At 58.4% G+C, this 45,214-nt stretch carries 39 protein-coding genes; 18 read left to right on the forward strand and 21 right to left on the reverse strand.

Annotation, left to right across the window (positions count from 1 at the left end):
* Positions 1-186: 186 nt before the first annotated feature.
* The 6 genes from VC35_RS25145 to VC35_RS25170 form a co-directional block, all read right to left on the reverse strand.
* A complete protein-coding gene (locus tag VC35_RS25145) occupies positions 187-936 on the reverse strand; it encodes an AraC family transcriptional regulator (RefSeq protein ID WP_046043277.1) in 750 nt (249 codons plus the stop codon).
* A 74-nt stretch (positions 937-1,010) separates the two neighbouring features.
* On the reverse strand, positions 1,011-2,267 hold the full coding sequence (locus tag VC35_RS25150; protein ID WP_046043278.1) for an NAD(P)/FAD-dependent oxidoreductase: 1,257 nt from the start codon (positions 2,265-2,267) through the stop codon (positions 1,011-1,013).
* Positions 2,264-2,500, reverse strand: coding sequence for a 2Fe-2S iron-sulfur cluster-binding protein (locus VC35_RS25155; RefSeq protein WP_046043279.1), 237 nt, complete (start codon positions 2,498-2,500; stop codon positions 2,264-2,266). Before VC35_RS25155 ends, VC35_RS25150 begins: the two co-directional genes overlap by 4 nt.
* Positions 2,493-3,608, reverse strand: a complete 1,116-nt coding sequence (locus VC35_RS25160; RefSeq protein ID WP_046043280.1) for an NAD(P)/FAD-dependent oxidoreductase — start codon at positions 3,606-3,608, stop codon at positions 2,493-2,495. Before VC35_RS25160 ends, VC35_RS25155 begins: the two co-directional genes overlap by 8 nt.
* Entirely contained in the window at positions 3,605-4,537 is a 933-nt protein-coding gene (locus VC35_RS25165; RefSeq protein ID WP_046043282.1) for a 4-hydroxyproline epimerase, read from the reverse strand. The genes VC35_RS25160 and VC35_RS25165 overlap by 4 nt, the downstream gene beginning before the upstream one ends.
* 114 nt (positions 4,538-4,651) lie before the next feature.
* Positions 4,652-5,323 carry a GntR family transcriptional regulator gene (locus VC35_RS25170; protein ID WP_033051988.1) on the reverse strand — a complete coding sequence of 224 codons (672 nt, stop codon included), beginning with the start codon at positions 5,321-5,323 and terminating at the stop codon, positions 4,652-4,654.
* An 872-nt stretch (positions 5,324-6,195) separates the two neighbouring features.
* Between VC35_RS25170 and VC35_RS25175 the strand changes: the two genes are divergently transcribed.
* Both VC35_RS25175 and VC35_RS25180 read left to right on the forward strand, forming a co-directional pair.
* On the forward strand, positions 6,196-6,513 hold the full coding sequence (locus tag VC35_RS25175) for a helix-turn-helix domain-containing protein (RefSeq protein WP_046043284.1): 318 nt from the start codon (positions 6,196-6,198) through the stop codon (positions 6,511-6,513).
* Positions 6,506-7,792: a type II toxin-antitoxin system HipA family toxin gene (locus VC35_RS25180; RefSeq protein WP_046043285.1), complete on the forward strand. Its 1,287-nt coding sequence runs from the start codon at positions 6,506-6,508 to the stop codon at positions 7,790-7,792. The genes VC35_RS25175 and VC35_RS25180 overlap by 8 nt, the downstream gene beginning before the upstream one ends.
* A 104-nt stretch (positions 7,793-7,896) precedes the next feature.
* Here the strand turns inward: VC35_RS25180 and VC35_RS25185 are convergent, their stop codons facing one another.
* From VC35_RS25185 to VC35_RS25220, 8 genes are all read right to left on the reverse strand, one after another.
* A complete protein-coding gene (locus VC35_RS25185; protein WP_046043286.1) occupies positions 7,897-8,595 on the reverse strand; it encodes a GTPase in 699 nt (232 codons plus the stop codon).
* Between the two features lie 957 nt (positions 8,596-9,552).
* Positions 9,553-9,951, reverse strand: a complete 399-nt coding sequence (locus tag VC35_RS25190) for a hypothetical protein (protein WP_046043287.1) — start codon at positions 9,949-9,951, stop codon at positions 9,553-9,555.
* Positions 9,938-10,819: an alpha/beta fold hydrolase gene (locus VC35_RS25195; protein ID WP_046043288.1), complete on the reverse strand. Its 882-nt coding sequence runs from the start codon at positions 10,817-10,819 to the stop codon at positions 9,938-9,940. Before VC35_RS25195 ends, VC35_RS25190 begins: the two co-directional genes overlap by 14 nt.
* 52 nt (positions 10,820-10,871) lie before the next feature.
* Positions 10,872-12,137 (reverse strand): NADH:flavin oxidoreductase/NADH oxidase family protein, encoded by a 1,266-nt coding sequence (locus tag VC35_RS25200; protein ID WP_046043289.1) that lies wholly within the window; start codon positions 12,135-12,137, stop codon positions 10,872-10,874.
* A 24-nt stretch (positions 12,138-12,161) separates the two neighbouring features.
* Positions 12,162-13,814, reverse strand: coding sequence for a GMC oxidoreductase (locus tag VC35_RS25205; protein ID WP_046043290.1), 1,653 nt, complete (start codon positions 13,812-13,814; stop codon positions 12,162-12,164).
* A gap of 197 nt (positions 13,815-14,011) precedes the next feature.
* A complete protein-coding gene (locus VC35_RS25210; protein WP_080925387.1) occupies positions 14,012-15,382 on the reverse strand; it encodes an outer membrane protein transport protein in 1,371 nt (456 codons plus the stop codon).
* Between the two features lie 371 nt (positions 15,383-15,753).
* A complete protein-coding gene (locus VC35_RS25215) occupies positions 15,754-16,413 on the reverse strand; it encodes a winged helix-turn-helix transcriptional regulator (protein ID WP_046043291.1) in 660 nt (219 codons plus the stop codon).
* A 223-nt stretch (positions 16,414-16,636) separates the two neighbouring features.
* Positions 16,637-17,485, reverse strand: coding sequence for an SDR family oxidoreductase (locus VC35_RS25220; protein WP_080925388.1), 849 nt, complete (start codon positions 17,483-17,485; stop codon positions 16,637-16,639).
* A 196-nt stretch (positions 17,486-17,681) separates the two neighbouring features.
* Here VC35_RS25220 and VC35_RS25225 point away from each other — a divergent pair, with 196 nt between their 5' ends.
* From VC35_RS25225 to VC35_RS25240, 4 genes are read left to right on the forward strand one after another with little or no spacing between them, the layout of a single operon-like run.
* Positions 17,682-18,656 (forward strand): enoyl-CoA hydratase/isomerase family protein, encoded by a 975-nt coding sequence (locus VC35_RS25225; RefSeq protein WP_046043292.1) that lies wholly within the window; start codon positions 17,682-17,684, stop codon positions 18,654-18,656.
* Positions 18,653-19,579, forward strand: coding sequence for an alpha/beta hydrolase (locus VC35_RS25230; RefSeq protein WP_046043294.1), 927 nt, complete (start codon positions 18,653-18,655; stop codon positions 19,577-19,579). Before VC35_RS25225 ends, VC35_RS25230 begins: the two co-directional genes overlap by 4 nt.
* Before the next feature lie 38 nt (positions 19,580-19,617).
* Entirely contained in the window at positions 19,618-21,078 is a 1,461-nt protein-coding gene (locus VC35_RS25235) for a class I adenylate-forming enzyme family protein (RefSeq protein ID WP_046043295.1), read from the forward strand.
* Positions 21,079-21,138: 60 nt separating this feature from the next.
* Positions 21,139-22,845 carry an FAD-dependent oxidoreductase gene (locus tag VC35_RS25240; RefSeq protein WP_080925389.1) on the forward strand — a complete coding sequence of 569 codons (1,707 nt, stop codon included), beginning with the start codon at positions 21,139-21,141 and terminating at the stop codon, positions 22,843-22,845.
* 153 nt (positions 22,846-22,998) lie between these two features.
* Here VC35_RS25240 and VC35_RS25245 read toward each other — a convergent pair whose 3' ends face one another.
* Positions 22,999-23,682, reverse strand: a complete 684-nt coding sequence (locus tag VC35_RS25245; RefSeq protein WP_046043296.1) for a TetR/AcrR family transcriptional regulator — start codon at positions 23,680-23,682, stop codon at positions 22,999-23,001.
* Between the two features lie 84 nt (positions 23,683-23,766).
* Between VC35_RS25245 and VC35_RS25250 the strand changes: the two genes are divergently transcribed.
* The 3 genes from VC35_RS25250 to VC35_RS25260 are packed head-to-tail and all read left to right on the forward strand — an operon-like array spanning position 23,767 to position 26,143.
* Positions 23,767-24,222: a DUF2147 domain-containing protein gene (locus VC35_RS25250; RefSeq protein ID WP_046043297.1), complete on the forward strand. Its 456-nt coding sequence runs from the start codon at positions 23,767-23,769 to the stop codon at positions 24,220-24,222.
* Between the two features lie 9 nt (positions 24,223-24,231).
* The gene (locus tag VC35_RS25255) at positions 24,232-25,233 is read left to right on the forward strand and encodes an NADP-dependent oxidoreductase (RefSeq protein ID WP_046043299.1); all 1,002 of its coding nucleotides are present in this window, start codon (positions 24,232-24,234) and stop codon (positions 25,231-25,233) included.
* Between the two features lie 13 nt (positions 25,234-25,246).
* Positions 25,247-26,143, forward strand: a complete 897-nt coding sequence (locus VC35_RS25260; protein ID WP_046043301.1) for an alpha/beta fold hydrolase — start codon at positions 25,247-25,249, stop codon at positions 26,141-26,143.
* A gap of 36 nt (positions 26,144-26,179) precedes the next feature.
* Here VC35_RS25260 and VC35_RS25265 read toward each other — a convergent pair whose 3' ends face one another.
* On the reverse strand, positions 26,180-26,758 hold the full coding sequence (locus VC35_RS25265; RefSeq protein WP_046043302.1) for a TetR/AcrR family transcriptional regulator: 579 nt from the start codon (positions 26,756-26,758) through the stop codon (positions 26,180-26,182).
* A gap of 221 nt (positions 26,759-26,979) precedes the next feature.
* Between VC35_RS25265 and VC35_RS25270 the strand changes: the two genes are divergently transcribed.
* From VC35_RS25270 to acuI, 4 genes are all read left to right on the forward strand, one after another.
* Positions 26,980-28,074: an alkene reductase gene (locus VC35_RS25270; RefSeq protein ID WP_046043359.1), complete on the forward strand. Its 1,095-nt coding sequence runs from the start codon at positions 26,980-26,982 to the stop codon at positions 28,072-28,074.
* A gap of 69 nt (positions 28,075-28,143) precedes the next feature.
* Entirely contained in the window at positions 28,144-28,932 is a 789-nt protein-coding gene (locus VC35_RS25275; protein ID WP_046043303.1) for an SDR family NAD(P)-dependent oxidoreductase, read from the forward strand.
* A 113-nt stretch (positions 28,933-29,045) separates the two neighbouring features.
* On the forward strand, positions 29,046-29,942 hold the full coding sequence (locus VC35_RS25280; RefSeq protein WP_046043305.1) for an alpha/beta fold hydrolase: 897 nt from the start codon (positions 29,046-29,048) through the stop codon (positions 29,940-29,942).
* 69 nt (positions 29,943-30,011) lie between these two features.
* Positions 30,012-30,998 carry an acrylyl-CoA reductase (NADPH) gene (gene acuI / locus VC35_RS25285; protein WP_046043361.1) on the forward strand — a complete coding sequence of 329 codons (987 nt, stop codon included), beginning with the start codon at positions 30,012-30,014 and terminating at the stop codon, positions 30,996-30,998.
* 66 nt (positions 30,999-31,064) lie between these two features.
* On the opposite strand, the gene VC35_RS25290 is transcribed toward acuI, so the two are convergent.
* The 3 genes from VC35_RS25290 to VC35_RS25300 all read right to left on the reverse strand — a co-directional run bounded on the left by VC35_RS25290 (position 31,065) and on the right by VC35_RS25300 (position 33,301).
* Positions 31,065-31,682 carry a Fic/DOC family protein gene (locus VC35_RS25290; RefSeq protein ID WP_046043306.1) on the reverse strand — a complete coding sequence of 206 codons (618 nt, stop codon included), beginning with the start codon at positions 31,680-31,682 and terminating at the stop codon, positions 31,065-31,067.
* Complete coding sequence (locus VC35_RS29665) at positions 31,679-31,849, reverse strand: YhfG family protein (protein ID WP_185754855.1); 171 nt, start codon at positions 31,847-31,849, stop codon at positions 31,679-31,681. Before VC35_RS29665 ends, VC35_RS25290 begins: the two co-directional genes overlap by 4 nt.
* A 537-nt stretch (positions 31,850-32,386) precedes the next feature.
* Entirely contained in the window at positions 32,387-33,301 is a 915-nt protein-coding gene (locus tag VC35_RS25300; RefSeq protein WP_046043308.1) for a LysR family transcriptional regulator, read from the reverse strand.
* Between the two features lie 270 nt (positions 33,302-33,571).
* Between VC35_RS25300 and VC35_RS25305 the strand changes: the two genes are divergently transcribed.
* The 4 genes from VC35_RS25305 to pgm all read left to right on the forward strand — a co-directional run bounded on the left by VC35_RS25305 (position 33,572) and on the right by pgm (position 39,837).
* Positions 33,572-34,594 (forward strand): zinc-dependent alcohol dehydrogenase family protein, encoded by a 1,023-nt coding sequence (locus VC35_RS25305; protein WP_046043310.1) that lies wholly within the window; start codon positions 33,572-33,574, stop codon positions 34,592-34,594.
* 551 nt (positions 34,595-35,145) lie between these two features.
* Positions 35,146-36,636, forward strand: a complete 1,491-nt coding sequence (locus VC35_RS25310) for a hypothetical protein (RefSeq protein WP_046043311.1) — start codon at positions 35,146-35,148, stop codon at positions 36,634-36,636.
* Between the two features lie 40 nt (positions 36,637-36,676).
* On the forward strand, positions 36,677-38,077 hold the full coding sequence (locus VC35_RS25315) for an aminotransferase-like domain-containing protein (RefSeq protein WP_046043312.1): 1,401 nt from the start codon (positions 36,677-36,679) through the stop codon (positions 38,075-38,077).
* Between the two features lie 113 nt (positions 38,078-38,190).
* Entirely contained in the window at positions 38,191-39,837 is a 1,647-nt protein-coding gene (gene pgm / locus VC35_RS25320; RefSeq protein ID WP_046043313.1) for a phosphoglucomutase (alpha-D-glucose-1,6-bisphosphate-dependent), read from the forward strand.
* 235 nt (positions 39,838-40,072) lie between these two features.
* Here the strand turns inward: pgm and VC35_RS25325 are convergent, their stop codons facing one another.
* The gene (locus VC35_RS25325; RefSeq protein ID WP_046043314.1) at positions 40,073-40,768 is read right to left on the reverse strand and encodes a pirin family protein; all 696 of its coding nucleotides are present in this window, start codon (positions 40,766-40,768) and stop codon (positions 40,073-40,075) included.
* A gap of 279 nt (positions 40,769-41,047) precedes the next feature.
* Here VC35_RS25325 and VC35_RS25330 point away from each other — a divergent pair, with 279 nt between their 5' ends.
* Positions 41,048-43,522, forward strand: a complete 2,475-nt coding sequence (locus VC35_RS25330; protein WP_046043315.1) for a UvrD-helicase domain-containing protein — start codon at positions 41,048-41,050, stop codon at positions 43,520-43,522.
* 226 nt (positions 43,523-43,748) lie between these two features.
* Here the strand turns inward: VC35_RS25330 and VC35_RS25335 are convergent, their stop codons facing one another.
* Positions 43,749-44,981, reverse strand: coding sequence for a delta-60 repeat domain-containing protein (locus tag VC35_RS25335; protein WP_046043316.1), 1,233 nt, complete (start codon positions 44,979-44,981; stop codon positions 43,749-43,751).
* Between the last annotated feature and the right edge of the window lie 233 nt (positions 44,982-45,214).

Genomic DNA, 45,214 nt, shown 5'->3' on the forward strand with positions numbered 1-45,214 from the left:
CCGGCCATGGATGGCCGATGGCGGCGGGCCCACGGAGCAGGACCGGAGCGAGGGCATGCCGAGCCTAGGCGAGGCACCGAATGTCAGGGGCAAGAGCCCTTGGTTACTTGGGGCTTTTCCAAGTGACCCGCCGTAAGGGCGGAACCCTAAGCGGCCGTTACCGCAGCAACGGATATGCCCCCAAACCTAACGCTGGTTATCGCGATACTGACTCGGCGACAAACTGGTCAGCGCCCGAAACTGCCGGCTGAAGGCACTGTGGTCGGTGTAACCACAGCGCAAGGCAATCTCGGTAATCGGCAACCCGGTGTGCAGTAACAACCGCGAACCTTCTTCCAGGCGTGCCTTGTGAATCATTTGCCGTGGGGTGAGCTGGAATACCCGTTTGCAGTGCCGCTCCAATTGCGCCACGGAATAGCCTGCGATGGCGGTCAGTTCGGCGAGGCTGATGGAGCGGGCGAAGTGGCGGCGGATATGGGCATCCACGGCGGCGAGTTTCTGGAACGCCGGATGGTTCGACTGCGGCGATTGCAGGTCGCGGGAGATACCGGCCAGGCCCACGATTCGACCCTGTTCATCCTTCAAGGCGAGTTTGTGGGTCAGGCACCAGATCGGCTGATTGCCATAATACAAATGCAGCTCCAGCTGATCGGCCAGTTCGCGACCGCTGGACAGCACTCGCCGATCCTGCTCGGTGTACAGCGGACCGAAGCGTTCCGGGAAGACCATTTCGGCGGTGCGCCCCAGCAGCTCGTCCCTGTGTTTGAAACCACAACGCCGGGCCAGGGTCTGGTTGACGAAGGCGTAGCGGGCCTCGCAGTCCTTGATGAAAAACACCACGTCCGACAGGGTATCGAGCAACGGCGCGATGGGCTGAAGGCTGTTCAGCAGCGTTGGCAGATCGCAAGGTTTAAAGGTGGTGAGCGAGGGATACATGGCGCTGGGGGTCTGAGGGTGACCCCCGGGATCATAGAGACTCGGCAGCGTGGCCGAAACCCCTGGCGTGGTCATCACGCTGGCGGGGTATCGTCCAGGGACATCAAGGTTTCGATCCGCGCCGGGCTGAAGGGTGGGCGCGGTGCTGAGGGCTGCCAACCAAACAAATGCTGCACTGCACCGCCACACACCCGGCCCTGGCAGGCGCCCATGCCGCAGCGACTGGCGAGTTTGGCTTCGCGCCAGTCAGAGTGACCGGTCAATGCCGCGTAGGGCACGTCTTCGCAGCGGCAAACCAGGGTGTCGGGTTGGGCCAGGGACTTGAGTCGCGGGTCGAGGGCGAACGCGCTGTTCAGCGCCTTGGCGAAACCCTGCCAGCGCGCCCGGCGCGGCCACAATTGCCTGGCGGCTTCCAGATTGCCGACCGCTGCGTGGCCGGCAATCGCACCTTCCACCAAGGCCAGCTCACTGCCGCCGAACCCTGTGCATTCGCCCGCCGCATAATGATCGGCGCGGTTGCTGGCCTGCCAGGCATCCACCGCGATGGCTTGATCTTCGATGGCGCAACCCAGTGCCTGACCCAACTGGATATTCGGAATCAACCCGAATCCACAGGCCAGCCGATCACATTCCAACTCAACGATGTTGCCTTGTTGTTGCAGGCGCACGCCTTCCACTCGGTCGGTGCCAAGCGCCGCCAATATGTGGGTGGCGGTGCGGTAGTGGTGGTCGAACAGACTGAACGATTGCAGCCATTTGCCGGGCCAGCGCGGCAGTTGCGCGGCGAAACCGGCGACGGCATTGCGGCTGGCTTGTTCGGCGATGCGTTGCACTTGCGCGCCATGCTGTTTGGCGGTGGCGGCACTGGCGAGTAAAAGCGGGCCGCTGCCGGCGATCACCACGCGCTCGTTCTGCACCGGCACCCCGGCCTTGATAAGCGCCTGCAAACCACCCGCACCGGTGACACCCGGCAGGGTCCAGCCGGGGAAGGGCAGCAGCAGTTCACGGGCGCCGGTGCACAGAATCAGTTTGTCGTAGCTGATCAACCAGCCATGGTCGTCATCTTCCACCAGCAGTTGTTTCGCGCCGGGGGCGGCGATCACCCGAGTACCGGCGTGATGGCGGATGTTGTTGCACGACGCCAGACGCTCGCGCAGGCGCCGGGCCTGACCGGGCACGTTGGCTTGAGGTCCGTCGCGCCAGATTTGCCCGCCCGCCAGCGGGTTGTCGTCGAGCATGACAATGCGGGCGCCGCTGGGGGCGGCGGCAAGGGCGGCGCTCAACCCGGCAGGGCCAGCGCCAATGATCAACAGATCAGCGTATACATTCATGGGCGAGTCTCCACCTGCATGCCGTCACGGCACAGGGTCTGGCAAGCCAGGCGACGCCGGCCATCGATGGTCACCCGGCATTCCTGACAAATGCCCATGCCGCACAGCGGCGCACGGCGCTGACCGCTGACTGAGGTGCGCGTGCAGCCGTCACTGGCCAACGCCAGGGCAGCGGCGACGCTGGTGCCTTCGGCGACTTCCAGGGCGTGGCCGTCCAGCAACAATTCAGGCATAGACCGGTTCTCCGAGAAAACGCTGGGGCAGATAAGGTTGTGCGGCCAGTGACGGGGTTTCGTTGAACAGTTGCGCCACCAGTAAATCGGCGGTGCCGGGGGCGGTGGTTACGCCCAGTCCTTCGTGACCGACAGCCAGCCACAAGCCTTGACGTTGTGGATGTTGGCCCACCAGCGGCAAGCCGTCGGGGCTGGCGGCGCGCAAACCGGTCCAGGCACGGATGCCATTGAGCCGGGCCAGCCCCGGCATGTACTCGGCGGCACGCTTGAGCATTTTCGCGAGCATCCAGCCTTCGACCTGCGGGTCGGTGGTGCCGAATTGTCGCGAGGCGCCGATGAACAGTTGCCCGGTGGGGCGCGGCTGGATATTGCAGGCGGTCGACGGCCCCGTGGCGTTGTGGGCACTGGTGACGTAACCCAGTTCCACCAGCGTATGGGTGACGCTGCCGGGGTAGCGGTCAGTGATCAGCAAGTGGCCTTTTTTCGGCTCGATGGGCAATTCCGGGCACAGCTCGTTGGCTTGAATACCGTTGGCCAACACCACGGCATCGGCACTCAACCAGTGACCATTATCGAGGCAGACGCGGTTGCCATCGACCGCACTGACCCGTGCCCGGCGCTGGCGGATGTTGGGTGTTTCGAGCATCCATCTGGCCGTCGCCGGGGCGTATAGAATGCCGTCGCCATTGATCAGCAAGCCGCCTTCCAGTCCTTCGCTCAGTTCCGGTTCGCGCTGGCGCAGGGCACTGGCGCCGATCAGTTCGCAAGCCACGCCCTGGGCTTGCAGGTTCAGGAATTTGCTGTGGGCCACCGCCATCTCTTCGGCATTCGCCGCCAGCCACAGCGTGCCGTTGCAGCGGTAGGCACAGCTGTCGGGCAGGTCCGCGCCCAGTTCGCGCCAGCGCTGCAACGAATATTGACTCAGGGCCAGTTCGGCGGGGTTGTCGTCGAGTACCAGCAAGTGGCCCATGCCGGCGGCCGTGGCGCCGTGCAGGCCGGCGTCCAGCACCAGCACCTGCAAGCCGCGACGGGCCAGCGCCTGGGCACAGGCGGCGCCGATAATGCCGGCGCCGATCACGATCACATCGGCCACCTGGCCCTCGTTCATGGACGAATGCCCCAGGCGAAGGGGTCGTCCTGTTGGATGATCAGGCTCGCCTCGGCACTGATGAACGCGCGACCACGAATGGTCGGCACGATGCGCTCACCCTGCAGTTCGTAGGAACCCTCGAACTCGCTGCCGATGACGCTGGCCTGGCGCCAGATCTGCCCCGGTTGCAACTTGTCGTCGGCGGCCAGGCATGCCAGTTTGGCACTGGTGCCGGTGCCGCAGGGCGAACGGTCATAGGCTTTGCCGGGGCAGAGCACGAAGTTGCGGCTGTCGGCGTGATCGTCATCGGCGAACAACTCGACGTGATCGATCAAGCCGCCGTCTTCACCGCGAATGCCTTGGGCTTCCAGTGCTTGCTGCACGGCGAAAGTGTAAGCGGTCAGCGCTTCGAGGTTGTCGCCGGCCACCCGCAGGCCATGCTCGGCGATCAGGAAAAACCAGTTGCCGCCCCAAGCGATATCACCGACCACTTGGCCGATGCCCGGCACCTGCACCGCCAGCGCCTTGCGATAACGGTAGGCCGGCACGTTGCGCACGCTCACCGAATGGTCTTCGTGCAGGGTTGCCTGTACCGTGCCCACCGGCGTTTCGATGCTGTGCACGCCGGGGCCGATCTTGCCCAGGTGCGCCAACGACGCCACCAGGCCGATGGTGCCGTGGCCGCACATGCCCAGATAACCGGTGTTGTTGAAGAAAATCACCCCGGCACAGGCGCCAGGATCCACCGGCGTGCAGAGCAGGGCGCCCACCAGTACGTCACTGCCCCGTGGTTCCAGCATACAGGCGGCGCGCCATTGATCATGCTGTTCGCCTAATAGCTTGCGCCGTTCGGCCATGCTGCCAGTGCCCAAATCAGGAAAGCCGGCGGTCACCAGGCGGGTCGGTTCGCCGCCGGTGTGGGAGTCGATCACAGAGATGCGCTTCATGGGAGGGCCACGTCCATTCGGTTGAGTGAACGCTAGAGTGGCCCGTGCGGCGGGGTGTCGGCTTGATGGATTTAGTCTGTGTCGATGACGAAATCGGCACAGCATCCGCAGTTGTCAGTGGGTGTGGGGCAGGTGCTCGAACAGGGTCGTGCAGACGCCGGCAATGTGCTCGTCCAGAAGCTTCACCGCCAGGTCCACATCCCCGGCGCGGCAGGCCGCCAGGATCTCGCGGTGTTCGTGATCGGCCCGTTCCTTACCGGCCGACAAGCTCATCTGCATGCGTAGATAACGCTCCAGCTTGTCGTTGACCGAACGGATCAGACTCACCAGAAACGGTCGCTGCGCCGGCTCGTACAGGCAGGAATGCAGCTCCCAGTTGAGCTCGGCCCAGCGCCCCACGTCGTCCTCGCCGATGAACTCCTGACAGATGCGCTCGGCACGGGCGAAGGTCTCTTCGGTCATGTTCGGAATGGCCAGGCGCAGAATCTTGTCCTCCAGCAACATCCGCACTTCGAACATCTGCGCCAGTTCCGCATCGGAAACCCGCGTGACCATCGCCCCGCGATTGCGCTGGAACATCACCAACCCTTCGGCCTCCAGCCGCTTGAGGGCTTCGCGCACCGGGATCTTGCTGACATTGAACTGGCGGGCGATGTCGTCCTGGCGAATCGGCTCATCCTCGGCAAAATGCCCGGCGACAATCGCATCCCGCAGATGGCGGGTGATGATTTCCGAAGTCGAAGGCGTGTTACCAAGGTCGGGGGCGTTGAGTTTGGGTAGGTTCACGGCGGCGGTCATTTGGAGTGAGATAGCGCTAGGGTATACGAAATTCTTTTGCTGATCTTCCCCGGTTAGACGTCGATGCACCCGATGTCGGTCATGCAACCCGCTACAACAAAACGGGCGCCTGTAAAGGCGCTCGTTTTCATTCAGGCCTGCGCCGCCCTCTCAGAGGCTATCCGGATCCCCGAAGAACATTTTGACTGGGCTCTAGGACCGTAGTTTCAGGTCGAGAAAGTTTTAGCTTGCCCCCATTTTTGCCCCCAATCCTCACTTGGTGGGCGAGTGATCGAGAAGGGTGAATCCTGCCATAGTTCCAGCGTGGCGCCGGGTGGCTTTTGGTGTGATTTTCACGTTGGGGTTAAAGGCTGCCACACGTCATTGAGGCACGCCTGGCTCCCGCCGCCCTAATAATTGCCTGCTACAGACGATCCCTGCGTGCGCGCCAGCAGGAGTACAGCTTGACGAGCCTCGAAGCCCTGTAAAAGCCGATTGGATCGAAGACTGGATGGATAACATCAATCATCCCTCGGATCGCCTTCTGTCCTCGCGCCCATTCTTCACCCGTTCTATCAGCATGCTCAGCCGCAGGAGCGTAACTTTCTGCTCAGCTATTTGGTTTTACCATGCTCTACCGACTGGATTCGGGTGGAAGCCAGGTCTTCACTAACAATACGATTCTGAACGGCCGCCAATAGTTAGCTCCGCCCGGGGCGGCCTTCCCTTGGCTTGATGATAGGTAAGTCCAGTGAATTGTGGCTAAATCCAGAAAAAAAGCAATAAGGCACAAAATTTGGGAGTTACGCAACTTGTTAGGACTTGGCGTTAATTCTATAATTTTGGGAACTAACTGGCACAGAATGGGCTGGGTACACACTATGTTGGATTTAAGCTTCAGCAAGCCGAGTGAGGTCGTCAAGCGCCTCTGCGATCGCTTGCGCACAGAGCGCTTGGCGCTGGACATGACACAAGCCGACTTGGCCGGGCGTGCCGGCATCGGCACCAACACCGTGTCCAACCTTGAAGCCGGGCGCAATGTCGGGTTCGAGAACGTGGTCCGGGTGGCGATGGCCCTTGGCCGAACCAAGGAACTCGAAGGCCTGTTCCTGCCAAAGCTGGAAAGCATCGAGGATATTCGGCGCTACGAAAACAGCGCCAATCGTCTCCGTACAAAGAGGAAGTCCGGCAATGCTTGAGCAGGTGAACGTCTTCTACGAGGGCTGGGGTGAGCGATGGCAATGGGGCACGCTGGTCTCCACGACCGCCCTGACCGGTCGCCCGCTGATCGTGTTCGAGTACAGCAATGAAGCCAGGCAAAGGGGCTTGGAACTGTCCTCCTACACGCTGCCGTTGGAGGGGGCTCAGTTGCGCCGAGATTTTCCAGACCACCAACTGTACTTGCCAGGGCCTGTTTACGACTCGTTGCCGGATGGGTGGGGCATGTTGCTGATGGACCGTATGTTCAGGCGCCGCGGGCTCACCACGGCGCGCATCGGCTCACTGGAACGGCTGGCCTACATCGGTAGCAATGCGATGGGTGCCATGACGTTTGAGCCCGTGGCACCCGAAGGTCAGGAATCTGAAGTCCACATCCCGCTGGAACAGCTTGCCGCCGAAGTGCAGGAAGTGCTCCATGGAGACGGTGGCGAGTTCCTGCAGACGTTGCTGCTGGTGGGCGGCTCGCCTCAAGGTGCAAGGCCTAAGGCCCTCGTCTATCGCGATCCCGAAACTGGCGGGTTTACCACTGCCGTCACGCCGGGCTTTGAAGCATGGTTGATTAAGTTCCCGGCCAAAGAAGAACATGCCGAGGTGTGCGCTATCGAAATGGTCTACGCCGAGTGCCTGCGCATGTGCGGTATCGAGACCCCTGACACGCAGTACTTCAGTCTGCCTAATGGGTTGGCAGCGTTTGCCAGTAAGCGATTTGACCGCCGGGATGGTCTGCGTGTACCCATGCAAAGCCTCGCGGCCTTTACGGGGGCAAATTACCGGTCTCCGGGGGTGTTGGACTACGTCAACTTCTTGCGGGCAACACAGATGTGTACCAACGACGTGCGAGGGATGGCGGTGGCCTTCGAACGTGCCGTCTTCAATGTTGCGTTCAACAACAGAGATGATCATCCCAAGAACTTTGCCTACATCATGTCGCAAGACGGTCAGTGGAGACTGTCGCCGGCTTACGACGTGACCTTCTGCGAGGGGCCAAGTGGGTATCACCAGATGGATGTGATGGGGGAAGCCCTGTCGATTTCCCGCACGCAAATGCTTCGACTTGCCGAGGAAGCCGAGGTGCCCCCGGACGCTGCAGGAAGAGTGATTGACGGCATTTGTGATGTAGCGAGCCGGTTTGCAACCATCGCCGAGAATCTATACCCACGCGCTATTACTCAAGACACTTTGCGCACGGTCCAAGATTGCATCGACCAGAACGTGGCTCGGCTACACCACGTTCACGCGGGCAGCGGTCGTCGGTGAAGATCGGGAGGAGCTTACGGGACTCAACCCTCAGCAATTGCAACCGATCATTCGTCGACTCGAGGGCCTCGGTCTGATCGAAGGATCAAATTTGACTTCTCGCGCTAACCCCCTCCTGAAAGCCAAACGGTTGCTTCATGGGCAAACAAAATGTCTTTGGCTCGATGGTCAATATAGGTGGTACTCATTTTGCGCTGGGCGATCTGCTGGTCGAGGAAACGCTCCAGGGCGTCACGGCGGTGATCGTCGCGTTCGGCGCGCTGTTTGCTCAGGCCTGGCTCAAGCAGCGCCGGATGCGCCTGCAGGTGCTCGCGCAAAGGGTCAAAGCCGCTCAGTTCGAGCAGCTTGGTGCTGCCCTTGCGCACACCGTTGCGCAGGGTGGTAAACGAGGTTGCGAAGGTGGCCGGCACGGTCCCGAACAGCGACTGCAAGATCTTGCCTATGGCCTGCTCGCTCACTTCCCTCTGTGTGGCGCTTTCGGCATGAGTCAGCAGCACCACTAGGTGGCGCTCCAGATCCGGGCGACGGCGCTTGAGTTCGCACAAGAAGGTCGTTTCGATTTGTTCGAGCGTGGCAGTACACAAGTTGTGCACGAACAAAATCACATCGGCATTGGCCAGGCCCAACCACGCGAGTCGGTCATCCTCATCGCAGGCGTCGATCCCCGGGGTATCCAGATAGAAGCGTCCTTCATGCTCCAACGCCAGTAATCGCGTGGTTGCCCGTATCGCCTTGGTTTCAAAGACTTCCGTTTCGACATGCCCGGTCAGGCCGTTGAGCAGTGCGCTCTTGCCAGCATTCATCAGTCCTCATACGGCAATCCGCGACGCCAGGCCAAGGCTTTTCGCCTCTTCCAGCTCCGTGCGCAGGCGGCAGAAGTCAGGGTGTTGCTGGGTAAGCTGGATCAGCAAGTCGTCGTCCGACACCTTTCGCTCCATGTATTGGATCCCGTTTGCTGCATAGCATGGCGATGAGGCGGCTAAGTAGCAACTGGCTACTAGTCGGCCAAGCGCAGGCTCTGCATGGGGCAATCATGCCACTGGTACCCGAATAGCCCAGAAGCGAATGGAGTGTACGTGCTCCATACGATGCACGAAGGATTACGGTGTCACGTCTGTTAGAGGACTGGTCAAGCCTCCAGCATCCTAGGGGTGAGCTGCCGACTTTCTGGCAGCGCTTTGAAAAGCGTCGGAGTGAGGTCTGAATTCAGCTTGGCAAGCTACACCTGCGATCCTAATTGCACAGGAGGTATCACTCGGTTGCTCACGCACTTGGGCAGAGGAGAGCATCTTCGACCTACCTTCATTCCGCGGTGTTTGGGAACAGCAGCGGGTGAGTTTTTGAGAGGGGGACTGTTGGACCTCAGGCTGGGGGCATCGTTTTCAAACCATCCAAAGCATGCCCTCAGATATGCCCCCGAGTGTAGCAATCCACTGGAAGTGGATGGATCTCCATAGTCTATGAAAAGGCAGAAATGATCAGCTGAACAGCCTGCCCGGCGACGCCTAGAGACTCTCAGGGTCGCCAAAGAACATTTTGACTTGGCTCTATGGCGGTGGTTTAAGGCCGAAAAAACTTAGCGATGCCCCCACTTTTGCCCCCACTCGGACCCAGAACACGAGCGACCGAAACGGGGGGGCTGACTGAGCCCGAAAACTCTTGAGTAGTCACTAAGATCACGGCGAGAAAGTCAGATCTGACAGGCACCCATAAAAAAGCGGGTGACTGTCAGATCCAGCAGGGCTCACTGCATCAAATTCCTAGCGCGTCGAAGGGTAAAATGCTGATGTTTTTTTACCGGGCGGCAAGTATTCAGTTAATCCCTGGAACCACATCACTTCAACAAAGTCACCGCGGATAACCAAGTCCTCTTTACGCAATCCTGTCAGAAATGCATCTTTACTATCTTTGGCAGACAGAATGGCGAATCCCTTTGCTGCATCTCTGAACGACAGGGTGAATTTTGGCTTTTCAGTCAAACCGGTAGAGGATTTTATCTTGCCGTTTTTAAGGGTGAAGTAGCGACCCACTCCGTCATGCGTTTGGATTTGAAAGACCAGCTCCTTGCCTTTAACGTATTTTGCACAGTCAGGACTTTTTTTGATTGTTCTCTGTAATAGCTTGGTCAACGCCCATAACAAAAATTTAAACTTCAGCATGGTGAGCTTGCTCCGCAAGGGGGGACTCGTTGAGGAATTGAATGGCGTGTTTGAGAAAACGCTCAGGGTATTGGAATTGAGCACCATGACCGGCATCCGGGTACAAGAACAGTTGGGCGTTCGGGATGTTCTGAGCCATGTACCAGGAATTGACCGTTGGAACCATAACGTCATTCATACCGTTCAGAATGAGCGTCGGCTGTTTGATCTCGCGCAGATGATTGAAAGGATCGTTCGGGTCCAGCTTTGGCAAATAGTACATATTCGCTTCGATCTGGGCCTGTATCACTTCAGGAGAGCTGGGTGGGTCCTGGTCGACACGCTGATGGCGGCGCTCCCAGAAATCACGTCCGGCCTGCTGCGCCGCCGCGGATCGACCGAAGAACAGAAACAGAAAGTCTTCGAGGGTCGGAACGGGGCGCGGTGCAGCTTCCAGCACTCCAGGGTCTGAATCCGGATTACCGCCACGAGGTCCAGTGCCGAGCAGCATGAGCTTGCGCACGAGGTCGGGATGGCGTCGTGTCAGGTCCTGGGCTTGAAAACCACCGAGTGAGAAACCTAAAACATCGACCTTGGACAGGCCTAGTGCGCGGATCACCGCAGCAGCGTCGTCGGCCATATGTTCGATCCGGTTACGCGGTTTGCCGGAAGAAGAGGCAATTCCACGACCGTTGTAGAGGATGACCTCGCGCCCCGCAGCCAAGCCATCCGTCATGAGTGGATCCCAATGATCCATACCGCCGCGGAAATGTTGAAGAAAGAACAGAGGGGGCTGGCCTGTCGTATTGTTGCCCCAGCGGCGATAGGCAAATTTATCCCCGTCGACTTCCACGAAGCGAGTGGGGGCGGTGAAATGGGTGTCGGTCATTGGCGTCTTCCAGAGTGGTTATTGTGGCGATCGATGCGAGCGAGCCTCGGGCTCAGGCCCGTGCGCGCATGCGCCGCGTACAGAACGTGCCCCAGCCGCTTTTCATCACTGATTTTGAAAACGCCCACAACCCACTTTCGTTGGGGCGCGGATCACCGCCATTGGCGATTCGTTTGAGCTGCAGCGTGTACCAGAAGATTTCCATGACGCCCATCTGATCGATTTGCTTGATGCCTGTGGTGATCGGCCGTACACGTTGCGAACTGTCCCGCCCTTGCAGTAGGGCCGCCGGTGCCTCGGGATCAATGGCCAATAAGCGCGCGAGGCCAATGACATCGAGCGCTTCGCAACGCAGCGCAGCGTTCATGGCGGCGGCACTGCGAAAACCGCCAGTGACCATCAAAGGCACCTTGATCGAGGCGCGCACCTTTTCAGCAAACTCAAGAAAGTAAGCCTCACGTGCTACGGTGGACGCTTTTTTCGTCTCCTGGAGCCCGCCGCTCATGGCTGGAGCCTCATAGGTGCCCCCCGAAATCTCAATCAGGTCGATGCCAGCTTCGGCAAGTGCATGAATCGTCGCCATCGATTCCTCTTCGGTGAAGCCTCCGCGCTGGAAATCTGCTGAGTTGAGCTTGATGCCGACGGGAAATTCGGCACCGACCTGGCGGCGAATCTCGGCGTAAACAGCCAACACGAAACGTCGACGTTTTTCCGGGCTGCCACCCCATTCATCCGTACGCCGATTGTGGTGTGGCGAGAGGAACTGATTGATCAGATAACCGTGTGCGCCGTGGATTTGCACGCCGCTGAAGCCGGCCTCCTTGCAGATGGCCGCGCTGCGTCCAAAGCGCCTGATGATGTCTTCGATCTCGGCCGTGGTGGCTTCGCGTGGGGTCTCGAAGAGCGCGGCCATGTCCTCGCGAAAGGGGACGGCCGATGGCGCGAGGTTGCTGGCATTCAAGCCTTTGGTCGACTGCTTGCCGGGGTGATTGAGCTGCACCCAGATCGCCGCTCCCTGCTCGGTTGCCGCACGGGCCCACTGGCGGAGCACAGGCAGGTCCGCTTCATCTTCGATTACCACGTTGCCTGGTTCACCGAGCGCACGCCGGTCGATCATCACATTTCCGGTGATGAGCAAACCAATGCCGGAGGCGGACCAGCGCCGGTACAACTCGACCAGTTTTAACGTCGGGTGATTGTTGTAGGTACCCAACGTTTCGCTCATGGACGCCTTGGCGAGGCGGTTGCGAAAAACGCTGCCGTTCGGGAGTTGTAAAGGCTGGTTCAGCAGATTTTCTTCAGGCGAGGCGGCGGTCATGGTGAGTTCTCAATAAGGGCTGTTTCATGATTGAAGGGTGTGCAGCGGGATGGAGTCCGATACCCGCCGGGATTGAGTGTTTTTCAATGGGATGTACGACATGGCATGCTCGGTCAGCGCGGTAATCGTCAGGCTTGGATTAACCCCGAGATTGGCGCTGAGCATCGAGCCGTCGCAAACCAGCAAGTTCTGATAGCCGAAGACCCGGTTCTGTACGTCCATCACGCCGCGCTCCGGCGAGTCCGCCATCGCACAGCCGCCCATGCAGTGGGCCGTGGTCGGGATGTTGAACAAGATCTCGGACAGAAAGGTGGTGGGTATGCCACCGAGCGCTTTTGCGCCCTTTTCGGCAAACGCGTTCGCCTCTGGAATGAAGGTCGGGATGGGACCACCCTCGCTGGCGAGCTGTTTTGCGAATGGCCAAAACCAGCGACGCTTGAGCCGCATGTCGAGAGACGCATCCACTGCCTGCATCACCAGCAACAACATGGTCTGACGGGCGAAACCGGCGGGGTTGTGCACGAGCAATGCTTGCAGCGGATGTTTGAGCAGCGTCCACAGCCAGGTCAATATTCGCCTCCACCCCGGGCGTCCGCCGCACAGCAAGGTCATCATGAGGCCAATGGCGTCCGAGCCTTCCGGGTAGCGCACGACTCCGATATGTGTGCGCTCATCGAGATAGATGCTGCCACCCCCCGCCAGTCCCGGCGACATGCTCTTGTCCGCGGCCGGGAAGCGTACGCCAATAAGGGATTCGGCATTGGTGCGCACACGTTTTCCGAGGTCGTCGCTGATGCGCGGCAGCGACCCTTTTTGCTTGAGCCGGAACAACAATTCCATTGTGCCCAACGACGACGCGGCGAAGACCACGCCGCGGCAGCGAAAGCTGCGGCGCTGCTTATCGAACCAGGTGGTCGAGCACTCAGTGAGGACTTCATAGCCGTCACTGCCGTCCTCCTTGCCGTTGATCGGCCGCACGTCCACCACCCTGGTTTCGGCAAAAACCTGGGCGCCACGTTTTTCTGCGAGATAAAGGTAATTCTTGTCGAGTGTGTTCTTGGCGTTGTGCTTGCAACCCATCATGCAGCCACCGCAACCGGTGCAAGTCCCGCGCGCCGGGCCTTCACCATTGAAGTAGGGATCCGGGTAGCTCTTGCCGCCTGCTTCTCCGTCGGGAGCGAAGAAGGCCCCTACGCGGGGGGCGTGAAACGTATGGCCCACGCCTTGCAAATCTGCCATTTTCTTGAGGCGTAGATCAGCCTCGCCCATGATCTTGCTCTCGGTCACGCCCAGCATCTTCTCCGCTGTGGCGTAGTACTGCGGCATGATTCGTTTCCAGTCCGCCAGGCCGGCCCAGGAACCCTCATTCCATACGCTATCGCGCGGTGTCAGCAAGGCGTTGGCATAGGTGATGGATCCGCCACCGACTGCGTTGCCGCTGACGATCATCACGTGACGGAACAGGCGCATGTTGTAGAAACCGAACATCTTCAGCCCGGGTCGCCACATCCAGCGCCGCGCGTCCCAGTTGGATTTTGGAAAGTCCTCGGCCGTCCAGCGTCGGCCCATCTCCATTACGCCAACGCGGTAGCCCTTTTCTGTCAGCCGGAAGGCGGACACGCTGCCACCGAATCCGGAGCCGATCACGATGTAGTCGAAATCGAAAGATGGATTCATTGCGTGCTGCTCAGGCAAGCACTGCGTAGAGGCGTGAAAAAACTGGTCATGCCGGTCTCCTTATTTTTGTAATGGTGCTGCGGGCACTGGTTGCAGGAGTGATTCTTTCAGGATGACTATACCATTCGTATATTCTCATAGCTATACGAAAGGTATAGTATTATTGGACTGTAGACGTAGACGCAGGAAGGGGCAAATCAGAAACGATAGGTTATCTGTGTACCTATAATGTGCGCGCTGTTGTCGTATTTTGCGCTGTAGCCGGGCTGTACGCCGGTTGTATTTGCCTGGCTGACGGAGGTGGTTGATTCCCATAGATAGCCGTAAGCCAAATCGATGGTCAGGTCGGTGTTGGGAGAGAACCCTATACCCAGCGTCACAGCTTTTCGGTCGCCCACGGGGAGTCGGACGTTTCGATCGGCGTTGCGGGCAGGTGATGGATCGTAGGCGAAGCCGCTGCGCAACAGCCATTGCGGGGAAAGTTGGTAAGAGGCCCCAATAGCCATCGACCAGGTGTCATGTAATTTAAAGTCATCTCCGAAGCTGTTAAATCCCAATTGCTGGCCCAACGGCGGTACTCCACTATTAACGGCTTCGATCCTCTGAACGCGGCTCCATCGGGTCCAGGTCGCGCCCAGGTAGCCAGTCCAGCGCTCGTCAAAGTGATGGGTAAACGATGTGTCCAGCGACTCTGGCAACGTGATGTCTATTTTATTGCTGTATTTGCCATCGAGACCGAAAGCACTTGGCGAGTTGCTCACCTGCGTATGGCCGTTGACGTGAAAATCAAGTTTTGAATGATAGGTGATGCCCCACGTGGTGGAATCATTCAGGTCGATCATCAGGCCGAAATTATAGCCAACGGCGTTATCGTTACCCTTGATAGTGATCTTCGTGTCGGTGCCCCCATTGAGCTGCCCTGTGGCCAAGTAGGTTTGCATATTGTTTTCGATACGGTTCAATGTCAGCCCGCCTCCGACAGAGACATGATCACTGATGCGATAAGCAACGGCGGAGTTCAGGGCTTTAACTTGAACCTTGCTATAGGAGCCATGGTAGCGTCCCTGGAACGAACTTTCGTAATCGTTCACAAGACCATAGAGCGCGTACATGCCCAAGCCGAAAGTGAAGCGTTCGTCAATCGGTATGGATAAATAGCCAAAAGGGATTGTCGTCAGGGGTACGGAATCTCCTTTGTTGGTGCCTGGCGCATCGCCATGAGCATTTTTAATATCGCTATTGACTTTGAACAAGGCGAATCCTCCGCTCACTTCCCTGCGCTTTAGCTTGCTCAGGCCGGCCGGATTCCCATAGACAGTACTCGCATCCAGGGCCGCGGACGAGCGCCCGGCATAAGCAGTTCCGGCACTGCTGACGCTTTGCTCGTTAATAGATAATCCATTGGCTAAAGATAAAGTTGCCTGCCCACAGATAGCCAATGACAGAGTGAATATGAACAACGCTTTGCTTGACTTGAGTATCGGGGTGGACCCTGTCTCAGGATGACGTTTCAAACGCAGCACTGATCTCTGGGAAGGGCGAAGTGCAGAAAGATATTCATGGTTCATCTGGCGGTACCTGTTGTTGTTGTTGTTGTTGTCGGGATGAATAGAAATCGTGGGCGGCCGTATACATCAACAGTGCCGGCCGGGCTGGAGTAGGGAGTGTTAATTGGATCTTGCAGACTCGTAGTTGTTTTTTAGTTGCAAAGCCCTCTCTGGAATATCACAGGCTCAGACGATTGCCCTATTTATATATCTTGGGGTTGCAAGTTGCGTTGATGGAAAGAAGAGCCTTGCCTGGCAGGCAAGTACCCTCGGGCCAGACGCGGTTACAAGGCTGCAAGCAACTCGCTGATAAAGAGGCAATGACGGATGCCGGGCGGGCAAGTCCCCCTCGATCCGCATGGCGCGAGGGGAAGGGGGAAAGGCCGGCAGTCCTAGGGCTTGTATTCGAGTACTTTGCACACTCGTGTGAAGGCTGGCCGATCCCCTTGCAACAGCTTTGCATGACCTTCGCGAAGGGCGCGAGTTGGCGTGATCTGGCGCAGGACTAATGCAATGAAGGTTTCCATGTCGCATTGTATTTTGACGTCGATGGGCTCTTCGCTCGGCCCGGAGCGTGCCAACAGGTTCCCGTCGTTGACTCGAATATGGAAGACTTCCGCCCCCACCTGGAACTCGTACAACTCCTGCAAACCGGCGCTCGCTGCCGAATCGTTCGAGCCTGTCAGGCACAGGGCTATGAGCTCCGCACGAGCACTGGACGGATCGATGCGTTCGTCGATCGGCAGGCTCAACCCCCAGAATCCCAGCGCGATCACCGGCTTGCGTAGTTGCTCGCCCAAGTCCGTCAGCTCGTAAGCGGGCGTGGCGGAAGGTGTGTGCAGGGTGACTTGTTGAATGACGCCGTTCTGCACCAGCATGGCCAGGCGTTCGGACAGTCGGTTTGTACCCATTGCAGGCAGGATCGCGAGCAGATCCTTGAAACGCTTCGGACCTAACAGGAGTTCGCGAATCAAGAGCAGCGTCCAGCGATCTCCGAGTACGTCGAGCGACCGGGCTAAGGGGCAGAGTTGACCGTAGGTTTTGTTTGTCATGGCGCATTGTACAAAATTCCGCTCAGTTGAAATACAGTGAAAAGCCACTGCTGCCTCAAGTCGAAGGAATTGGGCGATGTTCCAGGCCCTTGGACGGCTGATCTCACGGTCGCTTTCATGTATCGCTCACTGAACAGGTTGAGTCATTCTTATTGATTTCACTATACCGTTCGCTTTGTGGTTGCGCTATATAAAAAGTATAGTTGTGTCGTGAGCCTGTCCGTTATCGCGCAATGCGTTGGACGACCCAGCGGGTCAGAGCCGCAGGCGCGAGACGTGTAGCGAACGACAGGAATCCGGCTTGCATGCCGACTGTCCAGTGGGTCTTGTGGATTCGTCGTTTCGACGTCGCGCAAGCCCACACGGTCGATGCGACGTCGTGCGACGTGAGCCGGATACCCAGCGATCTGGCGCTGGGGATACGACCGTAGTCATCAGCCATTGCGGTCTTTACGAAGCTCGGCCAGATATCGCTCACGCGAATGCCGAACTTTCCCCATTCGAGGTCGAGTCCTTCGGTGAATCCGCGCACGGCGAACTTGCTCGCCGAGTAGGTTGCAAGTTCAGGCTGTCCGTAGATTGCGGTGGCAGAGGCCATATTGATGACATGAGAGCAGGGCGTGCCTCGCAGGTACCGGAAGGCGCTGTGACAGCCGGTGATCATTCCCTGAACGTTCACGTCAAGCATTGCCTGGTGTCTGGTCAACGGTACAGCTTCAAATTGCCCGGCGGCGAGAATCCCGGCGTTATTGAGCAACACGTCAAGCCGCTGGCCGCTATGTGCCCAGAAATCCACAAGCGCTTGCTTCCAGGCTTGGGGATCGCTCACGTCGAGCGCACCGCAGACGGCGTTGCCCTCTCCCAGGGTCGCGGCGACCGCGGCGACACCCTCTGAATCGATATCGTATAGCCCCACGAACCAACCGCGCCGCGCAAACAACTCAGCGCAGGCGCGACCGATTCCCGAAGCCGCGCCTGTGACGAAGATGGCTGGTCTCCATTCAGGAAGAAGGGATTCAGTCGGGTTTCTGGCTGTTTGATTGCTCTGTACCACAGTGATGTGCGGTTTCATTTCAGAGGTTCCCTTCAGAAGCTGAGCATTGAGGTTTTGTGTACAGGTCAGTGCATATTGCGAGAGTAATATAACGGTGTTATGTTTTGCAATAACAGTGTTATCTGTCTCTCTGGCTGATCTGATGACTGGTCAGGAGGTGGAAATACTGATGGGAGCGCTTGCTCTCTACGTTTGTCACCGGAGGATCCAATAGATGACGAAGATGCATACACCGCCCGAGTACCTTGATATGGAGTCCCGTGGCTCTGTGTTGATTGCGCGGCTGGATGGAGGTCCACACGGGCTGATGGGGTTGGACATGGCCAATGAGCTTGCGGCGCTATTGGACAAGCTGGAGTCCGATACCGCGGTAACAGCGGTGGTGCTCACCGGAACTCATCCTGAGCGTTTCATCGGTCATGCAGACGTTCGTTGGCTGCAGGAAGGTGGAAAGAGTATCCCGTCGGTCGGGCGCAGTACGGCCTCGGCGATCGCGCGAACCGCCAAGACCGTTCGCGGTATTGCGCCATTGGCGTCAGCTGCGTCTCTGACACCGCTGGATGGCGGGATGCAACTCGACAAGCTGCACGACACTTTTTTACGGATGAACCGCAGTGGCGTCATTTTCGTCGCCGCGCTGAATGGATCTGCGCTGGGACTTGGCAGCGAGCTCGCGCTAGCGTGTGACGTCCGCCTGATGGCGGATGGCGATTTCTTCATCGGGCAGCCCGAGGTGCTTCTTGGAATCCTTCCCGGTGGCGGAGGCACTCAGCGATTACCTCGACTGGTCGGCGCCCATCGCGCGCTGATGCTGATGCTTGAAGGTCGGCCGGTGTCGCCACAGAAGGCGCTCGAAATAGGATACATCGACGAAGTGGTTGCTTCAGATGCGCTGCTTGATCGTGCCGTCAAGCTGGCCGGGCATCTGGGTTCCCGACCCAAAGGGGCGATTGAGGCAGTCAAGCGAGCCGTGTACTTCGGCGGGTCAGCCACCCTCGACGAGGGGCTGCATATGGAGCGTACTGAATTCATCAAGATCTCGCCGACCGAGACTGCGCAATCGCTCATGGTTGAATACCTTGAGCGCACCGATCGGGACGGCAACGTGCCGTTCTACAACCCGGCCATTTTCGAGCAAACCCTTGAGCAAGGCTCCTTGCCCCTGCAAAACGGGGGAGGGAGGAAATGAATCAAATGTCACCGCTTACCTACCCGTTCACTCGCCAGGATGTTCGCTTTGACTCGGGCGAAACCTATTGTTCAGCCTGGCTCTACCTGCCGGTCGGCGTAGAGAAACCGCCGATTGTAGTGCTCGGACACGGACTTGGTGCGGTTCGCGAGATGCGCCTCGACGCCTTTTCCGAGCGATTCGCTGCTGCGGGAATCGCTACATTGGCCTTCACCTACCGTTATTTCGGAGACAGCGGTGGTCGGCCCAGACAATTGATGTCTGTGAAGCGGCAACTGGCTGATTGGGATGCCGCGCTGGACTTCGTCAAAGGTTGCGCAGATGTCGATGGGCGGCGGGTTGCCGTATGGGGAAGCTCGTTTGGGGGAGGGCATGCAATCACGGTGGCCAGCCGACACCCCGAGTTACTGGCGGCTATCAGCCAGTGCCCCTTTACCGACGGTCTTGCTTCAGCTGCCGCGCTGGGTGTGAAGGGTTCGCTGCAGGTAACGCCGGTGCTCCTGCGTGATTTTGCAGCCAGGCTACTGGGTCGCCCGCCCGTGATGGTGCCAATCGCTGCCGTTCCCGGTCAGCCAGCCTTGATGAATGCGCATGATGCCCTGCCGGGTTATCTGGCCTTGGTGCCGAAGGGGATGGTGTTCGTCAATCACGTCGCCGCACGGGTGCTCCCGGAAATCATGGCTTATCGACCCGGACGCTCCGCCTCCAAGGTGAAGCTCCCCATCCTGTTTTGCGTCAGCACCACTGACACCGTCACGCCACCGGAACAGACGATCGCCTTGGTGCGCAAGGCGCCGCATGGAGAAACCAAACTCTACGCGGCGGGGCATTTCGAGTTCTATATGGGCGACGCGTTCGAAGAACTGGTGAAGGATCAGACTCAATTTCTGACGAAACATCTACTCGGCTCTTCAGCCAATTGATTCAAGCGTTTCCGTCACTTTCAGAGAGAACAACAATAATGTGCTTTTCCAAACTTTCAGATTTGCGCGCGGTGACAGAGCCTGATGGTCTGTGCATCGCTGACGACAGCAGCAACCTGACTAACCGGCAGTTCCATTCCAGAGTCCTCGCGGCAGCGGGAGTATTCGCGGACAGGGGGGTGGGCGTTGGAGACGTCGTTGCTATCATGTTGCCCAACCAGGTGGAGTTTGTGGTGGCGATGTTCGCCGCCTGGCGTCTGGGGGCGGCGGTCACGCCGATCAATCCTGGGCTGACCAGCAAGGAAGCCACTCATCAACTGGTTGATTCGGGGGCGAAGCTGCTCATCAACGCCAGCGGCGAAGTCATAGTCCCGAATCTGCAGTCTCTGCCTGTCGCCACTCTGGAAATGGGGGCGTCCTACACCGGTGTACCCTTTGAAGAGCCTGGCGCACTGGCATTGTTGATCTACACCAGTGGCACTACCGGCCTGCCGAAGGGCGTGATGCTCGATCACGCCAATATTGAAGCCATGTCGGAAATGGGACGAAACTCACTCAAGGTCACGGCAGCAGACCACTGTTTATTGATACTGCCACTCTTTCACGTAAACGGCATTGTGGTGAGCACTCTTGTCCCGCTATCAAGCGGTGGTCGGGTTTCGATTCGCAAGCGTTTCAACGTCGACACGTTTTTTGAGGATGTCGAGTGGCTTCGACCCACGTACTTCTCTGCAGTGCCAACCATCTACGCAATGCTTAACGCGTTACCTCGTGAGGTAAAACCTTATACCTCCAGTCTTCGGTATGGCATCTGCGGCGCGGCGCCTGCATCGGCGCAACTACTGAAAAAATTTGAAGCTCGCTTCGGTTTTCCGCTGCTTGAGGGATATGGCCTGTCCGAAGGCACGTGCGCTTCGACCATCAACCCCTTCGACGGCCTACGCAAGGTCGGTACGGTCGGGCTGCCCTTCATCGGGCAACGCATTGCAATCGCCGACCCGAGCGGTGTGCATTTGCCGCAGGGCGCCACTGGCGAGGTACTGGTTCAAGGTCCTAACGTCATGCGCGGTTACCTTGGGAAGCCCGAGGAAACAGCGAAGACCATCGTCGATGGCTGGCTGCACACTGGCGACATTGGCCGGATCGACGAAGACGGTTATCTGGCCATCGTCGGGCGCCTTAAAGAGATGATCATTCGCGGAGGCGAGAACATCTATCCGAAGGAGATCGAGGATGTGTTGTTCGAATTTTCGGGGGTTCTTGAAGCAGCAGTGATTGGTGTCCCTCACGAGACCCTTGGCGAAATTGTTGTTGCCTACGTCGCGTTTCGTACGGGATTCGCCGGTACCCAGGAGGGCTTGAATGAGCACTGCACTGACCGGCTGACGCGTTATAAACGACCTTCCACGATCAACATCATCGACAGCCTGCCAAAGAATGCCGTGGGCAAAGTCGACAAGTTGAGACTGCGCAAGATGTGGACCGAACCTGTCGATTGACAGGTAATTACCTGATGGACTTTAGGCGAAAAGCAACCGGCACGTAGAAGGGGACACATCATGAAAAACGCAGACTTCGACTGGCTGGTGATCGGATCGGGATTTGGCGGCAGCGTCTCGGCGCTGCGCCTCGTGGAGAAAGGCTATCGCGTCGGGGTACTTGAGCGCGGCCGTCGCTATCGCGACGAAGACCTTCCCAACTCGGCCTGGCAGTTCAACAAGTATCTGTGGGCACCCGCATTGGGTTTGAAGGGCATCATGCGCATGTCGCTGTTTCGCCATGTCTTTTTTCCCAGCCAGTCGGGTGTCGGTGGCGGTAGCACCGTGTATGGCGGTGTGTTGTACCGCGCCAAGCCAGAGTTCTTCAAAAACGTGCAGTGGCGCGCGCTCGGTCACTGGGACAGGCTATTGCAGCCTCACTACGATACGGCCGAGCGCATGCTTGGGGTAAAGACGGTGCCATTCGACTCGACGAACCAGCAATTGGCCCGGGAGATGGCGCAACACTTCGCAACCGAAGACACATTCACCCGAGCACCCACCGGAGTGTTCTTTGGCGAACCGGGCAAAACCGTCAAGGACCCCTATTTCGGTGGGGAAGGGCCTGACCGTACCGGGTGTATACGTTGCGGCGCCTGTATGGTGGGATGCCGCGTCGGTGCCGTGAACTCGCTGGTGAAAAACTACCTGTGGTTCGCAGAGAAACGCGGCGTGCAGATATTGGCAGAGCGCGAGGTTGTTGATGTGAACCCAATCGGGGCAGCCGATGGCAGTGACGGCTACCGTGTGACCACCCAGCGCCCTGGCGCCTGGTTCGCCCGTGATCGCCATACTTACACCACCCGCGGAGTGATCTTCGCCGGCGGGGCTCTCGGTACCAACGAATTACTGGCCAACTGCAAACACGGCGGCTCGTTGCCCCGGGTCAGCGATCGTCTTGGTGAACTGGTGCGCACCAACAGCGAATCGGTTCTGAACGTGCGCCTGCCCGAGGACCGCAAAACCTGGAACGATGTCACCGCCAGCAGCAGTGTGCACGTCGATCAGGATACCCACATCGAGTTTCTCACCTATGGTCGCAACGCGGACTTCCTGAGCTTGCTTTGCACGCTATTGGTCGGGAAGGGTAACCGCGTGACGCGGCCGTTGAAGTGGCTGGGGAATATCGTGTTGCACCCGGTGCGATGGCTCAAGTCAATGTGGCCAAGGGGCTGGAGCCGACACATGGTGATGCTGCTGGTGATGCAGACATTGGACAATGCGATTGCACTGCGTCCCAGGAAGCGTTGGCTGGGCCGCGGCTATCGCCTCGTCACCGAGCAGAACCGCAAAAAGCCAAATCCGACGTATATCGAGATGGGTAATCAGGCCGCTCAGTGGTTGGCCAGGCACACGGGCGGTATCGCCCAGAGCAACGTACTGGAAGCGCTGGGCAACATTCCGACAACAGCCCATGTGCTGGGAGGCGCCGTGATCGGCGCCGATGCCCAACGCGGCGTGATTGATCAGAACCTGCACGTTTTTGGTTACCAGAACATGTTGGTGTGTGACGGCGCTGCGATGCCTGCAAATCCCGGGGTTAATCCTGCGTTGACCATCACGGCACTTGCCGAGTACGCAATGGCGCAGATTCCACAGGCCCGCAATAACGAAGGTGTTCATGAGCGAGGTGAAGCGGTCGCTACGAAACCGTCCAGTGGCGTGCCCGGCCAACCTGATAATCAGCGCGTGGCCTCGATACAGATCCCTATCCTGTTGCACATATGAGCACTGAGCCGCAAAGCATACGAGCATCTGTCATGACCGGTCCCTTCTCTGCATGAGCGAACCGGTTGACCCAACCTCTGAACATGCCGAGTGGCTGCGTACTTGAACTGAAATACTGTTCGCACCGCGTGACTGCATGGTTGCGCGGTTTTTTCAAGGTTCTAGCGCAGTTGCCGACCCGGCAATGACGCCAGCAGTGGAAGATTCCACTTTTTCGCGCTTCGCTCCCAAGCCGACAACAATGTTGTTACACGTCGCTACCAGGATCTGCGAAGCAGGATTTTCCATACCTGAGAAGTGGCCAGCGAGTTCGAGCATGATGAATCCATGCGCGGCACTCCACAGCTGTGGCGCGATGAGAGCAGGATCGATTTTGCGAACGCATTTGGCATCAACCAAGCGAGCGCACGCGTCGATCAGAATCGCGTATGTCGCCTTGAAGGCTTCCGATTGCCCATTTGCAATCGATGTCATGGTACCTCGTGAGGGGCTATATCTGCCGTCAATCGAAAGACCAAACATCAAGTCGTACAGATGGGGATTGCTTCGTGCAAGGTCTCGGCAAGCCAGGAGCATCGCACATAAGTCGGTTATCGGATCATCCGTGATTGGCACACGCTTGAAGACTGCAGCCAACCGCTTGAATCCCTCGTCAGCGACTGCTTGTAGAAGTTCCGGCACTCCGCCGAAGTGTGTGTAAACCCCCATCGTCGACAGGCCGGCTTCGCTCGCTACCGAACGGGCCTTGACTTCGGACGGGCCGCTGGTCGCAAGCACACGGATGGTTGCCTCGACGAGGCGGGTGGGGGCATTAGGGAGTGAGTTATCAGTGGTCATGTTGCAATACTGCCATAACGGCGTTATGTTTATCAAATAACAGCGTTATAGATCTGCAAGCGCTCAATCATGAGGATTCAGACAATGCGTACGCTCAAAACAGGTGTCTTTGGACTCACCCTGGCAGCAGCAATCATGTCATCGGCACTGTGGGCAGACGACAATTCGCCGGTTGGCCTGTGGCAAAACATCGACGATGTCAGTGGCAAGCCGAGGGCGTTGATTCGAATCACCGAATCCAATGGCACTCTGAAGGGCATTATCGAAAAAGCGTTTCCCGCTCTCAAAGAAAATCAGAGTCCGAGGTGCGAGAAATGTGAAGGCGTGAACAAGAATGTGCCGATTGTAGGCCTGACCGTTCTGACCGGTTTGCGAAAGGATGGCGAAGAGTACACCGGTGGCCAAATCCTAGATCCGGATAACGGCAAGGTCTATAGCAGTAAAGTCTACCTGACCGACAACGGCAAAAAGCTCGGCGTGCGCGGCTACATTGGCGTGCCGGTATTAGGGCGCTCACAAACCTGGGTACGCCAGGAATAAGGAAGCACGATGAAAGCATTCATTATCGAACGCTATGGAAAAAAGGCTGCGTTACGGGCGACCGAAATACCAGAACCTGAATTGGGCAAGGATGATGTTTTTGTCCAGATCCATGCGGCGGGTGTAAATCCTCTGGATTTAAAAATCCGAGACGGTGAGTTCAAAATGATTTTGCCGTATCGCATGCCGCTTATTCTGGGTAATGATTTGGCTGGGGTCGTCGTACGGGTCGGCTCAGGCGTGCAGCAATTCAAGGCCGGTGATGAGGTCTATGCACGGCCCGATGACAATCGAATCGGTGCATTCGCCGAATTCATTGCGATCGATCAAGGCTCGCTGGCGATCAAGCCGAAAGGTCTCACCATGGAAGAAGCGGCTTCGATCCCTCTGGTTGGTTTGACCGCGTGGCAGGCGCTGGTCGAAAAAGCGAACCTGAAGAAAGGTCAAAAGGTGCTTATCCATGCGGGCTCCGGTGGCGTGGGAACACTGGCCATTCAGCTGGCCAAACACCTGGGGGCGACCGTCGCGACGACCACAAGCACGGCGAATGTCGAATGGGTGAAGCGTCTCGGTGCGGATATCGTGATCGATTACCGCAAAGACGATTTCGAAAAGATCCTGCACGACTACGATGTGGTCTTGAACAGCCTCGGCACAGAGACTCTCGAAAAATCGTTACGCATCCTGAAGCCGGGTGGAAAGCTCATCTCAATCTCTGGACCACCGGATGTGGACTTTGCGAAAAGCGCTGGATTGTCCGGGTTCCTGAAACTGGTCATGCGTCTGTTGAGTTATGGGATCAGGAAAAAAGCCAAGCGTCGTGGTGTCAGCTATTCATTTCTTTATATGAGAGCCAGCGGTGAGCAATTGCGCAAGATTACCGCGCTCATCGATTCCCGGGCCATACGCCCGGTGGTGGATCGGGTTTTTCCATTCGAATCGACCCCGGATGCCTTGGCTTATGTTGAAACCGGCCGGGCAAAAGGCAAGGTCATCGTCAAGGTAAAGTAACGAGACGACGTCCATGTTCGAAAACTTCGAAACGCACCGAATTACCGCAGGTGATGTAGAAATTGCCTGTGTTGCAGCGGGTACAGGCGAACCCATACTGATGCTCCATGGTTTTCCGCAGACCATGGCACTCTGGGCGCGTATCGCACCTGGGCTGGTCGCGCGTGGCTATCGGGTTGTCTGTGCTGATTTGCGTGGGTATGGCGCATCGTCTAAGCCGCCGGCTCAACCGGATCTGTCGAACTACGGATTTCGCGCCATGGCTGCGGATCAGGCCGAATTGATGTGTGTGCTCGGGCATGAACGGTTCCATCTTGTTGGACACGACCGTGGTGCGCGCACTGCATACCGGATGACACTGGATTATCCAGACAAGGTGGCGAGCGTCACGCTAATGGACATCGTTCCTACGGCTGTGATGCTGACAGATCTGCGCAAGGACGTAGCCCACAGTTACTGGCACTGGTTTTTCCTTTCTCAGCCCGCACCCTTCCCGGAGCGCATGATTGAGGCAGATCCCGATTTCTTCTTCGAGAGTTGCCTGTTCGGCTGGGGTGCCGCAGGGCCGGAGGATTTCGATGCAGACCAACTGGCGGCGTATCGGAAAGCCTGGCGTGATCCGGCGACGATCGCTGGGTTTTGCAACGATTATCGCGCCACGCTCACTGTGGATCTGGAGGACGATTTGTCAGGCTCCGGACGACGTATCACCGCGCCCGCGCTGATTCTCTATGGCGCCTCGGGTGCGATGGCCAAGCAATATGATTTACCCGCCACTTGGGTGGATCGCTGCACAGTGATGGAGGCCTTTGCGATAGTGGGCGGACATTTTTTTGCTGATTCCCGGCCAGACGAGGTCGTTGAGCGAGTCGCCGCATTTTTGGCAAGCCATCCCTTGCAGTCTTGCTGAAAACTTCCCTGCTCGGGATTGCCGCTGAGGCAACGACTACGTGGACTGCGACGGTGACAGTGTCGCGAGAGTTTTTTCGCGGCAGACCTCCAGAATCTCATCCGTCAGTGGGGAATCATCCGGGCAAGCCCGCGACAACACGACTGCGCCGATCACATGGGCAAGCATGTCGATCATCTGTGCTCGTACTGTGTGCGGATCCACGTCGCCCAGCGAATCCCCAGGCTCAAGGGCTGCCAGCAAGCTTTCGATCCCGTCGGCAAACGTTGCCTTGATCTCCTCTGACTGACGCGCAGCGTCCCCGCAGAGGGCTGCCATCGTACAGCCAACGTTGCGGCCATCACGGTGAGCCCGTGACATGTAAATATTGACGAACTCGGTGACGTCGAGGCCTGCGCTATTGACCAGACTCTGCGAAAGCCCGTTCGCCGCTGCTTCAGCCATCAAATCGGCTTTGGAGCGAAAGTGCTTGTAGAACCCGCCATGGGTGAACCCGGCAGCGGCCATCAGTTCCGCCACCCCCACACCGTCATAGCCGCGTTCACGAAACAGGGCGGAGGCCGTCTCGACGATGTGCGCTCGATTCGCTTGTGCCTGCGCTTTGGTGACTCTCATACCCACATGCCTCTTTTGAATCTGCTGACTGTCAGGCGGTCAATATACATTGATGTCAATCATAATCAAAGTTATTGACGGATAAGATTATGATCGACATCATAACGGCTCGCTAACTTTGGAAGGGCTCAGGCCATGAACGCCGCCCACCTGAAAGCGCCGATCGTATGGCGATGCACACTCACAACAACGACCATCAGTCAACGTGGGAGAAACAAGGCATGACCGAAAAAACTTTATTTGAGCCCTACACCCTCGGCTCCCTGGCGCTCTCCAACCGGGTGGTCCTGGCGCCGCTGACGCGCAACCGCGCCGGCGCGGGCTTCGTTCCAAGCGAGTTCGCTGCAACGTATTACAGCCAGCGGGCGTCGGCCGGCCTGCAGATTTCCGAGGCCACACAGATTTCTCAGCAGGGGCAGGGCTACCAGGATACGCCCGGCATCTACTCGCAAGCGCAGATCGACGCTTGGCGTGAGGTCACCGATGCCGTCCATGCGAAGAACGGGAAAATTTTCCTGCAGTTGTGGCACGTCGGACGAGTTTCGCATGTTGATCTACAGGAGAACGGCGCCGCTCCGGTGGCGCCCTCGGCCATTCGGGCCGCAACCAAGACGTTCGTCAACAACAGCTTTGTCGACGTTTCCGAGCCTCGGGCGCTGGCGCTCGACGAACTGCCCGGGATCGTCAACGATTTCCGCCAGGCCGCAGCAAACGCTATTGCCGCAGGCTTCGATGGCGTCGAGATCCATGGCGCCAATGGCTATCTGCTGGACCAGTTCGTCAAGGACGGTGCCAACGTACGCACCGATGCCTACGGCGGGTCGATCGAAAATCGCGCTCGGCTGCTGCTGGAGGTGACGGCAGCAGTGGTGGGTGAGATCGGCGCCGAGCGCACCGGCATTCGTATCTCGCCGGTTTCGCCCACCAATGGTGTCTCGAGCAGCGATCCACAGGGGCAGTTCGACTACCTCGTCGATCAGCTCGACGCCTTGGGCATCGTCTATCTCCATGTCGTCGAGGGCGCGACCGGCGGGCCGCGCGAGGTCGCACCGTTCGACTTTGATTCCCTGCGCCGGCGATTCAGGAACACCTACATCGCCAACAACGGTTATGACCTGGATCTCGCTACCTCCCGGCTCACCGAAGGCAAGGCAGACCTCTTCGCGTTCGGGCGCCCATTCATTGCCAACCCCGATCTGGTGGAACGTCTGAAAACCGCAGCGCCGTTGGCGTCGTTCGATCCGACCACGCTGTTCGGTGGTGGTGCTGCGGGATACATCGACTATCCGGCCCTCGGCGACGCCAGTGCCCTGTAACACTGGCGCGGTGTCGACTTTGAACGTTGCATGCCCGACATGGGTTCACCTGATCAAGAGAGCAAATACATGACTACCCATCCCGCAGTCCTGATTACCGGCGCTTCCTCCGGCATCGGCGCCACCTATGCCGAGCGCTTGGCACGTCGCGGCCACGATCTGGTGCTGGTTGCCCGCGACAAAGTCAGGCTGGAGACGCTTGCGGCTCGCCTGCGTGAGGAACACAGCGTCGCTGTCGATATCCTCCAGGCCGATCTCACCCAGCCCGGCGACTTGGCCGTCGTCGAGACGCGCCTGCGCGATGATTCGCGCATCGGCATCCTCATTAACAACGCCGGGGCAGCCCAGTCTGGCAGCTTCATCGAGCAGACGACCGACGATGTCGCTCGACTCATCGCGCTCAACACAACCTCGTTGGTGCGACTCGCCAGCGCTATCGCCCCTCGGCTTGCGCAGGCTGGTGAAGGCGCGATCGTCAATATCGGCTCAGTGGTTGGCTTGGCGCCGGAGTTCGGCATGTCGGTCTATGGCGCCACCAAGGCCTTTGTGTTGTTCCTATCCCAGGGGCTGAGTCTGGAACTCGCGCCCAAAGGCGTCTATGTCCAGGCTGTGCTTCCTGCCGGTACCCGCACGGAGATTTGGGGGCGTGCGGGCATCGACATCAATGCGCTGCCGGAACTGATGGAGGTGGGTGAGCTGGTGGATGCCGCGCTGGTGGGCTTCGATCGGCGTGAGCTTGTGACCATCCCGCCACTGCATGACGCAAGTCGCTGGACCGCTCTGGATGCCGCGCGACAAGCGCTCATTTCAGACATTAGACAAGCGCATGTAGCAGAGCGGTATCGCACGCCCTCGTAAGTATTCCGACGACGCGCAGGGGTAGAGGCGTCGTCACTTTCAATCGACATAAAGCAGACCGGGACCTCCCCAGATCAGGACTCCCGGTCCACATCAGACGCACGGAGTAAACAATGACCCATTCCGACACTCACCTTGGATCGGGTACGTCCTACGTAACTGCCGTGAACCGCTCGATCAATGTCGCAGGGACCGTGTTTGCCTACCGTGACCTGGGGCCTCGCAGCGCAGTGCCGCTGATTCTTCTTAACCATTGGGGCGCGGTATTGGACAACTTCGACCCGCTGATCATCGATGGTCTTGCCAGTAAGCATCGCGTCATCGCCACTGACTACCGAGGCATCGGCGCATCGGGAGGAACCGCGCCCGTGACCATTGATGAAATGGCGCGGGATGCTATAGCCCTGATCCACGGGCTGGGCTTGGAGAAGGTTGATCTAATCGGTTTTTCCCTTGGCGGATTCGTGGCACAGGACATCGTGCTCAAAGCCCCCGACCTGGTACGCAAGCTCATTCTGGCGGGTACGGGGCCGGCGGGCGGCAAAGACATTGACAAGGTAGGGGCGGCATCCTGGCCCTTGATGATCAAGGGGTTACTGACGCTGCGGGATCCGAAGTTCTATCTGTTCTTCACAGCCTCGACCAATGGTCGCCAAGCCGCGAAGGCCTTCTTGAAACGACTGAAGGAGCGCAAAACGGATCGGGACAAGGGACCCACACCAAGTGCCTTCTCGCGACAGTTGAAGGCGATCAAGGCGTGGGGGCGGCAGGCACCCCAGGATCTCGGCAGTATCCGGATCCCGGTTCTGATCGCCAATGGTGATAACGACATCATGGTGCCGACAGTGAACTCTACTGATATGGCCCGCCGCATCCCGAACTCGCAACTGATCATTTATGAAGATGCCGGACATGGTGCGATTTTCCAGAATCACGCCAATTTCGTAGCGCAGGCGCTGGCTTTTCTCGATCCCGAACATCCTGACAAAACGTTACCTGACTTGCACTAGTTTTTCAGTTGCGCGAGGCGTTGGTGCCTTCAGTTGATTTCGACCCGCAGGGTCATTGAGGAGAATATGATGTCGTTCAAAGCACTGCTCGCAACAAAGACAGACGATAAGATTTCGGCCAGCGTAGTTGATATGCATGAGCGAGATCTCATGCCTGGCGACGTTACCGTCAAGGTCGACTATTCAACCGTTAACTACAAGGATGCGCTGGCGCTGAGTGGATACGCCGACGTCATCAAGCAGTTTCCATTGATTGCCGGGATCGATTTTGCCGGCACCGTCGAAGCCTCGGCTTACCCCGGCATCAGTGTGGGGGATCGCGTAGTCGCCAATGGTTGGGGGTTGAGCCAGACCCATCACGGCGGATTTGCTCAGAAGGCACGTGTAAAAGGCGAGTGGCTGGTCAAGCTTCCGGACGTCTTCTCGACCAAGGACGCAATGGCTATCGGCACGGCAGGCTACACGGCGATGCTGTCGGTACTGGCGCTGGAACATGGCGGTCTCACACCGGCTCGCGGTGACGTCCTCGTCACTGGCGCCAATGGCGGAGTCGGCTCGATCGCGATTGCGATTCTCTCCGGTCTCGGCTATCGCGTGGTCGCATCGACCGGGCGCGTTGAGGAGCAAGATTATCTGACCCGTCTAGGTGCGGCGCAGATCATCGATCGCCGAACGCTCTCTGCCCAGGGAACACCGATAGCGACTGAAAAATGGGCTGGTGCTGTGGACTCGGTCGGCAGTCATACGCTAGCGAACGTATTGGCGCAGACCCGGTATCGCGGTGTGGTGACGACCTGCGGTCTGGCTCAGGGTATGGATCTTCCAGGGTCGGTGTTGCCCTTCATCCTGCGTAATATAACCCTTGCTGGCATCGACTCCGTCAATGCCCCGTACGAGTCCCGAATCCAGGCCTGGACGCGCCTGGCAAGCGATCTCGATCTGAGCAAACTCGCGCGCACGACGCAGGTGGTGGGTCTGGCGGAGGTGCCCGCGGTGATCGGCCGAATGTTCGAAGGCAAAGTCCAGGGCCGCGTAGTGGTCGACGTCAACGCGTGACCATGAGCTCCATCAAGTGGAGGCAGACCGCGTTTTCACACGGTCTGATGGATGGCGCTCTTTTTATTAGTTCAGTGGCTGATCTTCTTGAATCTTCGTTCCGATGCATCGATCAAAGACGCCGGTCAGGCCATCATCATCGCCGTAGTACGAGTGTATGCAGGCATCGATCCACTCTTGGCGATCAGCCAGGCTCCAATCGATCGTATATCCCGTATTGAGGATGATCCATTCAAAGAGGATCCGCTGGGTCCGGCCATTACCCTCCCTGAAGGGGGGCGCAACATTGATCGTGCCGTAGGACTCGGCTATGGACGCAACAAGCAAGTGGCGGGGGTACCCTTCAAACCAACCCGCATTCGCAATCTTGGAAAGTTCCTTTCCGATTTCCTTCTCGATGAACTCCGGGCTACAGAATCTAGTGTCGCCTTTGCTGATTGCGAGTGTGCGGATCTTTCCAGCCCACTCGTAAACTTCAGCAAACAAAGTGCGGTGGATCCGCTTCAGGGTAGCTACGTTGTAAGGGGGGTCGACGAACTCCAGTCGCGCCAAGGCGACTTCGTTGAGATAGCGCTCAGCCTCATCAAGGTCATCGGCGTCATGCAGGTCGAGCAGGTTTACTAGAACCTCGGCGCCCGGATAGCAATCCGGGGCTTGGTCAGTGCCGTATTTGTCGTGACTCAAACTTTGACGTGCCGCACAGCTTTAAGGGCAGCTTCTCGGGTAGGGAGTTTGATGTCGCCATCATTTGGAGAAGGCACGAAACCTTCCAGGCGCAGGCTGGCGGCGAAATTGGCCTTGCGGTGCTTGGCGAACCACGCCTTCTTGGTCTGCAGACTCAGCTTTTCCATTTTCGGCACCCCAATGTCAGTGCCTGGCAAGTATAGCTGATTGAGTCCCTGATCAGGGGCTACCAAGTCAGCATCGCATACTGATATGAACCACTCAACCCAGTCGATGTTCATGAGCAATCCACCGTTACTGCCGCCCAAGCCTCATCGCGCGCAAGGTCCTCCACTGCGGCGATAAAGGTGTACTCGGTATGTCTGAATGTACCGGAGGAAGCTGGATTTGATCGGAGGTGCCCGGAGGATAAACCCCCTGTATTTATTGGCTTGTGCGGCTGAAGTGCTCGGTTATGTGAGACTGTCCGGATCCCCACCGTTGCGCTGAAAGCCTCAGGCCGGTCTATCGACTCGCAGAGAGTCCGGTCGGAGCTATCCTCATCAATAGCGTGCTTGGCCTTAGGCTGGGGGCATCCTTTTCAAACCATCCAAAGCATGCCCTCAAATATGCCCCCGAATGTAGCAAACCACTGGAAGTGGATGGATCTCCATGGTCTATCAAAAGGCAGAAATGATCAGGCTGAACAGCCTGCCCGGCGACGCCTAGAGACTCTCAGGGTCCCCGAAAAACATCTGAATCCGCGACCGCAACCAGCGCTCCCCCGGATCATTATCCTGCGACCCGCGCCAGGCCATATGCAGTTCGAAGCTGCGCACCGGCAACGGTGGATCTTCGGCCCGCACACCGCCCGCGGCGGTCAGTGCATCAGCAGTGTAATCGGGCACCGTAGCCACGATGTCAGTGCCCGCGAGCAGGGTACTCAACCCGTTGAACTGCGGCACGGCGAGCACCACATGACGCTTGCGCCCGAGCTTTTCCAGTTCTTCATCGATGAAACCGCTGAGGTCGCCGGCGAACGACACCAGTGCATGGGGGCGAGCGCAGTAATCATCCAGGCTCAACGGCCCCGGCATGGTGTCGGCACGCAACAGCTTCGGTTGGCTGCGGCGCAGTACCTTGCGCTTGGCGTTGGCCGGCAGGTCGGTGGTGTAGCTGACACCGATGGATATCTCACCGGATGCCAGCAACCCCGGCATCAGGATGTAGTTGACCCGGCGCACCACCAGCACAATCCCCGGCGATTCGGCACGCAGGCGCTTGAGCAGCATTGGCAGCAAGGCGAACTCGACGTCGTCCGAAAGGCCGATGCGGAACACGGCGGTACTTGTGGCAGGATCGAACTCGGCCGCACGGCTGACGGCGGTGGAAATCGAATCCAGCGCCGGCGAGAGCAGGGCGAAGATCTCGACCGCCCTGGCGGACGGCTCCATGCTGCGGCCGGTACGCACGAACAAAGGGTCATCGAACAGGCCGCGCAGGCGCGAGAGCGCCGCACTGATGGCGGGCTGGCCGAGGAACAGTTTTTCCGCAGCACGGGTCACGCTGCGTTCGTGCATCAATGTTTCGAAAACGATCAACAGGTTCAGGTCGACACGACGCAGGTCATTACGATTCATCTGGAGTCCTGGCAGAGTCAGCAAGCTTGACGTGGGCGGCCATATGAGAACAATGGCCAGCGGGAATATTACGGGGAAAGGCTGGTACTCTGCACCGGGTAATTCAGTTTTTCCTACACAGGCTGCTTCGGTTTCTTACAACATTTGACGATGTTGCCGCCGCTGCGGAATCAATGACAGGCATGTCGACTATTAATAGCCACAGATAGTGTTGGGTTGAAAGCCCAGCTAGAGTTCAAGGCATTAGAGGTTCATTTGGCGAGGTTTGCGATGTCCCGCACGATCCGTTTTCACAAGTTTGGTCCAGCCGAGGTGCTCAAATGCGAAGAGCATGCGACGGCTCTGCCTGCGCCGGGCGAAGTGCAGGTGCGCGTCGAGGCGATTGGCATCAGCTGGTATGACACTCTCTGGCGCCAGAACCTGGCCCCGTCCCATGCCCGTCTGCCTTCAGGCCTGGGCCAGGAGATGGCCGGTATCGTCACCGCTGTCGGCGATGGCGTCGATGACCTGGCGGTCGGTGACAAGGTCGCCAGCTTTCCGGCCCAAAGCCCGAACGACTACCCGGTCTACGGCGAGCAGATCGTTTTGCCGCGCTCGGCAGTCACCCGTTATCCGGATGTGCTCAGCCCGATTGAAGCCAGCGTGCACTACACGCCGTTGTTGATCGCCTATTTCGCCTATGCGGATCTGGCACGGGTCAAGCCCGGTCAATTCGCCCTGGTGACTGACGCGAGTCATTGCGCCGGACCTTCGTTCGTACAACTGGGCAAGGCCTTGGGTGTTCGAGTGATCGCCGCGACCAAGACCGCGGAGGAACGTGAATACCTGCTGTCGCTGGGTGCCGATAAAGTGATCGTCACCGAGGAAGAAGATCTGCTGATGCGGATCAACAAGATCACCGATAACCGTGGCGTGGACGTGGTGTTCGATGGTTTGGGCGGTCCGCAGATGTCGTTGCTGGGCGATGTGCTGGCACCTCGCGGCAGCCTGGTGCTGTACGGCCTGCAAGGTGGCAACCAGACGCCTTTCCCGGCCTGCGCAGCGTTCCAGAAGAACATTCAGTTCTTCGTGCACTGCATCGGCAACTTCACGGGCAAGCCGGAACTGGGCATCACCCAGGACCAGGCCGCACTGCAACGCGCCTTGCGCGACATCAATCAGCTGACCGCCGACCGCGTTCTGCTGCCGCTCAAGACTCGGGTCTTCCCGTTTGCCGAGTTTGTCGAAGCACACCGCTACATGGACGAATGCCCATGTCGCGAACGGGTCGCGCTGCTGGTCGAACCGGCCTAACACTCACCCAACAGCCCTCCCAAGAGTCCGTGCCCGCACGGACTCTTTCGTTTGCGCCCCGAAATCCGTCGATCCGCAGGCCGGTCCAGCAACTGAACTGGTTTTTGCCCGTAATCTGTAGCTTCTAATCAGCCACTAAGCCCTGATAATTGAATGATTACTTTCATCTCAAGGAATGAGTCATGGCTGGGTGTCAGGCTGAAACTTTTCACTGTGCGCCATCGGTGCAAATCTCCAAATTAGTTGGTTGTTGTTTAGTTGCCAAAAAGACAGCGACAACTTCCTTCCTTATTTCTTGTATTAAGTGTCTGTGGGACTTTGTCGGATATTTCCTAGGACTTCGACTTCAAGCGAGCAAACCCTTTCCAGTCGGGCGCTACAGCCTCGCCATTGTCGTCAGATCGAGGGGGTGTTGCGATCGTTTCAAATGATTTCAAGAAAATTCAAGTGTTAGCATTTGGCAATAAAGTCCATGATTCCATTCGTGCAGACAGTCCAACGGGATTTGCTGTCTGCACGATATTGAACTTACGAGTATCAGGTAAATAAAGATGACCAGCATCCATGACCAAGCGATGAACTATGTCTATCAACAAGTGCTGCAGCGATTGCTGGGTTTTTTCTCCCGTGCCGAACGCACTGCATTGCAATTGTTGATTCAGCGCCTGGCAGTAGCGGCCGGGGGCATGGAGCGCATTGGCGATTACAAGGTGTTGGCGATCCAGTCCGGGGCCCGTGACAACTGCTACACCCTGGCGCTGTTGCGTGCTGCGCAGTTGACCATCGCCACGCGGACGCCGGCGACATTTCAGTTGCGCATCGCCTCGTTGCGATTGAACGGGGCAAGTGGCGCAGCCGTGGAAAACATGCACCGGACCAACAGCGCATTGTTTGTCTATGACGATCCCCGGGTCGAGGTGTTGATGGTTGATGATCGGGAAGTCTTGCCGTTCAACCACCTGACGCCGATCTCCGACGCCGGTCGCGAGTCTAGCCGCCTGAACCTGTTGATGATCGGCCATCGACGGGAATGGCGCGACGGGTTCGACCTGTGGGATGACGGTTATCTGGCCACGGGAGAGTTCTATGGACAAATCGCCCGCTGGGACGCTGGTGTCGACGCCTTGCTCATCAGCGACACGCCGCGTCAGCAGAAGCAGTTCATCGAGGGATTGAAACGTGCCGCCACCAAGGCCGGGCTCCAGTTTTCCCACACGGGTGAGCCCGGTTATGCGGGGTTGTTTACATTGCTCGATGAGCTGGGCAGCGACTGTTATCACGGGTTCTACGCCGATTACGGCCAGGCCCCATGGCGTCCGCAAGAGCGTTTTGAGACCTGTCGTCGTACGGCCTGCATCGACATTCACGACCTGCTGGTCAGCAACCTGGAAGAGCGCTGGCCATTGCTGACTGAATTTCTCGGCTTCCAGCCAGACGAACTGTCCGCGCAGATCAGCGACAACGAATTCGTCAGTCCATCGATCACCGCGCACGTCCGAGGGTTGCATGCGTGCTTCGTGCAGAATCGCAATTACGAATCCGGTGTTGCGCAATACCTGCAACGTGCCTTGGTGATGATGCGTCGCAAGCGTTTGCCCGAGCGCTTGTGCGAGCAGGCCATCGAGCAATTCGGCAATCCGGCGATACTGACCGAATTGCGCGCCCGGGCGGCGGCCGAGGCGCAAAAGAACCTGGGCCTGAGCGAAGCACAACTGGTGTGCCTGCTGTTTGCGCCCTTTATCGAAAAAGGTGCGGGGCTCGAGCGATTTCTGCGTCAGTGCCATCCGGGCATGCTGGTGGCCATGCCCGAGTTGCACAAGGCCATGCAGGGGCATCCGGTGGCCGAACAAATCATGCAATGGATGATTGATGTCAGCGGACTGCCCGTCAGCCTGATCGGCCAGCTTTACCGCATGGAGTGGACGCCCGCAGGCGATGGCGGGGCGCCTGAAGCCATCATCCAAAGGGCCGCATCGCAAAATACGCCGGACGATCCTGACGCCGGCATCACGTCGGTGGATGAATGGTCAGCGGGTCACTGAGCGTGGGCGGATTTTCAGCCAGCGTGGTTGGCCTTCGCCCATGAAAGGTCCACGAGAAACGGATTTCGCCTATCAGGCGGTTTATCGATACCTGGTCAGCCTGATCAACGAGTCTGAAGGGGATTCGCGCATCCGCCTGCCGTCGCTGCGGCATCTGGCGGAGCGTCTCAATGTGTCGATCTCGACCATTCAATACGCCTATTCGCTGCTGGAGAAAGAAGGGCGGGTCTATTCGGTAGCCAAGTCCGGTTACTACGCGTTGCCGGTGTCTTCAATCAACCCGCAGGACAGCGGCAGCGACCTGCTGGAGGCGGTCTATGTGAATGCCAGGCGTCCGGGGATGCTGGTGCTGAGCGCCGATGAACCGGCGTTGTTGCAGCCACTCGACAGTCCTTTGTTGCTGCTGGAGCGGGAGTTGTTGCGCCAGTACCCCCGCCAGCCGCAGTCGCCTTCGCAGCCTTGCGGCGAACTCGAACTGCGCACCGCCCTGGCAGCACGCTACACCACGTCTCCCATGCGTTACTGGCACGCCGATGATGTCTACATCGGCGCCGACCTTCGCGGTGTACTGGAAATCCTGATCGCCGTGCTGGGCTTGAAAGATGCCACAGTGGTGGTCGAATCGCCGTGCGACTGGACGATCCTGCGTTTGTTTCAAGCCGCTTGCGTGCGGGTGATTGAACTGCCTGTGCAAGCCGATGGTGGCCTGGATCCGGAACGGCTCAACATGCTGCTGGATACCGAGCCGGTAAGGCTGGTGATGCTGTCCTCGGCCCTGAACATGCCCCGTGGCAGCCTGGCGCCTGACGAAAACAGGCAGGCCATCGCCCGGCTGTTGGCCGCGCATGACAGTTGGGTGCTGGAAAACGACTGTTATGGCGAACTCGGATTCGACCTCGGCTGCGTGCGCTTTCGAGACTTGCTGGACCCTGAACGGCTGATGGTGTTTTCCACGTTCGAGAAAATCATCGGGCCTGAAGCACCCTATGGTTATCTGCTTTCCAGGCATTTGAGCGCTGAGCTGCAACGGCACTTTCTACTGCGTTCCTTTCGTCTTTCACCGATTCGCCAGAAAGCCATCGCCCGCTTGTACAGCAGCGGTCGCATCGATCAACACCTGCTGGTGCTGCGCCGGCTGCTCAAGGAGCGCAAGTGTCAAATGACCCTGTTGTTGCAGGAGCGATTGGGTGATGCCTTGCATTTCGTCGAACCAGAAGGTGGCGCAACGATCTGGGTGCGCTCGTTGCGTCGGGTCAATGTCCGTCGTGTGTTCCAGCGCCTGCTGGCGCATCAGGTGGTCATCGCGCCGGGCGAGCTGTTCAGCCTCCACGGACTGCACGGGCAGCATTTGCGCCTGAGTCATACCTTCGGCGGCGATCACAACCTGGCGGCCGCGCTGGGACTGCTGGGGGATGCGCTGCGCCTGGAATCAATCGAGTGAGTGAGACAAAAAATAACAACCTCCACTGTATTGGATCGATCTCATCGCGTTGCGGTCAAACTGCCAGTAAACTGCGACCCAATTCCTGAACCACTCTATTCCAGAGGTTTTGCATGACACTCAGTCCTTTTGCGGGTAAACCGGCACCGGCACAATTGTTGGTCGACATCCCGCGACTGGTAACGGCCTATTACACCGGCCAGCCTGATGCCGCGATTTCGACCCAGCGCGTTGCCTTTGGCACGTCCGGGCACCGGGGCAGCTCGTTCGACTTGAGTTTCAACGAATGGCACGTGCTGGCGATCAGTCAGGCGATCTGCCTGTACCGCGAAGCTCAAGGCATCGATGGCCCGCTGTTTGTCGGCATCGACACCCACGCGCTGTCCACGCCGGCCGGCGCCAGCGCCCTCGAAGTACTGGCGGCCAACGGCGTGACCGTGATGATCGCCGAGGGTGACGAGTACACGCCGACACCGGCCATTTCCCATGCGATTCTCTGCTACAACCGCGGTCGCACCAGCGGCCTGGCAGACGGCATTGTCATCACGCCGTCCCACAACCCGCCGCAAAGCGGTGGCTACAAGTACAACCCAACCAACGGTGGTCCGGCCGATACCCACATCACCAAGTGGATCGAAGCCAAGGCCAACGAACTGCTGGCCAACAAGCTCGCTGGCGTCAAGCGCATCAGCTACGAGCAGGCACTGAAGGCCAGCACCACCCATCGTCACGATTACCTCAACACCTATGTCGCCGACCTGATCAGCGTGATCGACTTCGACGCCATCCGCGACGCCAAGCTGCGCCTGGGTGTCGATCCGTTGGGTGGAGCGGGGGTGCGCTACTGGTCGGCGATCGCCGAGCATTACCGCCTGGACCTGGACGTGGTGAACAAAGAGGTCGACCCGACCTTCCGTTTCATGACCGTCGACTGGGACGGCCAGATCCGCATGGACCCATCGTCCAGCCACGCCATGCAAGGCCTGATCGGCTTGAAAGAGCGCTTCGACGTGGCATTTGCCTGCGACCCGGACCACGACCGCCATGGCATCGTCACGCCGTCTGGTGGTTTGCTGGCGCCGAACAACTACCTCGCCGTGGCCATCGACTACCTGTTCCAGAATCGTCCGCAATGGCGCGCCGATGCCGCCGTGGGTAAAACCGTGGTCAGCAGCGGCCTGATCGATCGCGTGGCCAAGCGCCTGGATCGCCGCCTGTACGAAGTGCCGGTCGGTTTCAAATGGTTTGCCGATGGCCTGTTCGATGGATCCCTCGGTTTCGGCGGCGAAGAAAGCGCCGGTGCCTCGTTCCTGCGCAAGGACGGCGGCGTCTGGAGCACCGACAAGGACGGTTTGATTCCGGCCCTGCTGGCCGCCGAGATGACCGCGCGGACCGGTCGCGACCCGAGCCAGGCGTACCGTGCCTTGACCGATGAACTGGGTGAGCCGTTCTCGGTGCGGGTCGATGCCAAGGCCAATCCGGAGCAGAAAGCGCTGTTGAGCAAGCTGTCGCCGCAACAGGTCACCTCGACCCAACTGGCAGGCGAGCCGATCCAGAGCATCCTCAGCCACGCACCGGGCAATGACCAGGCCATTGGCGGCCTCAAGGTCATGACCGAGAACGGCTGGTTCGCGGCGCGCCCATCGGGCACGGAAGACATCTACAAGATCTACGCCGAAAGCTTTGTCAGCGACGACCACCTCAAGCAACTGGTGGCCGAGGCGCAAACACTGGTGGATGGTGCCATTTCCGCGAAGTGATCGCGGGCACTGTGGTGAGTGAGAACTGTGGCGAGGGAGCTTGCTCCCGCTCGACTGCGAAGCAGTCGTAAATCCAGACGATGCGGTGTTTCATGAAACCGCGTTTGCCGGTTTCAGAGTCGCTTCGCACCCCAGCGGGAGCAAGCCCCCTCGCCACAAAGGGATTCCGGATCAGCAAAAAAAGGGGCGACCATTCACGGTCGCCCTTTTTTTGTGCCGTCCGGCAATTACCGAATCAAGCCAGATCCACCAGAACAATCTCGCTGTCCTCGATGGCAGTCACTCGCAAAACCTGCTCATCAGCAACCGCGACACCATCTCGAGCTTGTGCACGCAAGCCATTGACTTCAATGACCCCAGTGGCCGGCACCAGGTACGCACGACGCCCCTTGTCCAGCGGGTATTCGGCAGACTCGCCGGCCTTCAGGTTGGCCGCTACCAGCCGGGCATCGGCGCGAATGCGCAGGCTCTGATCGTCGCCATCCTTGCCGCTGGCCAGGGTGACAAAACCTTCGCGGTTGCCCTTCGGGAACGGCTTGGCGCCCCAGGACGGGGCCAGGCCGGACTCGTTCGGGATGATCCATATCTGGAAAATCCTGGTCGGCGTCGCTTCCAGGTTGTACTCGCTGTGGGCGATCCCGGTACCGGCACTCATGACCTGGACGTCACCGGCTTCGGTGCGGCCCTTGTTGCCAAGGTTGTCCTGGTGGGTAATGGCGCCTTCACGGACATAGGTGATGATTTCCATGTCCCGGTGCGGGTGTTGCGGGAAACCGGTGCCGGGAGCGATCACGTCGTCGTTCCAGACTCGCAGGTTGCCCCAGTTCATGCGCTTGGGATCGTAGTATTCGGCGAACGAAAAATGGTGGTGAGCATCCAACCAGCCGTGGTGAGCGCCGCCGAGGGAGTTGAAAGGTCTGAGTTCAAGCATGATCGTCTCCAGAAAAGGTTCGTCATGGGGCCAGGTGCCTGAGCCACGAAGCGAGACCGGTGAGTGATGACGGCCATCATCCAACAGGCAACAATCGATAAAAAGCGTAAAAAATGCAGCATTCCCATCGAATGGATTGATATAAAACGAACTCGAAAGTTTCTCATCCAGCTTTCACTTCATCGCATAAGCCAATGAGTCATAAGCAATTGACTAGAACTCGACGGCAAATGCAGACACCATAGCGCTCAACAGCCTCACACCCTGGAGTCAGTCCGCGTGCCGCAACACACCCCCGATCTTCCGCCTGAACTTCGCCCCCTGGCCGAGATGCCGCTGGTCAAGCGATTGCTCGCCCGATTCTTCGGCTACAGCCTGACCCGCCTGCACGCACAGCATCGTGCGTCGTGGTTGCATGGCCAGGCCGACGGATTTCGCAGCGGTCACAGCGCCGGGGTCGATTACGGCTACAAGGAAGGCAAGCTCGAAGGCCTGGAGGAGGGTCGGCAGGTCCTGCTGATCCGCGACTCGCGCAGCACTGAACACCGACCGCCGAATGTCGATGACCTGCTGTTCGACGACTGGCGCCTGCCGTTGAGCGCCGAGTTGAAGAAGCGCATGAAGGCCGATGTCGTCCGGTTGTTGCCGGCCCATGCCCAACCCAGTGCCGCACAGTGGAAAATGATCTTCAGCGACACACCGTCCACCTCGGTGATCGCGGGTGCCGGTGCAGGCAAATCAACCACCCTGGTGCTGCGTATCTTACTGTTGACCCATTACCTGGGCTTCGAACTGAGTTCGATGACGGTGGTGACCTTCACCCGTGAATCGCGCAAGGACTTCATCAACAAGCTGATCGAACTGTTTGCGCTCTGGGGCCGCGCGATCAGTTTCAAGGAGGCGCGGGATCTGGTGCGCACCTTTCACTCGCGGATCCTGCCGATGGTGCGCAGCCTTCCGGGTTTCGAGCGCCTGCAGGCTTTCGAGAACCTCAGCCTGCGGGCCGCACAGGGTGATAATGAGGCCGATAGCAATCCGTTCGATCTACGGATCAACGACGCTCAACGCCAGCAGCTCAACGCCTGCTATCACCGTCTGCACAGTGACGATGAGCATTTTCGCGAGCTGATCAAGCCATTGTCCCGGCATGCCCTGCAACTCAAGGAGCTGGAGCGCGATCACCCGGATGTGCAGAAACGCATGGGCGTGACCGAACTGGCGGCCAAACGCGATGAAGAACTGTGCGATGCCATCGAGGACCTATGGTTTCGCGCAGGTGCCTGGCCCATCAAGGGCATCGAACCGAATCGCCAGTCGTTCGATATCAACGGTTCGACGTTCCATTGTCACGGCTACATCCCGTCCCTGGATGCCTGGGTGGTACTCGGGTTCGATCCTCGGGAAAACCCGCAGGTCACGCGACCGAACGCCAAGCTGACGGTGCGCGCAGAGTGGGCAGTAAAGCGCACCCTGTTTCAAGCTTTCTGTCGTAAGCCTTTGATATGGCTTGATAGTTACGAGTCATCAAAGCGCGTTTTGGCCTCGCTTGCCGGCGATGCCAGTGCCGGGCCGGGCTTCGATTACAAGGTCAAGGGCGAGCTCGCTTCCGCACCGCTGCTCGATTGTTTTGTCGCCGCCGCCGGGTTCATCGAAAACCTCGGGCTGGACGTGCCGGGCGCCGTGGCTCAGATGAGTTTCGCCAAGGACGATCCCGACCGATTCTTCTTCGAAGCCTTGAGCCTTTACTGGCGGGCGCTGGAAGATCACTTGCTGGATCAGAAGCCGCCGATCATGACCTACAACCGGATGTTCGCCTTGTTCAGCGAGCATTCGCCGGAGAACCTCAAGCTGCTCGGCGATGAGCTGCTGCGGCCGCTGTCACACCTGATGATCGACGAATTCCAGGATGTCTCGCCGCAAATCGTCTCCTGGATCAGGGCCAGCCTGGCAGAGATCCGCAGTCGCGGACCGGCCATGCACGTAGGGCGCGGAGCCCAGCGTTCCTCGCTGCTCTGTGTGGGCGATGACTGGCAGTCCATCTATGGTTGGCGCGGCAGTTCGCCGACCTACTTCATGGAGTTCAACAAGGAGTTCCCGTCGCCGAGCACCACCAAGGTCATGCTCAGCGACAACTACCGCAGCCACCAGCACATCATCGATGCCGCCGAGCACATCGTGCGTGCAGCACCGGCGATTGCCGGGAAAAAAGCCAAGGCCAGCGGTGAACCCAAGGCATTGCTGCCGGTGAACGTCCTCGATCGTGATGACCAGGGCATGGCCCAACGCCTGATGGAGCATTACCGCAAGGGTGATTCGATCTTGATGCTTTATCGAAGAAGTAGCGATAAGGCATTGATAGAACAACATATTCAGCCAGTACTTAATGCTGATTCGAGCTTGCCGTATGAGGCTCGCAGGCTCAAGCAACTGACCTATCACAGCGCCAAGGGCCTCCAGGCCGATGCAGTGTTTTTGCTAGGCGATTGCCAGCACCTGACCAGCTCGCCTTACAAGAATCAGGTTTACCGGATGGCGGGCCTGGGCAAGGCCGGTGACAGCGAACCCTACGACAACGCCCAGAAGGACGAGATCCTGCGGCTGGCGTACGTGGGTATAACCCGCGCCGTCAGCCATTGCTACTGGTACGTCGACGCCCAAGACACCCAGGCCGCGAACATGCCCAAGGCCTCCGACCGGATCGGCAAGGGCAAGGCGTTCTTTGTCGACCATCGACAGGGCAAGGCTTCTGCTTGAGCCCAATATTTCGACAAGATGGGCATTCGCCAGATGGCGAACATGCAGAGTTCAACCTGGTACTCCCAATGCGGCCTTGACGCGAGCAAGCTCGCTCCCACTGGAATTGGTGCTGGTCGAGATTTATGAACAACACCGGATACTGTGGGAGAGAGCCTGCTCGCGAAGGCGTCAGCCTGGGCAAACATGTTCAGTATCAGAAACAGGTCAGGACGCCTTCGATGCTTTAACCAACGTAACCACTCACCGACGCATCTGTTTTGATCCCGGCGACAATGATTCGAGCATCGCTCTGCACAGCGACACTGGTCGTCACATTGGGTGTGTCTGCCGCGTTCGGGTCACTTAAACCCGTGGGAGTGAAGGTGGTGTCTACGCGGCCATCTTCAGTGATTCGGCCGACTATGCATAAGCGTTGATCTATTTCCCCTGCAACCACGATCGATCCTTTCGAGTCAATGTCTGCCGAGTTCCACTGCAAGCTCCGAAAGGGGAACTGGGTAATGAATTCATTGCCGTTATTAAAGGTGTTGTCCGAAGTTCCGTTACTGAGTGTCCTTGTCACCCATCCTCGCTGAGGGCTCTTTGTCACTGTGCCGACAGCAATCAGTTTGTTATCGGGTTGTGCAAGCACTTTACTGAGCCTGATCGCACCTTCGGGGGACTCAAATGTTTTGATACCTCCTGTTCCAAACGTCGGGTCGATCTTGCCATTGGAGGTGAATCCGGCCAGAAAGGCATGACTGGATGTATATCCGGCCAACACGATTGTGCCGTCAGTCTGTGTTACCGCGCCGACCGTTGTCGTGTTTTCGTTATTGTGCCGAAAGTAGACGTAGCCTCGCCCATCAAGGTCTTTGTCCAGCTCACCATTGAGTGTCAATTGAATCAACAAGCCCCAATTGCGGTAAGGCCCCGGGGAGCTGTTGTTGACGGCAAACAGGATTTTCCCGGCCTTCGCTTCGGCGTCGTTCAGGGGAATCGGGACACTCGATTCAACAGGCAATGTAGGTGGCGCTTCTTCAAACCTGAAGGTGCCAAACACCAGATTCGGTGTTCCATTGCTATTGAAAAGCGCCGCAGCAGGGTAGTGGGGACCTAGCGAGGATTGTCGTACATCTCCCGTTACCAGAATGCTGCCGTTGTCGATTATGGTCAGGGTTCTTACAGTGGGGAGGGTTGTATCTGCGCCAAAGCGCCCTGTCGCATAACCTGTTCCGTCTGGTCCGAATGATCTGTCCAGCAATCCTGTCTTGTCGAGGCGAAACAGTGTGAATGCGCTGGAACCATTGCTGATGGCGCCGATGATTTTTCCTTGATTAGCGCCTTCAGCTTTCAAGACAGCGATGGCTTCTACTTTTGTACCTTGCAATAAGATAGTGCCGTTTTGATTGTCGCCAAAACCGGGGTCCAGGCTGCCGGATTGATCCAATGTTCGAGCAGCATCTTGAGTCGTCATGACTTCACTCCATCCGATGAATTTGCATGCCGTGGCACGGCAGTGCTCATTCAGCCCGCCCATCGATACCCTGTAAACGCTCAGAAGTGACAGTTGACGTATGACCATTTTCGCGGGGGGTACCACCAGTTCGTCCACAAAAAAGCCCACCTGACGTGTAATGCTGTTCACTTAAGGACGAACACTGTATCTGTGGCGAGGGAGCTTGCTCCCGCTGGGGCGCGAAGCGGCCC

The organism is Pseudomonas fluorescens (assembly GCF_000967965.1).
Lineage (GTDB): Bacteria > Pseudomonadota > Gammaproteobacteria > Pseudomonadales > Pseudomonadaceae > Aquipseudomonas > Aquipseudomonas grandcourensis.

Excerpts from the sequence above, each read along its gene's own strand:
- VC35_RS25240 (WP_080925389.1), top strand. The coding sequence starts at position 21,139 with ATGAAAAACGCAGACTTCGACTGGCTGGTGATCGGATCGGGATTTGGC.
- pgm (WP_046043313.1), top strand. The coding sequence starts at position 38,191 with ATGACACTCAGTCCTTTTGCGGGTAAACCGGCACCGGCACAATTGTTG.
- VC35_RS25235 (WP_046043295.1), top strand. The coding sequence starts at position 19,618 with ATGTGCTTTTCCAAACTTTCAGATTTGCGCGCGGTGACAGAGCCTGAT.
- VC35_RS25335 (WP_046043316.1), bottom strand. The coding sequence starts at position 44,981 with ATGACGACTCAAGATGCTGCTCGAACATTGGATCAATCCGGCAGCCTG.
- VC35_RS25165 (WP_046043282.1), bottom strand. The coding sequence starts at position 4,537 with ATGAAGCGCATCTCTGTGATCGACTCCCACACCGGCGGCGAACCGACC.
- VC35_RS25305 (WP_046043310.1), top strand. The coding sequence starts at position 33,572 with ATGTCCCGCACGATCCGTTTTCACAAGTTTGGTCCAGCCGAGGTGCTC.
- VC35_RS25280 (WP_046043305.1), top strand. The coding sequence starts at position 29,046 with ATGACCCATTCCGACACTCACCTTGGATCGGGTACGTCCTACGTAACT.
- VC35_RS25260 (WP_046043301.1), top strand. The coding sequence starts at position 25,247 with ATGTTCGAAAACTTCGAAACGCACCGAATTACCGCAGGTGATGTAGAA.
- VC35_RS25215 (WP_046043291.1), bottom strand. The coding sequence starts at position 16,413 with ATGACAAACAAAACCTACGGTCAACTCTGCCCCTTAGCCCGGTCGCTC.
- VC35_RS25245 (WP_046043296.1), bottom strand. The coding sequence starts at position 23,682 with ATGACCACTGATAACTCACTCCCTAATGCCCCCACCCGCCTCGTCGAG.
- VC35_RS25265 (WP_046043302.1), bottom strand. The coding sequence starts at position 26,758 with ATGAGAGTCACCAAAGCGCAGGCACAAGCGAATCGAGCGCACATCGTC.
- VC35_RS25155 (WP_046043279.1), bottom strand. The coding sequence starts at position 2,500 with ATGCCTGAATTGTTGCTGGACGGCCACGCCCTGGAAGTCGCCGAAGGC.
- VC35_RS25145 (WP_046043277.1), bottom strand. The coding sequence starts at position 936 with ATGTATCCCTCGCTCACCACCTTTAAACCTTGCGATCTGCCAACGCTG.
- VC35_RS25180 (WP_046043285.1), top strand. The coding sequence starts at position 6,506 with ATGCTTGAGCAGGTGAACGTCTTCTACGAGGGCTGGGGTGAGCGATGG.
- VC35_RS25300 (WP_046043308.1), bottom strand. The coding sequence starts at position 33,301 with ATGAATCGTAATGACCTGCGTCGTGTCGACCTGAACCTGTTGATCGTT.
- VC35_RS25175 (WP_046043284.1), top strand. The coding sequence starts at position 6,196 with ATGTTGGATTTAAGCTTCAGCAAGCCGAGTGAGGTCGTCAAGCGCCTC.
- VC35_RS25200 (WP_046043289.1), bottom strand. The coding sequence starts at position 12,137 with ATGACCGCCGCCTCGCCTGAAGAAAATCTGCTGAACCAGCCTTTACAA.
- VC35_RS25275 (WP_046043303.1), top strand. The coding sequence starts at position 28,144 with ATGACTACCCATCCCGCAGTCCTGATTACCGGCGCTTCCTCCGGCATC.
- acuI (WP_046043361.1), top strand. The coding sequence starts at position 30,012 with ATGTCGTTCAAAGCACTGCTCGCAACAAAGACAGACGATAAGATTTCG.
- VC35_RS25255 (WP_046043299.1), top strand. The coding sequence starts at position 24,232 with ATGAAAGCATTCATTATCGAACGCTATGGAAAAAAGGCTGCGTTACGG.
- VC35_RS25220 (WP_080925388.1), bottom strand. The coding sequence starts at position 17,485 with ATGAAACCGCACATCACTGTGGTACAGAGCAATCAAACAGCCAGAAAC.
- VC35_RS25185 (WP_046043286.1), bottom strand. The coding sequence starts at position 8,595 with ATGAATGCTGGCAAGAGCGCACTGCTCAACGGCCTGACCGGGCATGTC.
- VC35_RS25270 (WP_046043359.1), top strand. The coding sequence starts at position 26,980 with ATGACCGAAAAAACTTTATTTGAGCCCTACACCCTCGGCTCCCTGGCG.
- VC35_RS25315 (WP_046043312.1), top strand. The coding sequence starts at position 36,677 with ATGAAAGGTCCACGAGAAACGGATTTCGCCTATCAGGCGGTTTATCGA.
- VC35_RS25310 (WP_046043311.1), top strand. The coding sequence starts at position 35,146 with ATGACCAGCATCCATGACCAAGCGATGAACTATGTCTATCAACAAGTG.
- VC35_RS25190 (WP_046043287.1), bottom strand. The coding sequence starts at position 9,951 with ATGCTGAAGTTTAAATTTTTGTTATGGGCGTTGACCAAGCTATTACAG.
- VC35_RS25160 (WP_046043280.1), bottom strand. The coding sequence starts at position 3,608 with ATGAACGAGGGCCAGGTGGCCGATGTGATCGTGATCGGCGCCGGCATT.
- VC35_RS25150 (WP_046043278.1), bottom strand. The coding sequence starts at position 2,267 with ATGAATGTATACGCTGATCTGTTGATCATTGGCGCTGGCCCTGCCGGG.
- VC35_RS25325 (WP_046043314.1), bottom strand. The coding sequence starts at position 40,768 with ATGCTTGAACTCAGACCTTTCAACTCCCTCGGCGGCGCTCACCACGGC.
- VC35_RS25195 (WP_046043288.1), bottom strand. The coding sequence starts at position 10,819 with ATGACCGACACCCATTTCACCGCCCCCACTCGCTTCGTGGAAGTCGAC.
- VC35_RS29665 (WP_185754855.1), bottom strand. The coding sequence starts at position 31,849 with ATGGAAAAGCTGAGTCTGCAGACCAAGAAGGCGTGGTTCGCCAAGCAC.
- VC35_RS25205 (WP_046043290.1), bottom strand. The coding sequence starts at position 13,814 with ATGAATCCATCTTTCGATTTCGACTACATCGTGATCGGCTCCGGATTC.
- VC35_RS25230 (WP_046043294.1), top strand. The coding sequence starts at position 18,653 with ATGAATCAAATGTCACCGCTTACCTACCCGTTCACTCGCCAGGATGTT.
- VC35_RS25250 (WP_046043297.1), top strand. The coding sequence starts at position 23,767 with ATGCGTACGCTCAAAACAGGTGTCTTTGGACTCACCCTGGCAGCAGCA.
- VC35_RS25210 (WP_080925387.1), bottom strand. The coding sequence starts at position 15,382 with ATGAACCATGAATATCTTTCTGCACTTCGCCCTTCCCAGAGATCAGTG.
- VC35_RS25225 (WP_046043292.1), top strand. The coding sequence starts at position 17,682 with ATGACGAAGATGCATACACCGCCCGAGTACCTTGATATGGAGTCCCGT.